The organism is Brevibacterium sp. UCMA 11754 (assembly GCF_021532275.1).
Taxonomy (GTDB): Bacteria; Actinomycetota; Actinomycetes; order Actinomycetales; family Brevibacteriaceae; genus Brevibacterium.
The window spans coordinates 1-57,078 of sequence record NZ_JACBOT010000007.1; the positions used below are offsets into that span (position 1 = coordinate 1).

General features: G+C 62.2%; 52 protein-coding genes and 1 pseudogene (1 of these 53 only partly in view). 23 read left to right on the forward strand and 30 right to left on the reverse strand.

Going from position 1 to position 57,078, the window contains the following annotated elements; genetic code table 11:
- Positions 1–187 precede the first annotated feature (187 nt).
- Complete coding sequence (locus tag HX613_RS03590) at positions 188–658, reverse strand: thiamine pyrophosphate-dependent enzyme (RefSeq protein WP_235344112.1); 471 nt, start codon at positions 656–658, stop codon at positions 188–190.
- A pseudogene (locus tag HX613_RS03595) lies at positions 600–1,823 on the reverse strand (acetolactate synthase large subunit); the annotation flags it as partial. The pseudogene HX613_RS03595 and the gene HX613_RS03590, both read right to left, overlap by 59 nt.
- A 168-nt stretch (positions 1,824–1,991) precedes the next feature.
- On the opposite strand from HX613_RS03595, the gene HX613_RS03600 reads away from it, so the two are divergent.
- A complete protein-coding gene (locus tag HX613_RS03600; RefSeq protein WP_235344113.1) occupies positions 1,992–2,945 on the forward strand; it encodes a VOC family protein in 954 nt (317 codons plus the stop codon).
- 37 nt (positions 2,946–2,982) lie between these two features.
- Here the strand turns inward: HX613_RS03600 and HX613_RS03605 are convergent, their stop codons facing one another.
- Complete coding sequence (locus HX613_RS03605) at positions 2,983–4,848, reverse strand: heavy metal translocating P-type ATPase (protein ID WP_235344114.1); 1,866 nt, start codon at positions 4,846–4,848, stop codon at positions 2,983–2,985.
- A 143-nt stretch (positions 4,849–4,991) separates the two neighbouring features.
- Here HX613_RS03605 and HX613_RS03610 point away from each other — a divergent pair, with 143 nt between their 5' ends.
- Positions 4,992–6,857: a heavy metal translocating P-type ATPase gene (locus tag HX613_RS03610; protein ID WP_235344114.1), complete on the forward strand. Its 1,866-nt coding sequence runs from the start codon at positions 4,992–4,994 to the stop codon at positions 6,855–6,857.
- Between the two features lie 37 nt (positions 6,858–6,894).
- Here HX613_RS03610 and HX613_RS03615 read toward each other — a convergent pair whose 3' ends face one another.
- Positions 6,895–7,848 carry a VOC family protein gene (locus tag HX613_RS03615; protein WP_235344113.1) on the reverse strand — a complete coding sequence of 318 codons (954 nt, stop codon included), beginning with the start codon at positions 7,846–7,848 and terminating at the stop codon, positions 6,895–6,897.
- A 168-nt stretch (positions 7,849–8,016) separates the two neighbouring features.
- Between HX613_RS03615 and HX613_RS03620 the strand changes: the two genes are divergently transcribed.
- Both HX613_RS03620 and HX613_RS03625 read left to right on the forward strand, forming a co-directional pair.
- Positions 8,017–9,648, forward strand: coding sequence for an acetolactate synthase large subunit (locus tag HX613_RS03620; RefSeq protein WP_235344115.1), 1,632 nt, complete (start codon positions 8,017–8,019; stop codon positions 9,646–9,648).
- 83 nt (positions 9,649–9,731) lie between these two features.
- A complete protein-coding gene (locus tag HX613_RS03625) occupies positions 9,732–10,229 on the forward strand; it encodes a hypothetical protein (RefSeq protein WP_235344116.1) in 498 nt (165 codons plus the stop codon).
- A gap of 169 nt (positions 10,230–10,398) precedes the next feature.
- Here HX613_RS03625 and HX613_RS03630 read toward each other — a convergent pair whose 3' ends face one another.
- From HX613_RS03630 to HX613_RS03650, 5 genes are all read right to left on the reverse strand, one after another.
- Positions 10,399–11,460 (reverse strand): 2,3-butanediol dehydrogenase, encoded by a 1,062-nt coding sequence (locus HX613_RS03630; RefSeq protein ID WP_235344117.1) that lies wholly within the window; start codon positions 11,458–11,460, stop codon positions 10,399–10,401.
- A 187-nt stretch (positions 11,461–11,647) separates the two neighbouring features.
- Positions 11,648–12,115, reverse strand: a complete 468-nt coding sequence (rraA, locus tag HX613_RS03635; RefSeq protein ID WP_235344118.1) for a ribonuclease E activity regulator RraA — start codon at positions 12,113–12,115, stop codon at positions 11,648–11,650.
- Positions 12,116–12,185: 70 nt separating this feature from the next.
- Positions 12,186–13,211 carry a D-cysteine desulfhydrase gene (locus HX613_RS03640; protein WP_235344119.1) on the reverse strand — a complete coding sequence of 342 codons (1,026 nt, stop codon included), beginning with the start codon at positions 13,209–13,211 and terminating at the stop codon, positions 12,186–12,188.
- Between the two features lie 37 nt (positions 13,212–13,248).
- Positions 13,249–13,725, reverse strand: coding sequence for a hypothetical protein (locus tag HX613_RS03645; RefSeq protein ID WP_235344120.1), 477 nt, complete (start codon positions 13,723–13,725; stop codon positions 13,249–13,251).
- Between the two features lie 257 nt (positions 13,726–13,982).
- The gene (locus HX613_RS03650) at positions 13,983–15,314 is read right to left on the reverse strand and encodes a dicarboxylate/amino acid:cation symporter (RefSeq protein ID WP_235344121.1); all 1,332 of its coding nucleotides are present in this window, start codon (positions 15,312–15,314) and stop codon (positions 13,983–13,985) included.
- A 276-nt stretch (positions 15,315–15,590) separates the two neighbouring features.
- Between HX613_RS03650 and thpD the strand changes: the two genes are divergently transcribed.
- Entirely contained in the window at positions 15,591–16,496 is a 906-nt protein-coding gene (gene thpD, locus HX613_RS03655; RefSeq protein ID WP_235344122.1) for an ectoine hydroxylase, read from the forward strand.
- Between the two features lie 85 nt (positions 16,497–16,581).
- Here thpD and HX613_RS03660 read toward each other — a convergent pair whose 3' ends face one another.
- Positions 16,582–16,830, reverse strand: coding sequence for a hypothetical protein (locus HX613_RS03660; protein ID WP_235344123.1), 249 nt, complete (start codon positions 16,828–16,830; stop codon positions 16,582–16,584).
- 152 nt (positions 16,831–16,982) lie between these two features.
- Between HX613_RS03660 and HX613_RS22505 the strand changes: the two genes are divergently transcribed.
- The 4 genes from HX613_RS22505 (at position 16,983) to HX613_RS03680 (ending at position 19,642) form a co-directional block, all read left to right on the forward strand.
- Positions 16,983–18,059 (forward strand): DUF418 domain-containing protein, encoded by a 1,077-nt coding sequence (locus tag HX613_RS22505; RefSeq protein ID WP_235344124.1) that lies wholly within the window; start codon positions 16,983–16,985, stop codon positions 18,057–18,059.
- A gap of 90 nt (positions 18,060–18,149) precedes the next feature.
- Positions 18,150–18,332, forward strand: coding sequence for a hypothetical protein (locus HX613_RS03670; RefSeq protein WP_235344125.1), 183 nt, complete (start codon positions 18,150–18,152; stop codon positions 18,330–18,332).
- A 231-nt stretch (positions 18,333–18,563) separates the two neighbouring features.
- Positions 18,564–19,067, forward strand: a complete 504-nt coding sequence (locus HX613_RS03675; protein WP_235344126.1) for a DUF805 domain-containing protein — start codon at positions 18,564–18,566, stop codon at positions 19,065–19,067.
- Between the two features lie 68 nt (positions 19,068–19,135).
- The gene (locus tag HX613_RS03680; RefSeq protein ID WP_235344127.1) at positions 19,136–19,642 is read left to right on the forward strand and encodes a DUF3237 domain-containing protein; all 507 of its coding nucleotides are present in this window, start codon (positions 19,136–19,138) and stop codon (positions 19,640–19,642) included.
- A gap of 60 nt (positions 19,643–19,702) precedes the next feature.
- Here HX613_RS03680 and HX613_RS03685 read toward each other — a convergent pair whose 3' ends face one another.
- A complete protein-coding gene (locus HX613_RS03685) occupies positions 19,703–21,049 on the reverse strand; it encodes an MFS transporter (RefSeq protein WP_235344128.1) in 1,347 nt (448 codons plus the stop codon).
- 248 nt (positions 21,050–21,297) lie between these two features.
- Between HX613_RS03685 and HX613_RS03690 the strand changes: the two genes are divergently transcribed.
- The 3 genes from HX613_RS03690 to HX613_RS03700 all read left to right on the forward strand — a co-directional run bounded on the left by HX613_RS03690 (position 21,298) and on the right by HX613_RS03700 (position 24,270).
- A complete protein-coding gene (locus tag HX613_RS03690; RefSeq protein ID WP_235344129.1) occupies positions 21,298–22,149 on the forward strand; it encodes a methylenetetrahydrofolate reductase in 852 nt (283 codons plus the stop codon).
- A gap of 44 nt (positions 22,150–22,193) precedes the next feature.
- Complete coding sequence (ligM, locus tag HX613_RS03695) at positions 22,194–23,597, forward strand: vanillate/3-O-methylgallate O-demethylase (RefSeq protein ID WP_235344130.1); 1,404 nt, start codon at positions 22,194–22,196, stop codon at positions 23,595–23,597.
- 70 nt (positions 23,598–23,667) lie between these two features.
- Positions 23,668–24,270, forward strand: coding sequence for a PadR family transcriptional regulator (locus tag HX613_RS03700; protein WP_235344131.1), 603 nt, complete (start codon positions 23,668–23,670; stop codon positions 24,268–24,270).
- A gap of 44 nt (positions 24,271–24,314) precedes the next feature.
- Here the strand turns inward: HX613_RS03700 and HX613_RS03705 are convergent, their stop codons facing one another.
- On the reverse strand, positions 24,315–25,079 hold the full coding sequence (locus HX613_RS03705; protein ID WP_235344132.1) for a phosphatase PAP2 family protein: 765 nt from the start codon (positions 25,077–25,079) through the stop codon (positions 24,315–24,317).
- 125 nt (positions 25,080–25,204) lie between these two features.
- Between HX613_RS03705 and HX613_RS03710 the strand changes: the two genes are divergently transcribed.
- The gene (locus tag HX613_RS03710; RefSeq protein WP_235344133.1) at positions 25,205–26,206 is read left to right on the forward strand and encodes an acetamidase/formamidase family protein; all 1,002 of its coding nucleotides are present in this window, start codon (positions 25,205–25,207) and stop codon (positions 26,204–26,206) included.
- 33 nt (positions 26,207–26,239) lie between these two features.
- Positions 26,240–26,476 carry an SDR family oxidoreductase gene (locus tag HX613_RS03715; protein WP_235344134.1) on the forward strand — a complete coding sequence of 79 codons (237 nt, stop codon included), beginning with the start codon at positions 26,240–26,242 and terminating at the stop codon, positions 26,474–26,476.
- 15 nt (positions 26,477–26,491) lie between these two features.
- Here HX613_RS03715 and HX613_RS03720 read toward each other — a convergent pair whose 3' ends face one another.
- The 8 genes from HX613_RS03720 to HX613_RS03755 form a co-directional block, all read right to left on the reverse strand.
- A complete protein-coding gene (locus HX613_RS03720; protein ID WP_235344135.1) occupies positions 26,492–26,677 on the reverse strand; it encodes a hypothetical protein in 186 nt (61 codons plus the stop codon).
- 154 nt (positions 26,678–26,831) lie between these two features.
- The gene (locus HX613_RS03725; protein WP_235344136.1) at positions 26,832–28,616 is read right to left on the reverse strand and encodes a hypothetical protein; all 1,785 of its coding nucleotides are present in this window, start codon (positions 28,614–28,616) and stop codon (positions 26,832–26,834) included.
- A 102-nt stretch (positions 28,617–28,718) separates the two neighbouring features.
- Complete coding sequence (locus tag HX613_RS03730; RefSeq protein WP_235344137.1) at positions 28,719–29,603, reverse strand: amidohydrolase family protein; 885 nt, start codon at positions 29,601–29,603, stop codon at positions 28,719–28,721.
- Positions 29,604–29,640: 37 nt separating this feature from the next.
- Positions 29,641–30,579, reverse strand: coding sequence for a 3-hydroxyacyl-CoA dehydrogenase NAD-binding domain-containing protein (locus HX613_RS03735; protein ID WP_235344138.1), 939 nt, complete (start codon positions 30,577–30,579; stop codon positions 29,641–29,643).
- A complete protein-coding gene (locus HX613_RS03740; RefSeq protein WP_235344139.1) occupies positions 30,576–32,618 on the reverse strand; it encodes an acetoacetate--CoA ligase in 2,043 nt (680 codons plus the stop codon). Before HX613_RS03740 ends, HX613_RS03735 begins: the two co-directional genes overlap by 4 nt.
- 11 nt (positions 32,619–32,629) lie before the next feature.
- Positions 32,630–33,454, reverse strand: a complete 825-nt coding sequence (locus tag HX613_RS03745; RefSeq protein ID WP_235344140.1) for a crotonase/enoyl-CoA hydratase family protein — start codon at positions 33,452–33,454, stop codon at positions 32,630–32,632.
- Complete coding sequence (locus tag HX613_RS03750; RefSeq protein WP_235344141.1) at positions 33,451–35,061, reverse strand: acyl-CoA synthetase; 1,611 nt, start codon at positions 35,059–35,061, stop codon at positions 33,451–33,453. The genes HX613_RS03745 and HX613_RS03750 overlap by 4 nt, the downstream gene beginning before the upstream one ends.
- The gene (locus HX613_RS03755; protein WP_235344142.1) at positions 35,058–36,443 is read right to left on the reverse strand and encodes an MFS transporter; all 1,386 of its coding nucleotides are present in this window, start codon (positions 36,441–36,443) and stop codon (positions 35,058–35,060) included. Before HX613_RS03755 ends, HX613_RS03750 begins: the two co-directional genes overlap by 4 nt.
- 169 nt (positions 36,444–36,612) lie before the next feature.
- Between HX613_RS03755 and HX613_RS03760 the strand changes: the two genes are divergently transcribed.
- Positions 36,613–37,428 carry a PaaX family transcriptional regulator gene (locus HX613_RS03760; protein WP_235344143.1) on the forward strand — a complete coding sequence of 272 codons (816 nt, stop codon included), beginning with the start codon at positions 36,613–36,615 and terminating at the stop codon, positions 37,426–37,428.
- Positions 37,429–37,606: 178 nt separating this feature from the next.
- The gene (locus HX613_RS03765; protein WP_235344144.1) at positions 37,607–38,551 is read left to right on the forward strand and encodes a DUF4190 domain-containing protein; all 945 of its coding nucleotides are present in this window, start codon (positions 37,607–37,609) and stop codon (positions 38,549–38,551) included.
- Between the two features lie 326 nt (positions 38,552–38,877).
- On the opposite strand, the gene HX613_RS03770 is transcribed toward HX613_RS03765, so the two are convergent.
- From HX613_RS03770 to HX613_RS03790, 5 genes are all read right to left on the reverse strand, one after another.
- Positions 38,878–39,666 carry a fructosamine kinase family protein gene (locus tag HX613_RS03770; protein ID WP_235344145.1) on the reverse strand — a complete coding sequence of 263 codons (789 nt, stop codon included), beginning with the start codon at positions 39,664–39,666 and terminating at the stop codon, positions 38,878–38,880.
- 30 nt (positions 39,667–39,696) lie between these two features.
- Positions 39,697–41,151 carry a dihydrolipoyl dehydrogenase family protein gene (locus HX613_RS03775; protein ID WP_235344146.1) on the reverse strand — a complete coding sequence of 485 codons (1,455 nt, stop codon included), beginning with the start codon at positions 41,149–41,151 and terminating at the stop codon, positions 39,697–39,699.
- Positions 41,152–41,169: 18 nt separating this feature from the next.
- Positions 41,170–42,069 (reverse strand): macrolide 2'-phosphotransferase, encoded by a 900-nt coding sequence (locus HX613_RS03780; protein ID WP_235344147.1) that lies wholly within the window; start codon positions 42,067–42,069, stop codon positions 41,170–41,172.
- A 44-nt stretch (positions 42,070–42,113) separates the two neighbouring features.
- Positions 42,114–42,845: a DUF998 domain-containing protein gene (locus tag HX613_RS03785; protein WP_235344148.1), complete on the reverse strand. Its 732-nt coding sequence runs from the start codon at positions 42,843–42,845 to the stop codon at positions 42,114–42,116.
- A gap of 151 nt (positions 42,846–42,996) precedes the next feature.
- Positions 42,997–44,196: a hypothetical protein gene (locus HX613_RS03790; RefSeq protein WP_235344149.1), complete on the reverse strand. Its 1,200-nt coding sequence runs from the start codon at positions 44,194–44,196 to the stop codon at positions 42,997–42,999.
- 83 nt (positions 44,197–44,279) lie between these two features.
- On the opposite strand from HX613_RS03790, the gene HX613_RS03795 reads away from it, so the two are divergent.
- Together HX613_RS03795 and HX613_RS03800 are read left to right on the forward strand one after the other, a co-directional pair.
- A complete protein-coding gene (locus tag HX613_RS03795) occupies positions 44,280–44,423 on the forward strand; it encodes a GPGG-motif small membrane protein (protein ID WP_198395240.1) in 144 nt (47 codons plus the stop codon).
- 166 nt (positions 44,424–44,589) lie between these two features.
- Positions 44,590–45,051, forward strand: coding sequence for a nuclear transport factor 2 family protein (locus HX613_RS03800; RefSeq protein WP_235344150.1), 462 nt, complete (start codon positions 44,590–44,592; stop codon positions 45,049–45,051).
- Between the two features lie 149 nt (positions 45,052–45,200).
- Here the strand turns inward: HX613_RS03800 and HX613_RS03805 are convergent, their stop codons facing one another.
- The gene (locus tag HX613_RS03805) at positions 45,201–45,728 is read right to left on the reverse strand and encodes a Dps family protein (RefSeq protein ID WP_143921168.1); all 528 of its coding nucleotides are present in this window, start codon (positions 45,726–45,728) and stop codon (positions 45,201–45,203) included.
- A 125-nt stretch (positions 45,729–45,853) separates the two neighbouring features.
- Between HX613_RS03805 and HX613_RS03810 the strand changes: the two genes are divergently transcribed.
- The gene (locus HX613_RS03810; protein ID WP_235344151.1) at positions 45,854–47,107 is read left to right on the forward strand and encodes a phospholipase D-like domain-containing protein; all 1,254 of its coding nucleotides are present in this window, start codon (positions 45,854–45,856) and stop codon (positions 47,105–47,107) included.
- A gap of 24 nt (positions 47,108–47,131) precedes the next feature.
- Here HX613_RS03810 and HX613_RS03815 read toward each other — a convergent pair whose 3' ends face one another.
- Positions 47,132–48,061, reverse strand: a complete 930-nt coding sequence (locus tag HX613_RS03815; protein ID WP_235344152.1) for a LysR family transcriptional regulator — start codon at positions 48,059–48,061, stop codon at positions 47,132–47,134.
- A gap of 222 nt (positions 48,062–48,283) precedes the next feature.
- Here HX613_RS03815 and HX613_RS03820 point away from each other — a divergent pair, with 222 nt between their 5' ends.
- From HX613_RS03820 to HX613_RS03830, 3 genes are read left to right on the forward strand one after another with little or no spacing between them, the layout of a single operon-like run.
- Positions 48,284–49,696: an MFS transporter gene (locus HX613_RS03820; RefSeq protein ID WP_235344153.1), complete on the forward strand. Its 1,413-nt coding sequence runs from the start codon at positions 48,284–48,286 to the stop codon at positions 49,694–49,696.
- Positions 49,693–50,994: an amidohydrolase gene (locus HX613_RS03825; protein WP_235344154.1), complete on the forward strand. Its 1,302-nt coding sequence runs from the start codon at positions 49,693–49,695 to the stop codon at positions 50,992–50,994. The genes HX613_RS03820 and HX613_RS03825 overlap by 4 nt, the downstream gene beginning before the upstream one ends.
- 29 nt (positions 50,995–51,023) lie before the next feature.
- Positions 51,024–52,529, forward strand: a complete 1,506-nt coding sequence (locus HX613_RS03830; protein ID WP_235344155.1) for an acetyl-CoA hydrolase/transferase family protein — start codon at positions 51,024–51,026, stop codon at positions 52,527–52,529.
- A gap of 103 nt (positions 52,530–52,632) precedes the next feature.
- On the opposite strand, the gene HX613_RS03835 is transcribed toward HX613_RS03830, so the two are convergent.
- The 3 genes from HX613_RS03835 to HX613_RS03845 all read right to left on the reverse strand — a co-directional run bounded on the left by HX613_RS03835 (position 52,633) and on the right by HX613_RS03845 (position 56,566).
- A complete protein-coding gene (locus HX613_RS03835; RefSeq protein ID WP_235344156.1) occupies positions 52,633–53,928 on the reverse strand; it encodes an ArgE/DapE family deacylase in 1,296 nt (431 codons plus the stop codon).
- A gap of 141 nt (positions 53,929–54,069) precedes the next feature.
- On the reverse strand, positions 54,070–55,197 hold the full coding sequence (locus HX613_RS03840) for a helix-turn-helix domain-containing protein (RefSeq protein WP_235344157.1): 1,128 nt from the start codon (positions 55,195–55,197) through the stop codon (positions 54,070–54,072).
- 112 nt (positions 55,198–55,309) lie between these two features.
- On the reverse strand, positions 55,310–56,566 hold the full coding sequence (locus HX613_RS03845; RefSeq protein WP_235344158.1) for an SLC13 family permease: 1,257 nt from the start codon (positions 56,564–56,566) through the stop codon (positions 55,310–55,312).
- 357 nt (positions 56,567–56,923) lie between these two features.
- Here HX613_RS03845 and HX613_RS03850 point away from each other — a divergent pair, with 357 nt between their 5' ends.
- On the forward strand, positions 56,924–57,078 hold the beginning of the coding sequence (locus tag HX613_RS03850) for a YybH family protein (RefSeq protein ID WP_235344159.1). Its footprint extends 313 nt past the window's final position; the window shows 155 of its 468 coding nt (coding positions 1–155); it begins with the start codon at positions 56,924–56,926; the stop codon falls past the right edge of the window.

Consider the following 57,078-nt stretch of genomic DNA (forward strand, 5'->3'; position numbering starts at 1 on the left):
CCCGGTTCGATATCATTCGAGTCGGACTCTTTGGCGCTGCAGCCGCCGAGCGCAAGGGCACAAGCCACGGTCAATGCCGAAACGAGATGAGGAACAGACTTCATGGTTCCACCCTATCGACATCCGACCAGCTCGCTGCACTCCGGTCGCTCCTCAAACACCAATCCGATCAGCCGCTCGGGTGGGATCAGACGAGGACCTCGATGAGTCGCGGACCCGAATCGGCCAGGCCCGCGCGGAAGTCGCGATCAAGGTCTTCGATGGTCTCGACTCGCGTCGCCGGTACACCCATGCCGTGGGACAGCGAGACCCAATCGATGGCGGGGTTGCCGATGTCGAGCAGAGATTCGGCCTTGGGCCCGAAATCGGGGACACCGACATTGGACATCTCATTGCGCAGAATCTGATATTTCCGATTGGCGAAGATGAGCACGACGATGTCGAGCTGCTCCCGCGCGTAGGTCCACAGTGACTGCGGGTTGTACATTCCCGAACCGTCGGATTCGAGAACGACGACCTTCCGGTCGGGACTCGAGATCGCAGCCCCAGCCGACGGGAAGCGCCCAGCCGATGGATCCGCCGGTGCCGCCGAGGTAGTCGTGGGGTTGTGACCCAGCCGTCTGTGCGTAGAAGTCCCGGCCCGTGGTGATGGATTCATCGAGAACGATCGCGTTCTCGGGGATGGCTCCCGAGAGCCACGCGGCGAGCTTCGCCGCAGTGATGGTCCCGCTGGGAACAGGCGCCGGAGCCAACTCCGCGCGCAGAGAAGACCGTTCACGTGAACTGCGGGCCGCCTCGGCGAGGCGCCTGTCCGTCGGTCCAGCCCCGACTGCCTGGTGAAGGTCTTCAAGTGCCTGCAGCGAGTCGGCACCGATGGGACTGAGCGTGAAGAAGGTGGTGTCCGGTGCGGTGAGCACGCTCGGCTTGTCGGGGTAGGCGAAGAAGGCGAAGGCGACGGGCGGTTTCGCGTCGACGAAGATGAGCGAGTCGAAGTTCTGCAAGAGCTCGACAGACGGCTCGACCGGGTACGGAATCTTCGTCACCATCGGCCGACCGGCACCTCGTTCTGTCCGTGCGGCAAAGGTCTCTGCCAGCAATGTCGCACCGGTCGCCTCGGCGATCTGGACAGCCACTTCCAGCTGCGACGAGCGCAGGGCACGCCCGCCGAGGAGGATGGCTGTGCGTGGGCCTGAAGCTCGCAGTCGGACAGCCGCGGCTTCGATCTCGGCCGGATTGGCTGAGACCGGGGTGGGCGCGATCGCGTTCGGTGGCTGGGTGTACTCATCGGCACTGTTCCACGCGGTGTCGGCGGGGAGGATGAGCGAGCTGATCTGTCCTGAGAGGCTGTAGCCGATGGCATCCGCGGCGTCCTTGGCGATGGAGTTCGCCGATGGTGAGGTGCGCACCCAGTTGCTGAAGGGCCGCAGTGCGCCTTCGATGTCAGAGGTCAGCGGTGCGTCGAGGCTCCGATGGTAGCCGGCATGATCGCCGATGATGTTGACCATCGAGACCCGGGCCCGCAGAGCGTTGTGGAGACTGGAGAGACCGTTGGCTGCACCTGGACCCAAATGCAGCAGGGTGGCCGCGGGCTTGTCGAGCATCCGCGAGTAACCGTCGGCGGCCCCGGTGACGACGCCCTCGAAGAGACCGAGCACACCGCGGACATGAGGCTGCCGATCCAAAGCTGCCACGAAGTGCATCTCCGAGGTGCCGGGGTTGGCGAAGCAGACCTCGATTCCGTTGTGACCCAACGTCTCCAGCAGGCTCTCGGCGCCATTCATGCCATCATCTCCCTTGAAGTCGGCCACGGAGGACTTCAGCATCCGTGATCAGCAGTTCATTCAGTCTTATCACGGCGTACTGATGTGTCGCTCGAGCGTCTGAATCGACGACCGGGAATATTCGCCTTGCACTCTCGGTTACACCACTATAGAGAGATAGTTGAATCTTCAATTTTTGATCGCAACCATTCGCTTAGCCAGGAGGGGGACATGAACGTCACCGAGAACACCACAGCAACCGATACCGTATCGCCTGTCGTCAACGACACCCTGCTCAGCGCTGCCACCGGAATGGACGCCGTCACCCTGCGCGTCGGCGATCTCGAGAAGATGTCGACCTACTACTCGAATGCCCTCGCGATGGAGCCCCTCGAAGAGGTGTCGCGCGGCAGTGAGATCCACCGTGTGCTCGGTCGCGGGGTCACTCCCCTGGTCAAGCTCGTCGCCATACCCAACCTGCCCGGGGTCGACCACACCCAGGCCGGTCTCTTCCACACCGCTTTCCTGTTCGAGAACCAGGCTTCCCTGGCTGCGACCGTCGCCCACGCCGCACAGAACACGAACAGCCAGTTCGTGGGTTCGAGCGACCACCTCGTCAGCGAGGCCTTCTACTTCACCGACCCGGAGAGCAACGGCATCGAGCTCTACGTCGACCGCGACCGCTCGGAGTGGAAGCATTCTGCCGATGGTGAAGTCCGCATGGACACGATCTACCTCGACCCGAACGCCTTCCTGGCCGAACACCTCGACGAGCAGACGCTGGCTCAGGCCAACACCCTGCCGGGCATCATCGGCCACGTCCACCTGCAGGTCGGCGACGTGCCGACGGCTCACCAGTTCTATGTCGACGCCCTCGGCTTCGAGCCGACGCTCGCCTCAATGCCCGGCGTCCTCTTCGCCTCGGCCGGTGGATACCACCACCACGTCGCGATGAACACCTGGAACAGCCGCGGTGTCGGTCCACGCGCAGCCAGCCTCGGCCTCGGCGATGTCGCCATCACCGTACCGGGCCGCGAGGACCTCGACGCACTGGTCGCTCGCCTCAGCGCACACAAGATGGACTTTGCCGACGACGGCCGCTCGGTCCGCGTCTCCGACCCATGGGGCACGCAGGTGACTCTGGGCATCGGCGGCAGCTCGATCGATCAGACCCTGACACGGTGATCTCAGCTTTCAGCCACGGGCCAGCCTGACAGCTCGCTCACTGTGCGGCTGAGGCTGAAACATCCGGCCGCGGATCCAGCCGGCGCAATAGCTGAGCGTTGACTGCGACGACGATCGTGGAGATCGACATGAGAATCGCGCCCACGCTCATCGGCAGCACGAAGCCGATGGGCGCCAGGACACCGCCAGCGAGTGGGACCGAGATGAGGTTGTAGCCAGCGGCCCACCACAGGTTCTGCTTCATCTTCCGAAACGTCGCCCGCGAGAGTTCGATGACCGACAGCACGGACCGGGGATCATCGGAGGCCAGGATGACTCCGGCCGAGCCGATGGCCACATCGGTACCGGCTCCGATGGCGATGCCGACATCGGCCGCCGCCAAGGCCGGCGCATCGTTGACTCCGTCGCCGACCATCGCGACCTTGCGACCCTCTCCCTGCAGCTCAGCAACCTTGGCCGCTTTGTCCGCAGGGTGGACCCCGGCGAAGACGCGGTCGATGCCGAGTTCGGCGGCCACGGCCTGGGCAACCGCCTCGGCGTCGCCGGTGATCATGACCACCTGCGCACCACGCCCGTGCAGCGCGTCGACGGCTTCGCGAGATTCAGGTCGGATCTCATCGGCAAGTTTGAGTGCGCCGATGACGCTTCCATCAACGATGACGTGAAGGATGATGGCACCCTCCCTGCTCCACTGCGCAGCGAGCGGAGCTTCGCCCGCACCGTGCTCACCGAGCAGATTCGGCCCACCCACGGCCACCTCGGCGCCATCGACCTGAGCCTTGACGCCGACCGCTGGGGAGGACGAGAAATTGGTCGCCACCGGTACATCGAGACCACGGTTCCGGGCAGCGCGAACGATCGCACGCGCCAAGGGGTGCTCACTGTCTGCCTCTGCAGCTGCGGCGAGCGCCAGGATCTCCCCCTCGGTGCGGTTCTCGGTCGTGACCTCAACCGCGGTGACTGTCGGTTCGCCCTTGGTCAGGGTGCCGGTCTTGTCGAAGAGCACCGAATCGACTGTGCGCATCATCTCCAGCGCCAGCCGGTCCTTGATGAGGACGCCGCCGCGGGCTGCCCGCTCGGTGGCGATGGACACGACGAGCGGGATGGCCAGGCCCAAAGCGTGGGGACAGGCGATGACGAGGACGGTGATCGTGCGCACGACTGCCGAGTCCGGCATACCTACCAGGGACCACACGATTGCGGTGACAACGGCGGCGCCGAGGGCGAACCAGAACAGCCAAGCCGAGGCCTTGTCGGCGATGCGCTGGGCCCGTGATGTCGAGTTCTGTGCCTCGGAGACCAGCTTCTGGATCCCGGCGAGCGCAGTGTCATCACCGGTCGCCGTGATCTCCAGGCGCAGTCCGGAGTCGGTGGCGACTGTGCCCGCCACGACGGTATCGCCTTCCGCGCGGCGAACGGTCGTCGATTCTCCCGTGACCATGGACTCGTCCATGCTGGCCGAGCCGTCGATGACCCGGCCGTCGGCAGGGACCGCTGCACCAGGGCGGACGACGACAGTGTCGCCGAGTCTGAGGTCGGCTGGATCGACCATCACTGTTTCGCCGTCGACGATCGTCTCTGCTTCGTCGGGCAGCAGCGCCGCCAGACTGTCCAGCGCCGAGGTGGTCTGTGCCAGGGAGCGCATCTCCAGCCAGTGCCCTGCCAGCATGATGACGACAAGCAGCGCCAGCTCCCACCAGAAGTCGAGCTCGGCATCGAGGAGTCCAAGTGAAGAACCCCAGGAGGAGAGGAATGCGACGGTGATGGCCAGTGCGATGAGGAGCATCATCCCCGGATTGCGATCCCTCAGCTCGCTGAGCCCGCCGGTCTCCGAAACCGCATAGCCCACGAGGTGGCCGAACATGGGGCTGAAGGCGATGACCGGGATCGCGATGACGAGCATGATCCAGAACAGCCGCCGGAATTGCGCGACATGGTCGCCGTGACCAGCATGGCCACCGTGGCCCTCATGGCGACCACGAGGGCCACGGTGGCCATGCTGGTCACGGCGACCATGTCGCGCAATTCCGGCGGCTGTTCTGGATCATGCTCGTCATCGCGATCCCGGTCATCGCCTTCAGCCCCATGTTCGGCCACCTCGTGGGCTATGCGGTTTCGGAGACCGGCGGGCTCAGCGAGCTGAGGGATCGCAATCCGGGGATGATGCTCCTCATCGCACTGGCCATCACCGTCGCATTCCTCTCCTCCTGGGGTTCTTCACTTGGACTCCTCGATGCCGAGCTCGACTTCTGGTGGGAGCTGGCGCTGCTTGTCGTCATCATGCTGGCAGGGCACTGGCTGGAGATGCGCTCCCTGGCACAGACCACCTCGGCGCTGGACAGTCTGGCGGCGCTGCTGCCCGACGAAGCAGAGACGATCGTCGACGGCGAAACAGTGATGGTCGATCCAGCCGACCTCAGACTCGGCGACACTGTCGTCGTCCGCCCTGGTGCAGCGGTCCCTGCCGACGGCCGGGTCATCGACGGCTCGGCCAGCATGGACGAGTCCATGGTCACGGGAGAATCGACGACCGTTCGCCGCGCGGAAGGCGATACCGTCGTGGCGGGCACAGTCGCCACCGACTCCGGACTGCGCCTGGAGATCACGGCGACCGGTGATGACACTGCGCTCGCCGGGATCCAGAAGCTGGTCTCCGAGGCACAGAACTCGACATCACGGGCCCAGCGCATCGCCGACAAGGCCTCGGCTTGGCTGTTCTGGTTCGCCCTCGGCGCCGCCGTTGTCACCGCAATCGTGTGGTCCCTGGTAGGTATGCCGGACTCGGCAGTCGTGCGCACGATCACCGTCCTCGTCATCGCCTGTCCCCACGCTTTGGGCCTGGCCATCCCGCTCGTCGTGTCCATCGCCACCGAGCGGGCAGCCCGCGGCGGCGTCCTCATCAAGGACCGGCTGGCGCTGGAGATGATGCGCACAGTCGATTCGGTGCTCTTCGACAAGACCGGCACCCTGACCAAGGGCGAACCGACAGTCACCGCGGTTGAGGTCACGACCGAGAACCGCACCGAGGGGGAGATCCTGGCGCTCGCCGCAGCTGCAGAGGCAGACAGTGAGCACCCCTTGGCGCGTGCGATCGTTCGCGCTGCCCGGAACCGTGGTCTCGATGTACCGGTGGCGACCAATTTCTCGTCCTCCCCAGCGGTCGGCGTCAAGGCTCAGGTCGATGGCGCCGAGGTGGCCGTGGGTGGGCCGAATCTGCTCGGTGAGCACGGTGCGGGCGAAGCTCCGCTCGCTGCGCAGTGGAGCAGGGAGGGTGCCATCATCCTTCACGTCATCGTTGATGGAAGCGTCATCGGCGCACTCAAACTTGCCGATGAGATCCGACCTGAATCTCGCGAAGCCGTCGACGCGCTGCACGGGCGTGGTGCGCAGGTGGTCATGATCACCGGCGACGCCGAGGCGGTTGCCCAGGCCGTGGCCGCCGAACTCGGCATCGACCGCGTCTTCGCCGGGGTCCACCCTGCGGACAAAGCGGCCAAGGTTGCTGAGCTGCAGGGAGAGGGTCGCAAGGTCGCGATGGTCGGCGACGGAGTCAACGATGCGCCGGCCTTGGCGGCGGCCGATGTCGGCATCGCCATCGGAGCCGGTACCGATGTGGCCATCGGCTCGGCCGGAGTCATCCTGGCCTCCGATGATCCCCGGTCCGTGCTGTCGGTCATCGAACTCTCGCGGGCGACGTTTCGGAAGATGAAGCAGAACCTGTGGTGGGCCGCTGGCTACAACCTCATCTCGGTCCCACTCGCTGGCGGTGTCCTGGCGCCCATCGGCTTCGTGCTGCCGATGAGCGTGGGCGCGATTCTCATGTCGATCTCCACGATCGTCGTCGCAGTCAACGCTCAGCTATTGCGCCGGCTGGATCCGCGGCCGGATGTTTCAGCCTCAGCCGCACAGTGAGCGAGCTGTCAGGCTGGCCCGTGGCTGAAAGCTGAGATCACCGTGTCAGGGTCTGATCGATCGAGCTGCCGCCGATGCCCAGAGTCACCTGCGTGCCCCATGGGTCGGAGACGCGGACCGAGCGGCCGTCGTCGGCAAAGTCCATCTTGTGTGCGCTGAGGCGAGCGACCAGTGCGTCGAGGTCCTCGCGGCCCGGTACGGTGATGGCGACATCGCCGAGGCCGAGGCTGGCTGCGCGTGGACCGACACCGCGGCTGTTCCAGGTGTTCATCGCGACGTGGTGGTGGTATCCACCGGCCGAGGCGAAGAGGACGCCGGGCATTGAGGCGAGCGTCGGCTCGAAGCCGAGGGCGTCGACATAGAACTGGTGAGCCGTCGGCACGTCGCCGACCTGCAGGTGGACGTGGCCGATGATGCCCGGCAGGGTGTTGGCCTGAGCCAGCGTCTGCTCGTCGAGGTGTTCGGCCAGGAAGGCGTTCGGGTCGAGGTAGATCGTGTCCATGCGGACTTCACCATCGGCAGAATGCTTCCACTCCGAGCGGTCGCGGTCGACGTAGAGCTCGATGCCGTTGCTCTCCGGGTCGGTGAAGTAGAAGGCCTCGCTGACGAGGTGGTCGCTCGAACCCACGAACTGGCTGTTCGTGTTCTGTGCGGCGTGGGCGACGGTCGCAGCCAGGGAAGCCTGGTTCTCGAACAGGAAAGCGGTGTGGAAGAGACCGGCCTGGGTGTGGTCGACCCCGGGCAGGTTGGGTATGGCGACGAGCTTGACCAGGGGAGTGACCCCGCGACCGAGCACACGGTGGATCTCACTGCCGCGCGACACCTCTTCGAGGGGCTCCATCGCGAGGGCATTCGAGTAGTAGGTCGACATCTTCTCGAGATCGCCGACGCGCAGGGTGACGGCGTCCATTCCGGTGGCAGCGCTGAGCAGGGTGTCGTTGACGACAGGCGATACGGTATCGGTTGCTGTGGTGTTCTCGGTGACGTTCATGTCCCCCTCCTGGCTAAGCGAATGGTTGCGATCAAAAATTGAAGATTCAACTATCTCTCTATAGTGGTGTAACCGAGAGTGCAAGGCGAATATTCCCGGTCGTCGATTCAGACGCTCGAGCGACACATCAGTACGCCGTGATAAGACTGAATGAACTGCTGATCACGGATGCTGAAGTCCTCCGTGGCCGACTTCAAGGGAGATGATGGCATGAATGGCGCCGAGAGCCTGCTGGAGACGTTGGGTCACAACGGAATCGAGGTCTGCTTCGCCAACCCCGGCACCTCGGAGATGCACTTCGTGGCAGCTTTGGATCGGCAGCCTCATGTCCGCGGTGTGCTCGGTCTCTTCGAGGGCGTCGTCACCGGGGCCGCCGACGGTTACTCGCGGATGCTCGACAAGCCCGCGGCCACCCTGCTGCATTTGGGTCCAGGTGCAGCCAACGGTCTCTCCAGTCTCCACAACGCTCTGCGGGCCCGGGTCTCGATGGTCAACATCATCGGCGATCATGCCGGCTACCATCGGAGCCTCGACGCACCGCTGACCTCTGACATCGAAGGCGCACTGCGGCCCTTCAGCAACTGGGTGCGCACCTCACCATCGGCGAACTCCATCGCCAAGGACGCCGCGGATGCCATCGGCTACAGCCTCTCAGGACAGATCAGCTCGCTCATCCTCCCCGCCGACACCGCGTGGAACAGTGCCGATGAGTACACCCAGCCACCGAACGCGATCGCGCCCACCCCGGTCTCAGCCAATCCGGCCGAGATCGAAGCCGCGGCTGTCCGACTGCGAGCTTCAGGCCCACGCACAGCCATCCTCCTCGGCGGGCGTGCCCTGCGCTCGTCGCAGCTGGAAGTGGCTGTCCAGATCGCCGAGGCGACCGGTGCGACATTGCTGGCAGAGACCTTTGCCGCACGGACAGAACGAGGTGCCGGTCGGCCGATGGTGACGAAGATTCCGTACCCGGTCGAGCCGTCTGTCGAGCTCTTGCAGAACTTCGACTCGCTCATCTTCGTCGACGCGAAACCGCCCGTCGCCTTCTTCGCCTACCCCGACAAGCCGAGCGTGCTCACCGCACCGGACACCACCTTCTTCACGCTCAGTCCCATCGGTGCCGACTCGCTGCAGGCACTTGAAGACCTTCACCAGGCAGTCGGGGCTGGACCGACGGACAGGCGCCTCGCCGAGGCGGCCCGCAGTTCACGTGAACGGTCTTCTCTGCGCGCGGAGTTGGCTCCGGCGCCTGTTCCCAGCGGGACCATCACTGCGGCGAAGCTCGCCGCGTGGCTCTCGGGAGCCATCCCCGAGAACGCGATCGTTCTCGATGAATCCATCACCACGGGCCGGGACTTCTACGCACAGACGGCTGGGTCACAACCCCACGACTACCTCGGCGGCACCGGCGGATCCATCGGCTGGGCGCTTCCCGTCGGTGCTGGGGCTGCGATCTCGAGTCCCGACCGGAAGGTCGTCGTTCTCGAATCCGACGGTTCGGGAATGTACAACCCGCAGTCACTGTGGACCTACGCGCGGGAGCAGCTCGACATCGTCGTGCTCATCTTCGCCAATCGGAAATATCAGATTCTGCGCAATGAGATGTCCAATGTCGGTGTCCCCGATTTCGGGCCCAAGGCCGAATCTCTGCTCGACATCGGCAACCCCGCCATCGATTGGGTCTCGCTGTCCCACGGCATGGGTGTACCGGCGACGCGAGTCGAGACCATCGAAGACCTTGATCGCGACTTCCGCGCGGGCCTGGCCGATTCGGGTCCGCGACTCATCGAGGTCCTCGTCTGATCCCACCCGAGCGGCTGATCGGATTGGTGTTTGAGGAGCGACCGGAGTGCAGCGAGCTGGTCGGATGTCGATAGGGTGGAACCATGAAGTCTGTTCCTCATCTCGTTTCGGCATTGACCGTGGCTTGTGCCCTTGCGCTCGGCGGCTGCAGCGCCAAAGAGTCCGACTCGAATGATATCGAACCGGGACAGAGCGCCGAGGTGCCCACCAGCGACTTCGACAGCACCGATGTGCTCGGTGACTTCCTTCGCAGCAGCATCGATGAGGTTCATGTGCACCGTGAGTCCGAGAGCAACCCGGACTTCGACCATGCAAGAGACGTCGACCGCCTGCACGTCGAGTTCCCCTCAGACGGACAGCCGAACGCCGATAAGAAGGCCACCGCCGACGCGGTTCAAGGCGCGGGAAACGCCGCGTTCGACTATGACATGCTCATGGTCACCGGCACTGCTGATGAAGGCACCTGGTCATACATGTTCAGCACCGACACCGTTAAGGACCTGACCGAAAGTGGCGAGGCCGTCGAAGCAGACACGGTGTGGGACTCGGCTGACCAGGACTTCGACTCAGTGCATCGCTGAAGCGCAAGCACGCGGGGATTCACAAGCTCGCGACCGATCTCATCTGACTCCGGGCCGAATCACCCGATGACGGCCTGAGCGATGAGTCCTTTGTTCGTGAGGATCGCCGAGTCGCGGATGGGCTCCACCCCAGTTGAGGCGGAGCCCAACCAGGACATCGTCTGGCAGATCAGGCTCGAGGATCGACGATGATCTTCACATGCTGCTCGTTGTTATTGATGAGCTCGTCGAAGCCGCCCGTAACCAACTCATCGAGCCCAATGCGCCCGGTGATGAAGGGTGAGAGGTCGATCTTCCCGCTGCGGACGAGTTCGATCGTGGAGGGATGGTCTCCCGAGTAGCCGATGGTTCCTCTCAGATCGATCTCCTTGAGCACAAGCTTCGGCATATCGACTTCAGGCTTGTGGCCCCAGATGGAGACGTTGACGATCACTGCTCCCGGACGAACCGCGTCGAGCAGCATGTCGAGTACCACCGGCACTGATGAACACTCGAACCCGACGTCTGCGCCCTGGCCGTTTGTGCGTTCACGGACCGTTTCGGCAACGTCACCCTCTCGTGGGTCCAGGACTTCGTCGGCTACTCCTGTTGAGAGCGCCATCTTCTTCCTCGCCTCGGACAGCTCGGAGATGAAGACGGTGAGGCCCTCCGCCTTGAGTACGGCAGCGGTGAGCAGCCCGATGGGGCCGGCTCCGCCGACGATGGCGACCTGACCAGGCTTCGCGCCGGAGCGGACGACTGCATGGTGGGCGACGGAGAGCGGTTCGATGAGCGCCGCCTGATCGAGTGGGATCTCACCGATCGGATGGACCCACCGCCGCTGAACGACGATCTTCTCGGATAGGCCACCGCCACCACCACCGAGCCCGATGAAGTTCATGTCCTGCGAGAGCTGATAACTCTGCCCGATGCTCGTATCGACATCATCGCCGATGATGTAGGGCTCGACGACGACGTTCTGTCCCACTTCAAGATCAGAGACACCCTCGCCGAGGCTGGTGATGGTTCCCGAGAATTCGTGGCCCATGGTCACCGGTGCGGATTCACCCGAGATCGGATGCGGGTGTCCCTCTGGTGGGACGAAGATCGGGCCTTCGAGGTACTCGTGCAGGTCGGTTCCGCAGATTCCGCACCACGCCACGTCGATTGCGACGGTTCCGGGCTTCAGCTCGGGCTCGGGAATGTCTTCGATTCGGATGTCATTGCGATCATAGAATCGTGCTGCCTTCATGAGAGTCGGCCCTTTCGTCATTGACAACGGAGCCGGTCTGACCAACAGCGGAGATCATCGATGACTCGCGAAGGCCATGGCTCCTGGCCCAGACTCTAGTTCGCGACAACCCTCACCGCATCGCAGCCTTATCGTCTCGTGAGAATCCTTGCGCTTGGCAGGATGCTTGGCCAGGATGCCCGCCTCGCTATTTCTCGACGACGACTCCGTCAGCATCGGCGAACACCATTGCGCCGGGGCGAATGGTGGCTCCACCGATTTCGAGAGTCACATCGAGCTCACCGTCACCGGTCTTGGAACTCTTGCGCGGGTTGCTGGCCAGGGCTTTGATTCCCAAGCCCATGGACGACAGCGCGACTCGGTCGCGGACGGCTCCGTTGATGACGACGCCTGCCCAGCCGTTGCTCACGGCGAGTTCGGCGATCATGTCACCCATGAGTGCGGTCGCGATCGAACCGCCGCCGTCGATGATGAGCACGGCTCCATCGCCGGGCTGGGACAGAGTCGTCTTCGCCAGCGCATTGTCCTGGTAGCAGCGCACGGTTCGAGCCGGACCGGAGAACGAGTCCTTGGCGCCGAAGTCACCGAAGTTCAAAGCGATCGAATCCAGTTCTGGTCCTCGTTCGTCCCAGAGATCAGCGGTCGAGACTGTCATGGTGTTTTCCTCCAGGTAGGTGAGTCACGCAAATAGGTCAGTTGAGAAGACGTACGTCGTTCGTTCCAGACTATGCGAATGCTCCGGCGCGAGCATAGAGTCCGGGCACTCCACCCGAATGGATGAAGACCACATGCTCGTCGAGGCCGAACCGTCCCTGTCTGATGAGATCGATGAGGCCGGCCGCGGCCTTCCCGGTGTACACCGGGTCGAGGAGAATTCCCTCGGTCTGAGCGAAGAGTCGTACGGCTTCGATCATTCCCGGTGTCGGCAGCGCATACCCGGTGCCGAAGTACTTGCCCAGGCCGAGGCTGCGATCGCGGGGGACCGGTGGGAGTTCGAGGAATGAGGCGACCTCGTCGACGAGCCCTACGATCTTCGGCTCTTGGTCCTCCTGCGTGCGACTGACATTGATGCCGACCACGGGAATCAGACTGCCGGCGGCGTGCAGGCCGGCGACGAGTCCGGCCTGCATTCCAGCAGACCCACTCGGGGCCACGATCGACGATACGTCCAGGCCCACCTCGGCGAACTGGGCAAGCAGCTCCTGTGCGCAGTCGACATAGCCCAGGGCGCCGGTGACGTTCGAGCCGCCGACCGGGATGACATAGGGATTGCGCCCCTGAGCCTCGAGCTGGCCGGCCAACTCGGTGGCACGAGCTATGAGGTCACTGCCATTGGGATGAACCTCAGCCGAATCCGCGCCGAGGAGGTCGAAGAGCAGAAAATTGCCCGTGTGCTTTGGTGGATTGCCACCGGCATCTGCTGGGATCGGCGCGCCGTCGGAACCGAGATCCTCCTCGAGGACCAGGTGACATTCGAGTCCCTCGCGCCTGGCTGCCGAGAGCGTGAGTCGACAGTGATTGGACTGCACCCCGCCGGCGGTGACGAGGGTGTCAGCCCCTTGTGCCAGAGCATCGGCGATGAGGAACTCGAGCTTACGAGTCTTGTTCCCACCCTGAGTCAGACCCAGCTGGTCATCACGTTTGATCCAGACCTGCGGCCCGCCCAACTGCGTGCTCAGGCGCTCGAGATGTTCAAGCGCGGTGGGTCCGCTGGTGTACCGGCGGCGGGGCAATGTGTTCAGGTCAACCATGGTTCCCGAGTCTACTTGCCACCCGCTTTCGGCTGGTTCACTGAGACGGCTGGGTGCGGTCCTTGAACTGGACGTGGTGAACCGCCGGGTGCAGGCCATGTGTCGCGGCTTTGTTGTCGACGCCGAAGGTCAGCAGCTCTCCGGTGACCTTGTTCTTGTAGACCACGGACGACGATTCGGCGGCTCCGTCAGCGGCAATGCGATCCCACGAAGCCGCATGCTCGTCACCATGCTCGGACAAGGCTTCGACGACGCCGGGTGTGGCGTATTCATTGACTTCCTCGTCGGAGCCGACACCCCACGCCTTCACAAGCGCATCCGCGTAGCCGGACGCATTCCTCGGATGGCCATCGCTGTGCGCATCGCTGGCAACATTGACTTCGGCGCCGGACCCGGAATCTGCTGCGGAGTTCGTTGCAGCCAGCGCGGATCCGCCGGTGAGCGCAACTCCCGCAAAGCCGGCAATCGCGGCGACTGACAGTGCTGCTGCTCGATTGCGAAAGGTGGTGTTCATAGCGTCATTGCCTCCTGCTGTGACGGTCGGTGCAAGCGACCGCCAGTGATATGTCATCGATCCCGCTGATTATCGTCACTGCAGGTGAGCGACGAACAACGGACCCTGAGAAAACTCTCAGTGACTGTTGCAGTTCTGCGAACTTCACATTGCGATGAGGTCGCAGCTTTGAGATATACGCATGCAACCTTGTGGAAAAGTCGCATGAGGGCACTGACAAGGACCCTTTTAGGGAAGGTGTCGAAATAGGATCGTAATCAAGAATTCTCGGGGGAGGCCGCCTCGGCGGGGAAGATCTCCGAATCATCGGCCTTGTCCATCCAGTCCTTCCCGTCGAGCACGCGGGCGACCATCATGGAACTGGCCTGGTCGCCGACCGCGTTGACGGTGGTGGCCGGGGGATCGATGACGGTGCCGATGATCTGGATGATGGGCAGGGCCGCGGCGGGGAAGCCGTAGAGGGTGATGATCATCAGCTCGCCGATGAATCCGCCCGAGGGGATTCCTGCCATGACCATACCGGCCAGCAGCGCCACGGCGATCCCGATGAGGATGTTGCCGGGGGTGAAGAAGTCGCGGCCGAAGACGGCGAAGAGGAAGGCGATCTTGAGGATCGCGGACAGGCTCGAGCCCTCCATGTGGATCGTCGCCCCGATCGGAACGATCGTCTCCCGAATATCGCGAGGAACGCCGATGCGCTTGCCGGTTCGCAGATTGGCCGGGATCGCCGCCACCGAGGACGACGTACCCAAAGAGATCGCCGTCGGTTCGATGATGTTCGACCAGAACGCGGTGATCCCGCGTCGGCCACCGGCGAGGAATGCATAGAGCGTGAACGCGACGATGAAGTAGCCGATCGCCACCGGGTAGTAGACGAGGAAGGCGCGGACGTAATCGCCGACCAGCTGTGCTCCGAGCTCACCGATGAGGGCCGCGAAGTAGGCACCCAGGCCGATCGGGGCGTAGTACATGATGATCGAGGTGAACTTGAGGAAGACCTCGGAGCCGGAATGGAGGAACGCAGCGAACGGTTTGCCTGCCGGACCGATCTTGGACGTGGCGATGCCGACGATGACGGCGAAGACGATGAGGGCGAGCATGTGCTCGGCGGAGAGGATCTTCGAGAAGTCATCGACGACGAAGGTCGACACGAGCTGATCGCCGATCGACCCGACCTCTTCCACGTCCTTGGGCTGGTTCATCTCGACTTGGACTCCCTCGGTGGCCTTGGTGATCCACAGGGCTGCGATCATCACGATGGAGGCGATGACGCCGGTGACGGCGAAGATGCCGAGCATGCTGCCCAGGATCTTGCCCAGCCTCGTAGCAGAGGACATGCCCGCCACCGCCGAGGAGATGGAGAAGAAGACCAGCGGCACGACGAGGGTGAACATCATGTTGATGAACAAGGTACCGAAGGGTTTGATGACCGTGGCTTTCTCGCCGAAGATCAGACCGATGATCGCGCCGATGACGACGCCGGTGAGGATGAACAGCGGGAACCGGTAGTTGCGCAGGACCTGCGCGAGTCTCGACGACGACCGGGGAGGGGCGGGGGACTGAAGCTCGGAGTCAGCGGGAGACGACATCTGTCCTGCCTTTCAGCACGAGGGACACGGCAAGGGCCACGACGCGGCCGTGGCTACGCAGATACTAATTCAACTATGGGAAGGAGGTGCGCTTGTCTCAATGGCGCAGCTTGACTCAACGGCGACACGACCACCAGGACAAACGAATCTGCTGAGGGGTTTCACCGATCGGATCCCCCTGTTACGGTGGCGGCACAAGCGGAATGTCCTCGTCGTTCCCCACAGATTCGGTTTTGGAGCGACCAGGCTTTCGCGCCATCCGAGGAAGGGAGAACGATGACAGTTATTTCACCGTCGACAACCACGGATCTCTACCCCACTCGCACTGGCGAGAGAACTGAAGTCCTCGACCGCAGGGGCCCGATCGCATTCGGTTCGGCCGAGCAGGGGCCCCTCGATGCGGCGACGCTGCAGCACTTCGACGACAAGGGCTATCTTACGATCGACGAGCTCATCACCCCGGAAGAACTCGAAACGTTCCGGGCCGAGCTGCACCGCCTAGCCAATGACCCGAAGGTCAAGGACGATGACGCCACCATCGTCGAGGCGAAGTCCAACGAAGTCAGATCGATCTTCGACATCCACCGCAGCAATGACATCTTTCGCAAGATCGCCAATGATCCCCGGGTCATCGCCCGCGCGGAGCAGCTGCTGGGTTCCGAGGTCTACATCCACCAGAGCCGGATCAACTACAAGCCCGGGTTCGTGGGCAAGGAGTTCTCCTGGCACTCCGATTTCGAAACCTGGCACGCCGAGGACGGCATGCCCGAGCCACGTGCAGTGAGCCTGTCGTTGTCGCTGACTGACAACTACTCGTTCAACGGGCCGCTGATGATCATGCCAGGTTCGCATCAGCGCTACATCAGCTGTGTCGGCGGCACCCCGGAGGACAATTACAAGAAGTCGCTGGTCATGCAGGGTGCGGGCACTCCCGATCCGCAGACTCTGACTGACTTCGCCGATGACTACGGCATCGATGTTCTCGAGGGACCTGCCGGTGGTGCGGTCATGTTCGATTCCAACTGCTTGCACGCCTCGAACGGCAATGTCACGCCGTATTCGAGGTCGAACATCTTCATCGTCTACAACTCGGTGGAAAACACGTGTGTCGAACCCTTCGCCGCACCGAAGCCGCGGCCGGAGTTCGCCGGCAGCACGGACTACACTCCCGCCGGTTCCTGAGTTCCCTGGACCGCCTGATGGAGCAGGCAAGCTCAGAAGCCCGGCACCTGGTCGTTCAGGTGCCGGGCTTCATCTGCGTGGCGGGTCAGTCGTCTGAGTCGATCTCCGGAGCCATCTTCGATTCGTCGACCGCCTCGTGCGAGCCGTCCGGGTGACGGTAGAGCGTCACACCTTCGTTCTCGGCAGCGGCCTGAGCATCCTCTTCGACATTGTCCTGGACGTATCCGGGAGTCGATCCGTACGAAACGTCGGGTCCACTGGCCTTCGAGGCCACCTCGTCGAGTTTGTCGTTGATCTTCTCGGATTTCTTCCGCAGATCCTGATCGTCAGTCATGTCTCAACACCCCACTTCGTCCAGATCAGTCTGAGTCTCCACTCTACTCCGGGACAGGTCGCGGGGGAGCAGGAGCGGGCCGCTTGGCACTGACAGACTGATCACAAGACAGTTTGCCGATTAAACCTGCGTTCCTGGTACGGTCGCTGACCGTGAAAGATGCATCAGCCTCCACCACTCGTCCCACTGCCTCCCGTCCGAACGATCGCATCGTCTCGATCGATGTCATCCGCGGCATCGCGATGGCCGGGATCCTGCTCGTCAACATCACCTATTTCCTCAACAGTGCCGGTCAAACCGGGAAACCGCGAGGCGTCGATGCCGTGATGTGGCAGGTCGTTGACATCCTTGCATTGGGGAAGTTCCACTTCGTCTTCGCCTTCCTCTTCGGCACTGGAGTCTTCATCTTCCTCTCCCGACTGCAGGCGAAGAGCCGATCCACCTGGGTTTACATCCGACGTATGCTCATACTCATACTCGCCGGTGTGGTGAACTCCGCACTGGGAGGCATCGACGTGCTGGCCTCGTACGGATGCCTCGCGCTGGTGCTTCTGCTGCTGACCTTCCTGCCGAGGTCGATTCTGTTCATGGTCGCCATCGCTGCGGCGATCATCCCGGATTCTCTGCACCTGGTCTCCACTCTCTCTGCCGCGGGTCCTGAGGTTCCGGGAGCACTGCTGCTGATTTTGGAGTTCGGTCGCACACTGGGTCATATGGCCCTCGGGTTCTGGCTGGCCGAACGCGGTCTGTTCGCCGCAGGAACTCGGGTTCCGGTTACCCGGATCTTTGTGATCGCTCTGGTGGTGTCGGTACCTGTCTGGGTCTGGACCATCGTTGCCGGGACAGGGACGGAGGCGGCTCATGAGATCGCGTTCCGCACGGCGATGGTCCCCGGCCTCATGTACATCGTCGGGCTGATCCTGCTCCTTCGTCTGCCGACCGCGCGGAGTTGGCTGTCGTTCCTGGGCTTCTACGGCCGGATGGCGTTCAGCAACTATATTGGCCAGACTGTCATCTGTGTGACTGTGCTTCCGCTGTTCGTTGGCGCTGGTCAGCTGTCTGCCCTCTCCGCATTGAGTTTCTGTCTCGGGGTCATTGTGGTCCAATGCGTGTTCTCGATGCTGTGGCTGCGTTGGTTCCGTTTCGGGCCCCTGGAGTGGGTCTGGCGCTGCGGCACCTATTTGGAGATCACGCCGTTGCTGGTGAGAGGATCGAACCGGAGCCCGTGAGGTCCTCCGAAACAGTATCGCTAGAGGCGCTCGGAGGTGCATGATGGAGTTATCAGGTTTGCGCACCGACAGCCGAGGGGAGGTGTAGCCATGTCTGAGAATCCTCAGCCGGAGAAGGGCAGGGACGAATCTTCAACCACCCCCGCCGAGGCGACCGACAGTTCAGAAGGACGGTCAGAGTCAGAGCAGATCCGTCATGACCACGAGGACGAGATGGTCGACGAATGGGAAGACGAATCATTCCCCGCCAGTGACCCACCAGGGCACTACTGACCGGGTCGCGAGTATGGTCCGGTGCACGAGGCCGACCGGGACCCGCGCGAAATGATCAGCGCACTGCCCCGACAGATCGAGACATCGGTTCGTCGGGGCAGTGAGCCGTGTTGTGCAGTTGGGACTCGCTGTTTGACTTGGCTGAGCATGTCCAGCGTGGTGGTCACCTTCTTCGACATCCGCGCCTCGGTCATCGTCACTGCCACAATCGTGTTTGAGTATTCTGAATGCATGACCCACGACCCCATGCTCACGAATAACCCGGGCACGCATGATGAGAGCACTGGCAAGACGACCACACGCAACACCGACGCGCCGATTCTGGGGGCAACGCCGGGTGCCGCAATAGGTCGCTACTTCCGCAAGTACGCTGTGTTCTCAGGGCGAGCCAGTCGCAGTGAGTACTGGTGGGTCGGCCTGCTCAGCCTTGTCATCTACGGTGTCGGCGGTGCCCTCGCCGGTGTGATCCAAGTGGCAACCGCTGGAACGAACGCCTACGGCGACGTCAGCGACGAAACCACGTTCGGTGCGGGACTGATCAGCTCACTGCTGTTCCTGTATTTCCTTGCGACTATCCTTCCCAACATCGCTCTCGGCGTGCGCAGACTCCACGACGTGAGCCTGAGCGGGTGGGTCATACTCATCGGCCTCGTGCCCTTCTTCGGTCCGCTCATTCTCTTCGTCCTCTCCTTACTGTCGAGCAACCCTTCCGGACAGCGATTCGACCGACGTTGAGCGCGGACGACACGACGCCGATCACCGAGGGGCAACCTCGGCGGTGATCACAGAAAGGAAGCAGGACATTGCCACAAGCACCAGGGCCTCAAGGTGCCGGAATCGCAAGCGGGGTCACCCCACCGGAATTGTCCTACTTGGCCACCATCGACGTTGATGTGGACGCACCGATCGCCATCGGCACTACGGTCGACGGGTTGCGCAAGGTCGTCCCGATCCGCGGCGGAAAAGTCTCAGGCCCGGGACTGCGCGGAGAGGTGCTTGACGCCGGTGCCGACTTCCAGCAATACCCCAGTGAGACCGTGGCCTACCTTGCCGCAGACTATGTACTCAAGACCGATGACGGGCACCACATCCTCGTCGAGAATCGGGCACTGCGCACCGGCAGCAGCAGCGATCTGAACAAGTTGATGAATGGCGAACAGGTCGACCCCGAGCGAATCTATTTCCGCTGCCTACCGCGACTGAGCGTCGACCAGTCGGGCCCGTATGCCTGGCTCAGCGACGTCCTGTTCATCGGCTCCGGAGTGCGCAGCCCCAACGGCGTGCGCATCGACATCTTCCAGGTCCGCTGACACCTGCCAACTCCGCTCGCACCATCCAGTGCCACAGACATCGGGCCTATGACCTGGCCGTCATACTCCTGCAGCTTCTCTGACGTCCGGGCGACGGTTGGCCTCGACATCGACTCCGCGCATGCCCAGAAGCACGACTGCCGCCAGCAGAAGCACCACGCCGACGAAGACGTAGATCGCCTGCGGAGTCCATCCGCCGTCGAGCATCGCACCGGTGGCTGTCGGGGCGATGATCGCGCCGAAGCGACCGATTCCGATTCCCCAACCCACACCGGTCGAACGCAGTGAAGACGAGTAGGACTGCGGGGTGAGAACGTAGAGGCCGGCAATGCAGCCGTTGCTGAACATGCCGACCAGGACGCCGACGATGACGACCAGAACGATCCACTGCGCGGTGAAGATGAACACCGCCATCAGGATCGCGGCCAGCACTGAGAAGCATGTCAGCACCGACCGGGTCGACCAGCGGGAGGTGAACAGCCCGAAGGCGACAGAGCCGATGGCCCCGCCCAAGGTCAATCCCACAGTGACGATCATTGACAAGGTGTCGGTGAGCCCGGTTTCGTGCATGAGTCGCGGGGTCCACGAGTTGACGAAGTAGAAGCCGAACATCACGATGAAGAACGTTGCCCAGACGACGAATGTGACCCGGCGGTTGCGACGGTTGAACAGAGCCAGGACACCTGAGTCGCTCGTCGCGTTCTCCTCGGCGATGCTCGTGGCAGAGAGATCAACCGTGTCGGTGAAGCCCAGCTTCCGGGCAATGACGTCGAGCTTCTTCTGCGCGGTCGCCGGTTTCCGGTTGTAGAGATAGGACGGCGATTCGGGGACCAGCAGCAGGACGAGAAGGAGGGACGCCGTGGCGAGGCATCCGCCGAGGACGAAGACCGAGCGCCAGCCTGAGGTGGCGATGAGCGAGACCATCACCGATCCGCCGAGTGCTGCACCGATGCCGTAGCCGGCGGTGTAGATGCTGATGACCAGGCCGCGGCGCTTGCGGGAGGCGTACTCCGCGCAGATGACATTGGTGCCCACCAGAATGCCGCCCACACCCAGTCCTGTGACGACGCGCCAGATGCCCAGCTGAGCCGCCGAGGTGGCTGTGGCGGAGAGGAAGAGGCCGCAGATATTGACGATGAGAGCCACAATGGTCATGTTCCGTCGCCCGATCCGGTCCGCAACCGGGCCCAGGACCAGGGCGCCGATCGCCATGCCGAGCAGCGCCGCGCTCATCACCAGTCCGAGCGCCGTCCCCGAGAGGGAGAACTCCTCGCTGACCTGGTTCGAGGAGAAGGAGATGGCAAGGACGTCATAGCCGTCAAGGGCGTTGAGGAAGGTGCAGATGCCGACGATCAGCCATTGATAGGCCGACATTCGAGAGGTGTTGAGTCGTTCGCGCAGGTCCACCGCATACTCCGATTCTGAGGTGAGATAAGCACCCGCATCATTGCGAGATACCTATGATGATAGGGAAAGCGTGACGCTCAGCACATTATCAGTGGCTTCAGGCTCGGGCAATGCTTGTGCATTGCCGATTGTGCTCATTGCACCCAGGTGCCACCTGCGGGAGATCATTTACCTATGGACATAGGTAAATACCTATGCGTATAGTGATTTCAAGAACCCACCGCAGTGTTCACGAAAGGAATCGCCACGTGGAGGCAACGATCGCTACCAAGGTGCTGGACGACTTCTCCTTGGAGATGACCGGCAAAGACGTTCCCAGCCTGCAGCGGGCCGCCTATGCGATTCCGCCGGGAACGCGCGTCAACGTCACGTTCCTCGGCAACGAGAATCTTCAGATGCGTGTCGAGGCCGCCAAAGAAGTCCTCGAACTCGGGTTCGTTCCCGTTCCTCATATCTCGGCCCGCAGGCTGAAGTCAGAGACTGAGCTGCGTGAGTTCCTCGAGGCTCTGCAGCAGGCCGGAGCCAGCGAGCATGTATTCGTCGTCGGGGGAGACCCGGCAGCCCCCGAGGGCCCCTATTCCGATTCGCTCTCGGTCATTCGCACCGGCATCCTGCAGGAATACGGAGTGACTGAGGTGGGAATCGCGGGTTACCCCGAGGGCCACCCAGATATCAGCACGGCGACCCTTTGGGAACATATGGAGGCCAAGAGCGCGTCCCTGGCAGAACAGGGGCTGGGCCAAGTCGTCCTCACCCAGTTCGCCTTCGACGCCGAAGCAGTCGTGGCGTGGGTCCATGAAGTGCGCGACCGCGGCATCGAGGCTGACCTTCGCATCGGCACGCCTGGTCCCGCAGGCATCAAGCGACTCCTGGGCTATGCCCGCCGCTTCGGTGTGGGCACCAGTGCGGGAATCGCGAAGAAGTACGGGTTCTCGCTGACGAATCTGATCGGCACTGCCGGACCGGAGCGATTCCTCAAGGATCTGACCTCTTACGAATCCATCACCTCGGCGTCCTCAGGGGTCAAGGCCCACTTCTACACCTTCGGCGGACTCGCGGCCACAGCCGAATGGGTCCAAGATTTCACCGCACAGGCCTGAACACCAGTCACACATAGAGATAAGAACAGAGAGGTTCATCGACCATGACCGACAATCTCCAGCAGATCCTCGATTCGACCAATGCCGTCGACCATCTGCGCAATTCGCAGATCGGCTCGTACATCTATCCGGTCGTCCCCGCTGACTTCACCAACTGGATCAAGGAACAGAGGGCATGGCGTGAGACCGCTGTCCTCTACGATCAGTCGCACCACATGGACAACGTGTTCCTCAAAGGCCCCGATGCCATCAAGCTGATCTCCGACACCGCGATCAACTCGGTCGCCAAGTTCGCCGTGAACAAGGCCAAGCAGTACGTGCCCACCACCGAATCCGGCCACGTCATCGGCGACGGCATCCTCTTCCACGAGGCCGAAGACGAGTACGTGTACGTGGGACGCTCACCCGCGTCGAACTGGCTGCTCTATCACGGTGAGACCGGCGGCTACTCGAACCTCGACATCGAGGTCGACCGCAGGTCCCCATCACGGCCATACGGTCACGCCGTCAGCCGCCGCTACTACCGCTTCCAGATCCAGGGCCCCAACGCCTGGGCGATCATCGAAAAGCTCAACGGCGGTGAGCTGGAGAAGCTGAAATTCTTCAACATGTCGACCATGACCATCGCCGGCAAACAGGTTCGCACCCTGCGCCACGGCATGGCCGGTGCCCCCGGCCTCGAGATCTGGGGGCCCTACGAGGATCACGACGTGATCCGAGATGCCATCGTCGAGGCGGGTGCCGAGTTCGGTCTGCTGCCCGTCGGCGCGCGGGCCTACCCGTCGAACACCCTGGAGTCGGGTTGGATCCCCTCGCCGCTGCCGGCCATCTACTCCGGAGAGGCCGAGCGCGGCTACCGCGAATGGCTCGGCGCCGACAGCTACGAAGCCACCGGCACCCTGGCCGGATCGTTCGTCTCCGACAACATCGAGGACTATTACCTGACCCCATGGGAGCTCGGCTATGGGTCGTTCGTGAAGTTCGACCACGACTTCATCGGCCGCAGTGCCTTGGAAGCCATGGATCCGGCAGCTCAGCGTAAGAAGGTGACTCTGGCCTGGGATGCCGATGATCTGGGTGAAGTGCTGGCCTCTCCGCTCAATGTCGATGGACCGAATTACAAGTACTTCGACCTGCCCTTGGCCAACTACGGTTCGGCGAACTATGACTCGGTCGTCGATGCCGATGGCAATGTCGTCGGCTTCTCGATGTTCACGGGGTACTCGGCCAATGAGCGCCGAGGTCTGTCCTTGGCCACGGTCAATCCCGACGTTCCCGAGGGAGCTGAGCTCAAGGTCGTCTGGGGCGAGCCCGATGGCGGTACATCGAAGGCATCGGTGGAGAAGCACGAGCAGACAGAGGTCGGTGTCGTAGTGAGCCCCGTTCCGTATTCGACGGTTGCACGTCAGACCTACCGTGGCGGGTGGCGCACCGGCCAAGACGCCTGAGAGTTGTAGTCTGAGGGGGTTCGGGCAGTAGGCCTGGACCCCCTCGTTGATTCACAGAATAGGAACCACGATGAGTCTCCGAAGCGCTCTCCTGGCGTTGCTGCGCATCGGCCCGATGTCCGGCTACGAGCTGCAGAAGCAGTTCTCCCAATCCGTTGGTCACGTGTGGCATGCCCCGGATTCGCAGATCTATCCCGAGCTGCGGAAGATGGCGAAAGAAGAACTCATCATCGCTGAGGAGCAGACTCGCGGATCTGCTGGAATGCGCCGTGTCTATCATGTCACCGAGGCGGGGGAGCAGGCCTTCATCGACTGGATGCACGGTCCGTTGAAGTACCAGCGCACACGCGACGCCGCTCATTTGAGGGCCGCATACCTCGAGTCGGCTGACCAGGACGCCGTCTTTACGTTCCTCCACGAGCACATAGCTCACTGGACGAGCGAGCTCAAGGTCTGGGAGGACGAGATCGCCACCATTGAAGCTCTCGAATCTCCGATGCTCAATCGTCGTCTGGCAGTCACGGCAGATGAAGACCGTGAAGTCACCATCGCGTATAAGAAGTTCGCCTACGAAGGTCTGGCCGCCCGAGCCCGCAGCGAGATCGAATGGGCCCAGCGGGGCCTGAAACTCAGCAAGAGGCTTGAACGAAAAAATGCGCAGACCGCACAATAATTTGAGTTCGCCACCGTGGCGGAATCAAGCCGAGCTGCGAAGATTCACGAAGATGTTGCGGTGAAATTGTCCATACGAGCCCACCGGTAGCGCGTCTGTCTGTCGCACTGCACCAGGATGCGCAGGAACAGGCCGCCCGCAATGAGGCCACCGAGGAGATCTGTGGCCCAGTGCCAACCGAGGAGGAATGAGACCGCCACGGAGTTCACGCTGATCGCGACCACGACCCAGCACAGAATATGGACGAGCCGTCGGGATGCGCCACTGTAGTGGGCGATGAGGTAGACGGCGGCACCGTAGATGAGCACCGCCTCGGCGGAGTGACCGGAGGGAAAACTGATCCCACGATCACCGAACTCGAGCAGACCTCCTTGGAAGAATCTCGGATCATGCAAAGTTGTCGCTGGCCGGGCCAGCAGAACCTTCAGCCCCCCGATGCCGATGAAGAAGGCCGCCTCGGTCGCCAGAGCGAATCCGATAGGGCGCCAGGACTGCCTTCTGCGCGCGAGCACAATCGCAACAATCGCCAGCACGGGCATACAGACTGCCTGCCCGGCGATGCTGTCGAGAATATTCTGCGTGAACCACACCAGATCAGGGTTGAAGAGGTAGAGCCAGCGACGATTGAGTTGGTAGTCCCAGACTCGTAAGGGCCCCATGGCGAAGATGGTCAACACGACGAATCCGAGTGCCAGCACCCAAATTGAGGTTGCCCGAGTAAGCCATCCCTTACTCTTCGCCTGTACTCGGTCATGATCGGTGGGAAGGCCGGTCTGACCATCAGGCGCCATGCGTGAATCGACAACCATCAAGGGCGAGTTTAGTCGGTTCTCGGTGTCCAAGTGGAAACGGTTGGATAATGGGAGTTGAACCACCGGCGCATCTTGGCGCTGAATACTATTGGTGTTATGACATAGCTCACGGAGCATCAAGTATGGACGTCGTTGACTTTGTTCCAGAGCGCAATCAATTCGTCTACACCTTTGGCAGATCCCAACCGGCAGCCACGATCACACCCGGCACAGCCTTGCGCCTGTGGTCCGAGGACGCCTTCAACAATGCGATCACCTCTGTCGCTGACATTCCGAGCGAAAAGCTTGATCCACGGTATCTCAACCCGCAGACGGGACCCTTCTACGTCGAAGGAGCCGAACCGGGGGACACCCTGGTCATCCACATTGTCGAACTCACTCCTGCACGCAGTTGGGGAGCCTCGGCGATGATCCCGTTCTTCGGCGGACTGACGGCGACGGACAGAACCAGCCTCCTGCACGATCCTTTGCCGGAAGGAGTCTGGATATACGAGATCGATTCCGCCGCACAGACGGTGGGATTTCAGACGCGCAAGGGCGACTTCGAACTGGCGCTGCCTCTCGAACCCATGCTCGGCACCGTCGGCGTGGCGCCTGCCGGAGGCGAGGTGCATTCCTCACTGACACCCGAACGCTACGGAGGAAACATGGACACACCGGAGATGAAGGTCGGTACGACAGCCTATTTCGGAGTCAACGTCGACGGCACCATGTTCTCCATCGGCGACGGTCACTACCGCCAGGGTGAGGGGGAAGCGTGCGGCACGGCGGTCGAGGGTGCGATGAACTCGACGATCGTCGTCGACCTCATCAAAGGCGGCGGTCCGGCGTGGCCGCGGCTGGAGAACGACGGCCATTGGATGGTGGTCGGGTCCTCCAAGCCGATGGAGGACTCGTGGAGGATCTCCCAAGTCGAAATGATCCGCTGGCTCGGCGAGCTCTACGGACTGGAGACCATGGACGCCTATCAGCTGCTCACCCAGATCTCCCTAGTCCCCGGCGCCAATGTGGTCGACACCAACTACAGCGTCGTGACGAAGATTGCGAAGTCCCTCCTGCCCACGCGCAGTGCCTTCGACGGGATCCACGCGGACCTGCGTGATCGTGCACGTTCCTTGTCCTAGTTCCAGAGAGCATCGAGGATAAAGAGTTCCGTCATGGACCTGAAGATCAGCGGGAAGACAGTAATGGTCACCGGGGGTACACGTGGTATCGGGCGTTCATCCGACCCCGAGCTGTTCGCACAGGCGATGAGCCTGAACCCCACAGGACGCATGGGAACACCGCAGGAGACGGCTGCGAGTGTCGTGTTCTTGTCGAGTCCGCTGTCGAGTCGGACGTCTGGGGCGAACCTGCTGATCGACGATGCGTTGACTAGAGGGATCCAGCTCTGAGGTCACTGCAGTCGTTCAGTCGTCGGACTCGTCTTTTTGGGCGGCTGTGTCGCGAGTGCGTTCCTCGTCGGGAGTGCTGGCCTCGGTGTTGTCGTTCGTCTCGTCATCGTCGGTGGCATGAACGACCTGGGAAGTCGGTGCGGCTTCGGCGGCTTCGTCGAGGTTCTTGGTGGCTTTGCGGATTCCGTCTTCGATCGGCACGATCATCACCCTTCGCGATTGGCTGGAAAGCTGGAAAGTAGGGCCGAGTCTACGCGCCGGTTGAGGCGGCGGCATAGAGATGGGAGCGGTGTGCGCACCGGAACACAGAGTATTCAGAGGGTCCGAGCGGTTCGGCTTGTTGTGGGAACCCGTCTCACTCAGCGATAGCATCACGCATCGCAATGATCTCTGCTCGCTCGAGTGAATTCAGCAGGGCAGGGTCGGCGAGGTCGAGTTCCTGCCCATGGAATGCATAGGCGACGTTCTTGAGCATCGATTTCGCTCGCGCAGTCGGTTCTGTGGTCGCCCCAGCGGCAATCGTCATGGTCTGGATCGTGCGCTGACGAAATTGGGCGATGAACCATCGGTTGTTCTTTCCTGCGATCCAACACAGTGCGGCGATCGCTGGCGGGTGAGTGAAGCCTCGGCGAAAGGCGCCAGGGTTCGTCCGGGCCGTGAGGTTCAGCGTTCGCAGCACGGCGGTCGTCATCTCCGGGTCGTGGAAGTGGGCATCGGCGAAGGTGGATAGGTCGGCAGCCAACGCCTGGACCTGGGGGAGAATCTTCGGGCTGATGCCATCGGTGTTGAAGTCTTCGGTGGGCAGCGGCTCTTCATCGAGTGAGGCGAGATTATCCTCACCGCCGACCCGTTGGCGAAGCTCCTCCCGCCAGGCTTCGGCGCCCTCTGGACTGATTGTCAGCGGATCGAATGCTTCGGTGGGGTCTGGACCCAGGCCCATGGCCTCGAACTGTTCGATCAGCTCTTGTGGAATTTCGATATCCGGTGGCAAGCCCAAAACCTCTGCTATTCCAGCGGCCGATGATCCAGAGGGGCTTGGACCTTGGGTTACACGGCGTTGGTACTCGGAGAGTGCGTCATTGATCGCTTCGAGTGCTGAACTCGTGAATTCCGGCGAGGTGCCAGAGCGTTCGTTGGCGAACTGAACGACTTCAGCGAGAACCGCGGGCATGCTGAGCATGTGCTTGTCATCAAAGAGGACCTTGCGCGGGTAGAGATCCTCCATCATCAGTGCGGCAGTCGCGCCCCATTTCAGAGGTTCACCGGCTACGTGTGTGACCTGAAAGTTGAAGAGTCGCTCTGCGTGCATCGCGGTATCGGATCGGCTGTCTTGAGCCCAGGGCGAGGCCAGGAAATCAGTGACAAGTGCGCGGATCTCTTCCGCGGTCCACTCGTGTGGCTGTTCGATGTCACCCCCATCGGGTAGGAGTCGCAGCATCCAGGACAGGAGCAGCCGGACGGAGGGCCAGGTGTCGGTTTCCGTGGGCGGCATCATGTGGTCGCCATGCTCGACGAATTCTTCGATCCGGGCGCGCGCATCTGCCGGTGACAGTGTGATCTGATGGGTCGGCATCTGCGGATCGTCGGCTGTGAACCGCCGGATATCGTCGACAGTATCTTCCGTCGGATAGCAGTCCTCGAGATAGGGAATACCCAGACGAGTCACAGCGACAGCCATCGTCACCGGCATTCCCGAGAGCGAGAATTCGACGAACAAGGTCTCTTCATGCCCAAGTTCGTGGCGCAGTGAGAACGCTGCGACGGGCGATGTCGAGTCAAGGTTGCGCACCCAATTGGGCAACGATCCGGACCGAGGGTCGACGGCATGGTGGATACGTCGTCGCAGCAGGGAGTCGTCGAACATGGCGGCCCAGATGAGCAGGAGCGCATCGGTCTCTGGAGCGGCTGAGTCCATCATCGCCGAGGTGAGAGCAAGGAACGCCTCCGAGACCGGGTCCGACTCGACCTTGGGCGGCATCGAGACCGGTGATGACACTTCGTCCTCGTCGACATTGGCGGTGTACCCCATGGCACTTGCGGCCATCAGCAGAGGGACGGGACTCGGGTCAGCAAGGAGTTCGGAGAGCTCGGCAAGAAAACCGGCCGTATCGATCGGTGGCTCAGGTGGCTGTGAGGGCATAATCTCACGCTATTGCATGGACGGTCGGCGCGCACTCGAATCACAGGATTCACTTGTAGATGCTTTTGCATCAGCTGCCGACAAGGCACGCATCCTTGCTCCTCACAACCCCAGCACCCGCACTGCGTTGTCTTTCATGATCAGCGGCACGGTTTCTTCTTTGATGCCCAGACCTTCGAAGTCGTTGATCCAGCGCTCTGGGGTGATGAGAGGGAAGTCGGAGCCGAAGAGCGTCTTAGTCTTGAGCATGGATCCGATGGCGCGGGTCAGCTGTGGTGGGAAGTACTTCGGTGACCAGCCGGAGAGGTCGATGTAGACGTTGGCTTTGTGGGTGGCGATCGAGATCGAGGCATCGGCCCAGGGAACCGAGGGGTGGGCGAAGATCATCGTCAGTTCCGGCAGATCAGCGGCCACATCGTCGAGTAGCATCGGGTCCGAGTATCGGAGTTTGATGCCGCGGCCACCGGGCAGTCCGGCGCCTATGCCCGTCTGGCCGGTGTGGAACAGTGCGACGAGTCCGTGCTCGGCGCAGGCTTCGTAGATCGGGTAGTACTTGCGTTCGCTGGGGTCGAAGCCCTGCAGACTCGGGTGAAATTTCATGCCCCTGACCCCGTAGTTCACGGCCAGGTCCTGGACCCGGGCGACCGCCTCGGCGACGTTATGAGGATCGACGGATCCGAAGGGGATGAGGACGTCGTTGTGCTGAGCGGCCTTCTGGGCGATCGTCTCGGACGACACAGGGGGATGCCCGCCCAGGGCTGTCCTGGCATCGACGGTGAAGATCACCGCGGCCATGTTGCGTTCCCGGTAGTAGGCGGCGAGGTCATCGACGGTGGGCGTGCGGGGGACCGGTGCTTTGAAGTAACCCGCCGAGGCGTCGAGGAGTTCTTGATCGAGTGACGTGTGCTGGTGGTCGTCGGCCTCGACATGGGTGTGCACGTCGATTGCGGTGATCTTTGAGAGGTCGATGTTGGGCTGGTAGATCATGAGTGTCCTTCGATGCTGATGATTGTGATGCGGCAGGTCACGGCAGCTCACCGTACTTGCGTTTGAGGGCGATGAGTTCGAGGAGCATGTCGTCGCGTTGCTTCGCCAGCACTGCCGGGTCACGACCCTGAAGTTCCTCCTCCACGCCGGAGATGAGCTTCTCCTTGAGATCCTCGCCGAGGTGGACCTGACCCAGATCACGCATCCACACCTCCTGGGGTGGCCCCAGATGGTCGAGCACGTGCCGCATTCCGCCGGAACCACCGGACAGGGACTGCTGCGCGAGCGGCCCGAGGATGGCCCAGCGCAGACCGGGCCCGTAGGAGATCGCGATGTCGATGTCGGCCACAGAGACGACTCCACGATCGACGAGTGAGTACGCTTCCTGCCACATGGCGGCCTGGAGACGGTTGGCCACATGGCCGGGGAGCTCTGCACGCACGAGGATCGGCTTCTTCCCGATCGCCTCATAGACGGTCAGCGCACGATCGACGACCTCGGCCAAAGTATCGGGGGACGGGACGACCTCGACGAGGGGGACCAAGTGGGCCGGGTTGAACGGATGGCCGACGACGATGCGTCCCGGTGCCTTCGTCGCCTGTGCGTTCAATTGGCTGGGGGAGAACCCGGAAGTGGAAGAGGCGATGATCGCAGACTCGTGCGCTGCGGCATCGATCTCGGCGAGCATCGACTGCTTGACCTCGAGACGCTCGGGCCCGTTCTCCTGCACGAAGTCAGCACCGGCTACCGCCTCGGCGAGGCTGGGCGCGAAGGTGAGGTACTCCAGCAGTGAGGCGGCACTGCCCGAACCGGCATCCTCAACACAGTTGGTCACCTGCTCACGCAGCCGTTCCTCCGCTCCTTCGGCCGGGTCGAACGCCGTGACCCTGTGTCCCGCACTCAGAAACCCGGTCGCCCATGCGGCCCCGATGACACCGGTGCCGATGATCGCCACGTTAATCGGCTGTGTGCTCATGCGTTCACCTTCGCCTTCCGCGATTGCGCATACTCCACATACTCATCGAGTGAGCGTGGGTCCTGCAGAGCCCCAGCGCTTGCCACCGAATCGGCGGTCGCGCCTTGAACGATGCGCTTGACTGGGACTTCGAGCTTCTTACCAGTCCGACCCAGCGGGATCCGGGCCACCGGGACCACCTCGTCGGGGGCGTGACGAGGCGAGAGCCGCGTCTTCAGCTCACGCGAAATCCGCCCCGAGAGTTCAGACGTGAACGACACCCCGGGCTCACATTGGACGAAGAGGACGAGTTCGCCCATCCCACCATCGGGGTCTTCGCGGTGGATGACGAGGGCATCGGCCACCTCGGCGAGGGTGTCGAGCACGGAATAGAAGTCCGCGGTGCCCAGCCGCACCCCGCCCCGGTTGAGGGTGGCGTCGGAGCGTCCGGTGACGACGACCCCGCCGCCGGTGGTGAACTTCGCCCAGTCGCCGTGGCGCCAGATGCCGGGGTATTTGTCGAAGTACGCAGCATCGTAGCGGGCATCACCGTCGGGACCCCAGAAGGTCACGGGCATGGACGGTGTCGGCGCGGTGATAACGAGTTCGCCCAGATCATCGATGACCTCATTGCCGGATGCGTCGAAGGCCGTGGCGGCGAATCCCAGCGAGATTCCCGACATCTCACCGGAGTACACGGGGGTCAGCGGAGAGGCTTGGAGGATGCCGGTGCACACATCGGTGCCGCCGCAGCCGACGTTGAGCAGCACCGACTGGCCGAATTGGTCCATGACCCATTCGTAGCCCTCAGCTGGCAGAGGTGCGCCGGCAGCTCCGAACTGCGAGATGGTGGACAGGTCGAACTCCTCAGTGGGGTTAAACCCCGCCTTGCGTGCGGACATGATCGCCCCGGGCGCCACACCCATGAGAGTGGCCTTCGTGTTCGCGGCGATGCGCCAGAGTTCCTTGGGATCGGGGTAGTTCGGATTGCCGTCGATCATGACGATTGCGGATCCCACGACCAACCCACCGACGAGGGCATTCCACATCATCCACGCGGTCGTGGAGAACCAGCAGAACTGGCTGCCCGGGCCCAGATCGAAGTGCAGCCCGTGATTCTTCACGGTCTCGAGCAGGATGCCGCCATGGCTATGCACGATGGCCTTCGGCTTGCCCGTCGTGCCCGAAGAGAAGAGGATGAACAGCGGATGGTCGAAGGGGACCGGTTCGAATTCCAACTCCGCCGAGGCGGCTCCACCGTCCCTGCCCGCCGAGGCGGCCCCGAGTCCCGCATAGTCAACGACGTCGATCGCGTGGTTGAGCCCCGATCCGGTGGTGAACTGTTCGAGGGTGTCGTCATCGAGGGTAAAGTCCCCGTAGTCGAGGGACACGAGGTGGGTCAGCGAGGGGAGTGCTGCGAGGACCTCGGCGAGTTCGGCGCTGCGATCGACGGCTTTGTTGCCGTACATGTATCCGGGGATGGCGAAGAGCACGGTGGGTTCGACCTGGCTGAAGCGGTCGATGACTGACTGCGTGCCGAACTCGGGAGCGCAGCTGGCCCAGATCGCGCCGAGACTGGCCGAGGCGAGGAACGCGACGAGGGCCTCGGGCTGGTTGGGCAGGTACCCGATCACCCGGTCACCCTTCCTCACGCCCAATGACACGAGTCCCGCACGGACGCGGGCTACCTCGGTGCTCAGCTCGGCAAATGTCAGTGTGACGTCATCACGGGTCTGGGACACCGCGGTCACGGCCACGTCGTCGGCCTGATCGGGAGCGCCGAAGGAGTGCTCGGCGTAGTTGAGCGTTGCTCCAGTGAACCAGCGAGCGTGCGGCATGACCCGTTCCTCGAGCACCGAGGTGTAGGGAGTGTGCGACTGGATGCCGAAGTACTCCCAGACGGATTCCCAGAAGTCCTCGACGTCGGTGATCGACCAGGTGTAGAGCCCGTCCCAGCCGGTGAACGAGTAGCCGAACCTTTGGGTGACCCAGCTGAGGAAGTCACCGATGCGGCTGGTTTCGAGGGCATCAGTGGGAACCTCGCGGATGATTGTCGACATATAGGGTCCTCTCACTTCGTGACTTTGGGGCCGGAGCCGTCGAGGAAGGCTCGCATGAGGTCCTTGGCCTCGGTGCTCGACTGGGCCACGGTGGCCATGAGGGACTCCATCATGTAGCCCTCGTCGCGGCCGGATTCGACGATGCGGGGCAGCGCCTGGGTGATCGCATAGTTCGTCACCGGAGAGTTCGAGGCGATCGAAGCGGCGAGTTCGCGTGCCTTGGCTAGTCCTTTACCGGCGTCGACACGGTAGTTGACGAGGCCGATGGCCTCAGCCTCGGCAGCGGTGAAGCGGCGGCCGGTGAGCATCATGTCCTGGACGCGACTGAGACCAATCAGCCTGGGCACACGCACCGAAGCGCCCCCACCGACGAAGAGTCCGCGCTTGCCTTCGGGCAGAGCGAAGTACGCGGTCTCTTCGGCCACCCGCAGGTGCGCGGCGGAGGCGAGTTCGAGGCCGCCGCCGATGACTCCGCCCTGGAGGACGGCGACGACGGGGATCTGCGATTCGGTGATCCGGTTCATCGTCGTGTGCCAGCCGCGCGAGTGGTGGAGGCCGGCCACGGCGTCGCGTTCGGCCATTTCTGAAAGGTCGAGGCCGGCGCAGAAGTGATCACCGGTGGAGTGGAGGACGATCGCGGAGACCTCGGGTGGGGTGCGGAAGAACTCGCCGAGGCTGGCCACCGTCGCGTCATCGAGTGCGTTGCGTTTGGCAGGGCGGTCGAGGGTGAGGATTCCGATGTTGCCTTCGGCTGTGAAGTGCAGCGTGTCGGAGATGTCGACCGTGGTCGGCTGTGCCGAGACGTCGGTGAGGTGTGAGGTGGGGAGGTCGGTCATGCGTTGTCCTTCGGTGCTGGTGCTGAGTTGTCAGTGCTGGGGTCTGAGGGGCCGGTGGTGGCGTACGCGCCGAGTCCGCCGGTGGTGCGCAGAGAGACCTTGTGGACTTTCCCAGAGCCGGTGCGTGGCAGTTCGTCGACGAGGTCGAAGTACTTCGGCACCTTGTATTTGGCCAGGCGGGCCAGGAGGAAGTCGCGCAGTTCTTCGCTAGTGGGGGCTGACGCCGCAGACTCGGCTCCGGCATCAGAGCCAGACTCGGTCTCAGGAACAGACACGATGACGAAGGCGTGGCCGACTTCGCCCCACCGTTCATCTGGTGCTGCGACGACCGCGGCCTCAGCCACGGCCGGGTGGTCGAAGAGGGCGGATTCCACCTCGGCCGGGTAGACGTTCTCGCCTCCGGAGATGAACATATCCTTGAGCCGGTCGACGATGAAGAGGAACCCATCGGCATCGAGATAGCCGATGTCGCCGGTGTGGAACCAGCCGCCGGGAGAGAACGCCGCATCGGTTGCGGCCAGGTTGTTCCAGTAGCCGCCGGTGACATTGGGTCCGCGAACGACGATCTCACCTTTGACTCCGGACGAACATACGTTCCCTGAGGCATCGCGGACCTCCACCTCGGTGAAGGGCACCGCCCGTCCCGCCGATCCTGGCTTGTCCAAGGCGCTCGCGGCGGGCAGGAACGTGCAACCTGGGGAGGTTTCTGTGAGTCCGTAGCCCTGACAGAACATGATGTCTTTGGCCTGGAAGGCCTCGATGAGCGAGACCGGGATCGGGGCACCACCGGAATTGACGAAGCGCAGCGATGTGAGGTCAGCGGTGTTCCACTTCGGTGATTGGAGCATGTCGGAGAACATGGTCGTCACACCGGCCATCCAGGTCAGTCCCTCGTGTTCGATGGCGTCGAAGGCACGGTCAACGTCCCACTTGGATTCGATGAGCATGCGCGCACCGCGCAGATAGCTGGTCATCACCTGTTGGTCGAGGCCGATGACGTGGAAGAGCGGAGCGGCGACGAGGGTGACGTCATCGGCGGTGAGGTCCGTGTTGAGGAGGAGGTTGAAGGAGTTCCACAGCAGGTTCGCATGCGTCAGCACTGCACCCTTGGGCCGCCCGGTCGTCCCGGAGGTGAAGAGCAGGAACGCCGGTTCGTCACCGGTGACTTCGGCGGCAGGCACAACCGGAAAGTTCGCCGAGGTGGCAGGGTCCTCCCAGCGCACCGTTTCCTGGGCGACGTCCGCGTTGAGTTTCCCTGCTGTCTCGGACATGTCGGGTGCGACGTACAGGTGGGCCACCTCGGTGAGGGTGATCTGGTAGTCGAGCTCGGCCGGGGCCAGGCGCCAGTTGAGTGGGATGAAGATTGCACCCAGGCGCAGGCAGGCCAGCAGAACGACGATCGTCGCTGGGTGGTTGGGACCCAGGTAGGCGACCCGGTCACCTCTCCGAACGCCCTGGCTGTGCAGGTCAGCGGCGCAGTCCAAGGTGCGTTCGTGCATCTGGGTATAGGAGTAGTCGATGCCGGCGAAGGTGATCGCGGTCTTCTCGCCGTAGTCGGTGGCCTGGCGTTCGGAGAGCTTGGCCAGGCTGGGGTGGGTGAAGGTCACAGAGTTGGTCCTTCCACGGCTGCCGGTGGGGTCGTGTTCGTCGATGTTGTGTGCGTGTTTGCTGGTGTCTCGGCGAAGTGCTGTTCGGACAGTGTCCGTGACTTCGTTTCTCCCAGGCGCCAGATGCAGAAGATGCTGAGGGCGGCGACGATCGTGATGATGATCGAGAGCGGGATGGTCGAGGTTGAACCGGTGGAACTCATGATCGCGGCGAAGAGGACGGGGGAGATGCCCGCTCCGATGCCGGCGATCTGGTAGCCCAGAGAAGCTCCGGTGTAGCGGTGCTCGGTGTCGAAGAGCTCCGAATACAGGCCGGCGAGGGGGCCGTAGATCATCGGGTGGATGATGCCCTGTCCCACAATCATGCCGATGGTGATGACGAGTCCGTTCTTCGTCTCCAACATAGGGAAGAGTGCGAAGCCCCAGATGGCGATGAACACGGCTCCGGCGATGACGAGTGGGCGGCGGCCGACGGTGTCGGAGAGGCGGGACCAGCCGATGATGCCGAAGATGGCGAAGAAGGAGGAGAAGGACAGAGCATTGAGGATCGTCTGTCGTTCGATGCCGATCTGGACGCCGTAGGCGATGGAGTAGGTGGTGAGCAGCCCCTGGAACATGAAGGCGGAGAGTCCGACGCCCACAGCGAGCACGAGGGTGAGGGGTTGCTTGCGCAGGGTGGCGATGATCGGGATGCCGCGCTTGGGTGTGCGCTTCTTCGTTGCGAGGAACTCGGGGGATTCGTCGACGGCGGAGCGGACGATGACGCCGATGATGAGCAGGAGGACCGAGGCGAGGAACGGCAGGCGCCAGCCCCAGGCGATGAAGGTATCCGGGCCCATGGCTGCCAGGGTGCCGGCGATGACGAGCGCGGAGACGAGCTGACCGGTGGGCGCGCCGGCGCTGGTGAAGCTGGCCCAGAAGCCGCGGTTCTTGGTGGCGTGCTCTGCGGACATGAGCATGGCGCCGCCCCATTCGCCGCCGATCGCAACTCCCTGGATGACGCGGATGAGGATGAGGAGGACCGGGGCGATGAGCCCGGCCTGGTCGTAGGTGGGCAGCAGGCCGATCGCTGTGGAGGCGATGCCGATGGCGAACATGCTGACGACGAGCATGCGTTTGCGGCCGAGTTTGTCGCCGAAGTGGCCGAAGATGATGCCGCCCAGAGGACGAGCCAGATAGCCGGTGGCGAATGTGGCCAAGCTGGCCAATGTGCCGACGGCCGGGGTGAGGTTGGAGAAGAAGACGTCCTTGAAGACAAGGGCGGCGCAGACGGAGTAGACGAAGAAGTCGTAGTACTCGATGACGCTGCCCAGGTACGCCGAGGCGGCTGCTCGCTTGAGCATCGGTGTCGATTTCGTTGGCGTGGAGTTCGCGGAAGCCATGTGATCCTCGCTGATTAAGTGGCTTGAATGGTTGTCGGGTGCTGTGGGGGAGGAAGCCCGATCCTCACTGACCGGGCTCGCATCGATATTATGCAAAATAATGCGTTTACGTCAACGAATTGCGATATATCAACGTGGTTGAGTGCGGAGGAGACCGTAAAGTAGTTCCATGACGGTTCACCCTCAGTCACTCTTCTTCGCGCTCGCCGGCCTGCACATGCTCGATGACCCCAGGCCGCTGAGTGGCACGTCGATCGTCTTCGTTATGGGCAGGCTGGGTGTGGGGGAGTCGGCCGCCCGGTCGGTGCTGCAGCGGATGGCGGCGAAGAAGTTCATCGTCCGTCACAAGGAAGGCCGCAAGACCTTCTACACTCTGTCCGATCGCGGCCGGGCAATTCTTCGTGAGGGCCAGGAGAAGATGTTCGCCGGCTGGCAACCCCAGGATTGGGATGGCCGCTGGACCTTTGTCCGAATCCAGGTGCCTGAGTCGAAGAGAACTCTGAGGCATCAGATGGCGTCGCGGCTGTCGTGGGCTGGTTTCGCTCAAGTTGACGGTGGGCCGTGGGTTGCTCCTGGGCAACATGATGTGGTCGCGATTCTGGGGCCGGAGCATTCCGAGATCTCACCGATCGTCGTCTATGGCATGCCGCAGCCGCCGACGACTGATGAGATGCTTGTCAGCGCGTTCGACTTGGAGGCATTGGCTGCCGACTATGAGGCGTTCGGTGAGAAGTGGCGGGCCGTTGTCCCCGCTTCACTGTCGTCGGTTGAGGCGCTGGTCAGGCGTGTCGAGCTGCACTTCGACTGGTTGACGCTGACGCGGACGGATCCACAGCTACCGGGGGAGTTGTTGCCGGAAGTGTGGCCGGGGACCGTACAGAATACTTCTTTTCGCGTGCTTGATTCTGAGTTGAGCGACCGTGAGGCATCGGCAGTTTCGGGCTTTTTCGGGGGAGGCTTGTCTGAACATTGCCCATTATTGTGACTGGCGCCACTTGCTCCGGAAATTATCTATGACTACAAGCGTGACGGTATATGCCCGGTGGCTCTCGACTATTAGTAACAGTTGCGTAACCATTGGAGTAGTTTGGTCTCATTGAGAATGGCCATGTTTTTCGACGGGTATTCTAAAGGAAAGTTGAATCTTCTAGTACCGAGGTAGCATGAGCCAGAGCTTTGATCCCAACAGTCGTCCGCCACAGAGCCCGATCCAGGGGCAGCCTCAGGTTCCTCAGAACCAGGATCCCGCCATGCAGCAAGCCAGTGGTGTGCCGCCATACGACGGTGCCAATACATACGGTGCCAACGGACAGTACCCGGGTGGAAGTTTCGTCCCTCCAGCACGGAAACGTAAGAAGAATGTGATGGGCATCGTCGCGTTCATAATCGCCATCGTAGGGTTCATATTCGCGTGTATTCCAGGCGCACTGATTATGGGATGGGTTCTTCTTCCAATCGCATTCCTGTTGGCAATCATTTCGTTTTTCCTCAAAGGTGGAAAGGGCCTCTCCATTGCGGCGTTGATCTTATCGGTCGTTGGAACCATAGTGGCGATTCTTGTGTTCCTCTTTGTGGTCGCTTCTTCGTTCGACGATGCGTTCAGTGATGATGTCTCAGCGGAAGCGCCAGCCGAAGAAGTTGTAGCGGAAGCTGGGGAAGCAGAGGAAGCCGGAGCCGAAGAAGGTACCCGAGAGAACCCGTACTCTATCGGAACTAAGATCAGCAGTGACGCGTGGGATATGACGATCACCAACGTCACGTTGGACGCTACTGACGAAGTCCTTGCAGAAAATGAGTTCAACGAGAAGCCGGACTCTGGCAACCAGTACATGATGGTTGATGTCGAGATGACGTATACAGGTGACGCGCCCGATGGTGAGATGCCGATGGCTACCTTTGAATACGTGTCCGTGGGCGGAAATACTTTCGACGGTCTCGACGACATGGTGGTAGCGCCGAATGCGCTCGACGACATGGAGAACATGTACAACGGTGCGACGACATCCGGGTCGATTGCCATTCAGATTCCCTCAGAAGATGCCGAGGCCGGGGTACTGGCAGTCAACCCCGACATGTTCGCTGACAAGGTTTATGTCGCAGTGAAGTGAGCGCACTGAAAACCATCTTCTATTGGCTGTTCCGGATCACTGAGTAATGTTTGGACTAACGCACGTCTGAGCTCAGTTGTTTGTTCTCTTGTGCCGGTATCTCACCTGCAAGGGGAGGGGCTGTGCTCATTCCTCTAGAGATGCCTCCTGCCAAAGATGTCTTAAATTGTTGCGTTTGAATGGTGCTATTGAGGTGCTGAGGATGGCAATTGCAGGCACGTAGGTGATTCGGCATCAACGGTAGAAATCATGCTGTCGCCACCATCACCTGCCGTCAGTGAACGGCCAACACTCACGGCGCATGCCTGCCAAACAGCCGTGTGAAGTCAGGGTCCCAACGTCTCCGCACGGTCGATAGTCGCTCGTGCGGCGGAAAGGGTCTGCCCCAAGAACCCAGTGCCGAACAGCTTTACATGCGCGAGCAACGCGAAGAAGTTGTGTACTGGTAGGTCATCTCGCCAGCCGTCTGGCAGTGGATGAACTGCCTCATAGCCGGCGAAGATGTCATCGAGGAATGGTGTGCCGAACAGCGCCAACATCGCGAGGTCCTCAAGGCGGTGCCCACCGTGGGCGGCAGGGTCGATGAGGGTACAGCCAGATGGCGTCCACATGAGGTTTCCTGCCCAGAGGTCGCCGTGGACTCTCGCTGGTCTCTCCGTTCCGATACCGGCGATTCCGTCGAATATTCCGGTAGAGATGGCTTCGATCGCCGAGGTGATGGTTGCTTGTTCGTCTTTCGACAGCTGATTGGCGATGTCGGTCGCCACCGGTTCCAACCTGGTCTCCACCCAGAACTCGGTGAACGAGGCACACGAGGCGACTTCAACTTCGAATGGAGAGTCGAGCGGACCGAACCACGCAGGCTCTGCTGGTGCCCAGCCGAACGCCGGAGCACCGGAGTCGTGCAGCAAGGCGAGCCGTCGACCGAATCCGAAGGCCGAATGCGCATCCGGGCTGGATTCTTCGACGCGGTCGAGTCGCAGACTGTTCCTATCGTGATCGATGACTGCAACCACGGGAACAACGTCAGGTTCGGCCAGCCAATTCAGACCGGCAGCCTCGGCGGCAAAGAATCCTCGTGGAGACCCGGCGTGTTCTTTGACGAAATCGTCCATGACCCCAAGGGTAGTGGCATCCGGTCTCGATCATGGTGAGAGAGTCAACCGCATTCTCCGAGGCAGTCCCTCCAGCAACGGCAGCCACAGTTCAGAAGCTGCTGGGAAACTCGGAACCGCATGGCGCAGAACATGAACAGGTACCTGCCCGACGATCGCCACCGTCGCTGGGTGAATCAGTTCGGCGGCCTCCGGGCCGACGAATGTGGCTCCGAGGAGCATGCCGGTACGAGCGTCGACGACAATCTGTGCCGTTCCCTCGGCATCATCGCGCAGAAGTGAGGTGCCTGCGCTGCCGGTGAACGGCAGCTGGGATACTTCAATCTCGTGCCCACGCTTCCGGGCATCCGCCTCTGTCATTCCCACCGAGGCAACCTGCGGATCACTGTAGACGACTTGAGGGACCGGAACATTTTCGGGGACGGACTCGGATTCTTCGCCTGTAGCACGGTCACGGATCTGTGCGCCGATGACGCGTGCACGATATTTGCCCCAATGAGTCAGCGGTGCTTCACTGCTGGCATCGCCGGCGGCATACAGCCAATCGGGCAGGTGTCCCGCTGCGATGTCCTCGTCAGCGAGTCCCAGGCTCTCAAGTCCGAGCTCGTTGAGCCGAGGCTCTCGGCCCGTTGCCACGAGGATCTCATCCGCTGTGACTGTGGACTCTCCGGCGGGGCCGAGTGTCTGGACTGTGACCTGCCCACCGTGGACCTGGCCCAGCCCGGTGTCTTCGGCACCAGGACGGTAGCAGGCCTCAACCTTGGTTTCCCGGTCGATGATGACTCCTGCACTCTCGAGTGCCTTGGCGACGTGCTCTCCTGCGAACGGTTCCTGACCGGACAGAAGGCCCTGACCACGCACGAGCATGCGTACGCGAGTGCCAAGTGCTGCCATCCACGTTGCGGCTTCCACTGCAACGACACCGCCACCGACGATGATCAGCGAATCCGGCACCTCCCTGACGCCGGTCGCGTCACGGGAGAGCCAGGGTGCGACATCGACAAAAGTCTGAGGCACGGTCGGCTGAGAACCGGTGGCAATGACAACCGCATGTCGCGCTTGAACGACCACCGGATTCGGTTCGTTGATCAGGACTGTCCGTTCGCCGATCAGCTGTGCGTGGCCGCGTTCTACCCGCAGGCCAGCACCCTGCGCCCAGTCGATCTGGCCCTTGTCATCGTAATGAGAGACCCACTCATCGCGTCGCTGCAGAATTGCATCAGCATCGATATGAGCACCGGTGAGACCATCCAGGTGCTGGGTCACGTGGGCAAGTTCAATGGGACGAAGCATCGTCTTCGAAGGGATGCATGCATAGTAGGAGCACTCTCCGCCCAGCAGCTCCTCTTCAATGATGATCGCTTCAAGATCGGAGTCTTCGGTTGCGTACTGGGCCGCGTTCTCACCGACAGGACCACCGCCGATGACGATGATATCTGTGGTCAGTGTTTCAGTCTTGGCGGTGTTGGAGTTTTCGGTACTCATATCGAACCTGCGCTTCCTTCATTCGGTGGGATTCAACTGTGCCTTCGCTGCCTCTATATGGCCAGCGTCGCCCGTCTGCAGTGCGTAGAGCCCGAGTTCGACCGGCGAGGTGGAGAACAGTTCGCCGCAGTGTTCGGCGAACTTCGGCCACACCTGGCCGCCCTTCTCCACGTAGTGATGGATCGTCGCATCGAATGCCTGCGCCGAGACGCTGGCATGGTGGAACATGAAGTCCCTGGCCGGGTCGCCGATAGCAGCAGTGGTCCAGTCAAGGATGCTGAGGTTTCTCGCCCCATCCATGAGCTGGTGTGCCGGATACACCTCTCCGTGGGTGACCGTGGTGAAGGTGGGCCAAAAGGCATCATCGTCGAGCCACGCAGCCCACCGCTCACGCAGACTCTGAGCCACATCGAACTCGGCCACAACGCGAGCGATGTCATCGCGTTTACGCTGTCTCACCTCGGCGGGGGAGAACTCATCAATGCCCGAGGAACGCACGAGCGCGGGGTCGACGGAGTGGAGCTCGGCGAGGAAATCTGTGAGGGACTGGATGTATTCGCCCGACTCGACGTCGAAATGCCACTGCGGCTGGCCCTGGTCATCGATCGTGAGTCCGGGAGCACCGGGCAGCAGCGGATAGGCGATGAGGTCTTCTGTATGGATCTGCCAATTGGGGACTGCGACACTCAGGTGGGGCGCGATGGCACGGAGGAAACGGCCCTCGACGGCGGCTCGGTCGGTGACGTCCGGGCGACGGGGGATCCTCAGCACCCAGGACTGGCCGTCGACCGCCTCGGCGATGGCGACTTGGAAGTCGAGGCCCAGCTCATTGACGTTGATGGTCTCAGGATCGATGTCGAGACCATGCGTACTTGCGAGCTCTCGGATGGTCGTGGTCTGCGAACTGTCGGTTGGCATCTGGTCACCTTTCGAGAACGGACTCGTTCCGTTGGGATCTGCGGTCAGTCTAGGGCGGGGACCTTCGGCTGCGCACGGTGAACTTTCTGGTCACGAATGAGGACGATGCCGATGATCATCTCCCACACGACGATCGAGTACATACCGATACGCTCCCATGTGCCGTCGGCCAGGATGATTCCGGGAATGACCCGGACGTCGACCTGGAGCATGACGATGCCGAGGACACCGACGAGGCCGATCACAAGGCTGAAGACACCGATCAGGCTGCTGCCGCGCACGAGGTGATTGCGGCGCTTCAGCAGGGAAAGTCCGATACAGATCGCGGTCAGGTGCCCACCGACGAAGGCGAGGAACGCGCCGAGGAGGTGGATCCCTCCCAGCCCGAGGCTGTTGTTGTGCGCTCCGCCGTTGACCACGGCAATGAGGACCATGCCGAGGGCATGGGCAATGCCGAGGGCGATAATCGGCAAACGCAGGGGAAGTCGCGATCCGCGCGCCGTATATATGGACGCCGTCACGAAAAGGAAACCGTGGACGAGGAAGGCGATATTCATGAACACATGCAGCGGCGAATTAATGGCCCGATCACCCAACATCTCGACATCGGGCACGCCGAGATCGCTGATGTAATTCATCGCATATGAATAGTCAGGGAATGCAGATGCGGCAAGGGCCTCGGCGAGGAGATAGACGACGCCGGCGAGAATCCAGCAGATCGCTGCCGTGGCGCTCGAGCCGGGTAACGCAGCCGCATCAGATCGGTTCTCTCGCATTCTGCTAACACTAGATGGCCTAAAGGTGCAATAAAAGGGCCTATTTGGGCTCTGGGGCACTCGACACGCCGAAGTCGTTACTGTTCAAGCGCTTGTCAGGGGTGAATTGCCGTGCAAATATGAAATCATCCTGTTGATCGGATCCACATGATCAATGAGAACCGAATAGGCAGCAAGGAGAGAGCGCATGAGTACAACTACCATTATCTGGATAGTCGTTGCGATCGTCGTTATTTTGATTGTCGTCGGCATCATCATCGCGGTCAGCCGTAAGGCCGCAGCTAAGAAGCGCGAACACCAGCGCAAGGAGGCCGCCCGGATCCGTCAGGAGACTGCTGAGTCCGAGCATGAAGTACATGCTCGGGAAGCGGACGCCGAACACCGCAAGGCCGAGGCCAAGAAGGCCGATGCCGACGCTGAGGTTCAGGCCGCAGAGGCTAAGCGCAAGCAGGCTGAAGCTGAGAAGCTCGACGCTGACGCCGCTGAACGCGATCGTCTTGCCCAGGAGAAGCGTCTCGAACAGGAACGCCAGCTTAAGCACGCCGATGAGCTCGATCCCGACGTCGACAAGCACGGCAACAAGAACGCCGGTGCCGGTGCAGCCGCTGGCGCCGGTGCCGCCGGTGCCGGTGCAGCCGCTGGTGCGGGTGCCGGTGCAGTGGCCGGTCATGACGGTGACGGACACGACCGTGACCATGACGACCGTCCGGTTGCCGATGAACGTCATGATGACGGTCGACCTGTTGCGGATGATCGCCACCACGATGGTCGCCCGGTTGCCGATGGCCGTCCGGTTGCGGACGATCGTCATGCCGGCCACGATCCTCGTGCTGCTGATCAGCGTCCCGTCGATGACGGTCGCCCCGTTGCCGATGAGCAAAACGCGGGTCACGACCCACGGGTCGCTGATCAGGGTCAGGCACCACCGGCTCAGCAGCCTCCGGTCGCCAACGATCCTCGCTTCGCTGATCAGGGTCAGGCACCACAGGAGCAGCAGCCACAGCCACAGGGCCAGCAGCCACAGGCCCAGCAGCCTCCGGTTGCCCACGACCCTCGGGTCGCTGACCAGCGTCAGGCGCCCGCCGGACAGGATCCGCGCTTTGCCGACAACGGTGCAGGCCGCGAGCCCGGTGATCGCCTCGGCGATCGACCTGTCGACGATGGTCGCCCAGTGGCGGATGACAACCAGCCGGTCGAGGACGATTACCGTATGGGCGGCAACCGTCCAGCTGCGGATGGTAGTGCTCCTCGGCCCGAGGGCGATCCGCGTGCCGCTGAGGACGATCCTCGTATCTACGATCCTCGGCCCACTGAGCAGAGGACCTTCGAGGACCCGGACACCCCGCGGCACTGAGAGAGCCTCAGACTCCCATTAGGTTCATAAGCCTGTGGGTGCAACACCAAGTGTTCAACAGTTAGGGAAGGGACAAGACTATGGCTACCATTCTCTGGATCATCGCAGCACTGCTCGTCATTTCGGGCATCTTCGCGATATTCCGCAAACAGATCCTCTGGGGAGTCATCCTCATCGTGGTCGGTTGCCTCGTCGGTCCGGGTGGAGTGAGCATCTTCACCTGACCTGCTGAGACACCACTGCGGCGCCCAACCCACTCCAGGGTAGGGGCGCCGCAGTGCGTTGTCGGCAAACGTGTCACAGAGTCATCCGCAACGTCCAGCGCCGGGCCAGGTGCGGGGCTACAGTAGCTGGTGACTCCAGACGTCATTGACTCAGAGAGGAACCGTCATGTCCCAGGCTCGCCCGCCTGTCCCGCCTTTCACCGCCGACACCGCCGCACAGAAGGTGCAGAGTGCCGAGGATGCGTGGAATACGCGCGACCCGCAGAAGGTCTCGCTGGCGTACACACCGGATTCGGTGTGGCGCAATCGCGATCAGTTCCTCTCCGGTCGCGCGGAGATCGTCGACTTCCTCACCAAAAAGTGGGAACGCGAACTCGACTACGCCCTGCGCAAGAGTCTGTGGTCGTTCAGCGATGATCGGATTGCCGTGCGCTTTCAGTACGAATGGCATGACGCGACCGGCCAGTGGTGGCGCAGCTACGGCAACGAACTGTGGGAATTCACCGGTGATGGTCTCATGTCCCGTCGCGAGGCAAGCATCAACGATGTCACCATCGCCGAGGCGGATCGGCGGATATTCGGTGCCCGTCCAATCGGGGACCGCGGCCAGGACATCGACCTCCGCTGACGGAGAGCCACCTCGGCGGCGGTGCTGGATTTGTACGGACCGTGCGCAGTGCTGAGGACAGAGAAAAACCACCGGTGATCATGTCTGCCTGCGACGTGATCACCGGTGGTTGTCAGTTTGCGGACCGTCACGGGTGACGGTCCGTCATGTCAGTTCGACGGGGAGCGGGTCTCCGCGCTGAGGAACCATGCCTGCTGCTCCAGCTGTGAGATGAACTCATGGAAGATGTCTGCCGTGGTCGGGTCGGCCTCATCGACTTCGTCGTGGACCTTGCGCATGGTCGCGACCGTGGCTTCGACGGCGCGCACGCTGAGGTCGATGGCGTCATGAGTCGTGATCTCTCCGGCCGGGAATTCCGGCAGCGATGACTGCTCGGCAACAACGCTGGGGCGACCGTCGGCGGTGGCATGCAGGGCTCTCATCCGCTCGGCAATGCTGTCAGAACCCGTGCGGGCAATGTCCACAACCTCATCGAGGTTGAGGTGCAGGTCGCGGAAGTTTGGGCCCACGATGTTCCAATGAGCCTGCTTGGCGACCAGCTGCAGGGCGATGAAGTCGACGAGGACGGACTGCATATTCTTGGCCAGAGCGGGGGAGGCTGTGAAGCCATGTTCCGCGTTCTCGGCCTTTGTGGTCTTCGTTCCGGCTGGCTGGGGTACCTTGACTGATTGAGCCATGATTCGTTCCTCCTAGAACAGTGCAACGACGTGCCGTATCCGGGCACCTGGTGCCGACGATAGCCCTCATTCTTGGGTATGAGGTTAACGTTGCCCAGAATCGGGAGCAGTTAGACTCAACCGTTATGGGATCTACTCCACGCAACCTACGTCAGGGAATACAACGTCTCCGCACCATCGCACCCTGGGCTGCTGCCGGGCTCGCCTGCGCCGTTCCCCTCACCATTGGTGCATCGATGGCCATCGACCTGGTGCAGAAGCGTGGTCGCAAACAGCGCAAGGCGCCACGGCCGGGGACGTTCCACACCCGCGTCGAGGACTCCGATCTGAGCATCTACACAGACGGATCGACGCTCTACGATGACATGCTGGATGAGATCGGGTCCGCGACGGAGTCGATTCAGATGGAGACCTTCATCTGGAAGAACGACGAGGTGGGCCAGAAGTTCATCGACGCCTTCAACGCAGCAGCCGAGCGCGGCGTCGACATCCACCTGATCTACGACGGCTTCGCCAACTTGACCATTCCCCGGTCCTTCTACGACCAGCTCGACGAATCGATCAAGGTTCTGCGGCTGCCGGTGGCCAGGAAGCTCTGGAAGGGGCCGGTGCGTCAAACCGGGTTCAACCACTCCAAGATCCTCGTCATCGACGACGACGTCGCCTTCGTCGGCGGCTTCAATATCGGTTCGCTCTACGCTCGTCACTGGAGGGACACCCACCTCAAAGCGGCCGGACCCGGCACCTGGGGGCTGCGCCAGTCCATCGCGCAGGTGTGGAACGAATTCCATGACTCCGATGAGCAGATCGAATGGGTCGCACCGACCGCATGGGAGTCGAAGCTTCGGGTCTCAGCCAACCTGCCGATCCAGCTCGTCTACCCGATCCGCGCGATGTACATCAACGCCTTCGAACGCGCGCAGGACCGGATCTGGCTGACGACACCGTACTTCATCCCCGATCAGCAGCTCCTCAAGGCACTGATCGACGCGGCCGGCCGCGGAGTCGATGTGCGGGTCATGGTGCCCCGGGAATCCAACCACATCCTCGGCGACTATCTCTCACGAGGATTCTTCGAAGAGATGCTGCGCACCGAGGTCACAGTTCTGCTCTACGACGCGGCCATGATCCACTCGAAGATCGCCACAGTTGACGGGAAATGGTCGACGATCGGCACCGCGAACATCGACCGTCTCTCACTGTCATTCAACTATGAGACCAATGTCGAAGTCATCGATCCCGACTTTGCCGCCGAGGTGGAGAAGACCTTCCTCAGCGACGCCGAGCACAGCAGCGTCCTTGGCCGTGACTGGTTGGACCGTCACCCGGTGGCCCACGTCGTCGAAGCTGCGCTGCGGCCAATGCGCCCGTTCCTGTGAGTGTCTGACCACCGCGCAGAGTTCCTAGCCGAGGTCTCTGCCGAGCTGGGTCATGACTTTCTGTGTCTCCGAAGACAGGAGTTCGAGGGCGAAGCGAATCGTCGGTCGGCTCTCGGCTCCTGCACGAGTGACCGCGGCGATATGGCGCGTGGGTGCGTGTTCACCGGAAAGAGGGATGCGCCTAACGGGATGGAGATCCTGAGACCGGGAGAGGCGAGAGGCGACGCAGACGCCGAATCCGTCGTGAACGAGGGCAGTGCCGGTGTTCCAGTCGTTGGCGTAATGGCCGATTCGGGGAGTGAATCCGGCACTGGCGCAGTTGGCTACCACCAGCTGATGGTAGGTCGTGCCCGGTCGGCCGAGTATCCACGTCTCTTCCTTGGCGTCGGCGATCGTGACCGATGCATGATTTGCCAGGTGATGGTCGAGAGGGACCATGAGATCGAGAGGATCATCGGCGAGGAACTTCTGTGTGAAGCGATCATCGGCTCCCGTCGGCGTCTCGGTCGTCACGGCTACGATACCCAGATCGACTTCTCCTGAGAGCAGTAGGTCGTAGCACTCGCTTGGTTCGGCTTCGATGGTCTGCGTGGCGAGGTGTGGGAACTCTGCAGTGAGAGCACGCATGGTTTGTGGCAGCAGGATGCTCGCCGCGGTGGAGAACGCGCAGAGAGTGATTGATCCGGTGACGGTCGTAACATAGGCGTCGATGTCCGCCAGAGCCCGCTCCCATTCGGCAGCCATGACGTCGAAGTGCCCGAGCAATGAGTGTGCCGCAGGCGTCAGCCGAATGTTGCGACCGCGCTGCTCGAGGAGAGTGACGCCCAATTCCGTTGCCAGCTGTTTGATCTGGTGGGAGACAGTCGAAGGCGAGTAACGCAATGCTTCAGCGGCGGCGGTGACCGTGCCGTGCCTGGCGATCATGCTCAACATCATGAGGCGATTGTCAATCATTCGATTCCCTCGAACGGTATCCTGTTCTTTCTTACGATAGACAACACTACTTCATGCACCGCACCCTGGTCTTAGGGCGCCACCAGAGCCTGAACGAATGTGCTGAACCCATTGATGCACACGCGCTCAGGGTCCGTTTCGATCTTGGCGTTCCAATGACACCTGAGGGCAGCTCTGCTCTTTGCTGCTCGATAGGCACCACGTTCAGAAGGAGGTTTCTGCTTGCCCGAATACGCTCGCATCAGAGGGTCGAGGCGACAATTGTGGATCGGTGCCGCCGTGCTTTTCGCATTGTCTGCCGCCGCTAACCTCGCCAGCCCGCTGTATCCTCACTTCAAATTCGCCTACGCCATGACGGATTGGACGATGACCGCGCTGTATGCGACCTACGTCATCAGCTGTCTGCCCGCCCTGCTCCTGTTCGGTTCAGCCGCCGATGCCTTTGGTCGCAAACCGGTGCTGCTCGCAGCAATCGGAAGTGTCAGCGTCGGCACCGCCCTGTTCACTGTCGACACGATCGGGGTGAGCGGACTCTTCGCCGGACGTGTGCTCACCGGTGTCGGTTTGGGACTGGGAACGGGCGCCGGCATCGCACTCATGGTCGAAGCTTCACCCGCCCGCCGCGCATGGCTCGGGTCGACCGCAGCCACCATGTCCTTCGTGCTCGGTACAGGAGCGGGACCTATCATCGCCGGCGTCGTATCTGAGATGACCGCCGGGCCCACGTCGGGAACCACGTCACTGGTGGCACCTTTCTGGGTGATGCTCGCTCTCCTCATCGTCACCGGTCTGCTCGTGATCACCCTGCGTTTCCACAGCCCCATGACCCGGCAGCGCTGGCGGCCGACCTGGCCGTCGGTGCCGGGACCGATGCGCTCTAGCTTCTACATAGCTGCTGTCACCGGGCTGCTCGGCTGGGCATTGCTCGGGCTCTTCCTCGCTCTGCTGCCCTCGATGACCGAGACGACCCTGCCCGAATCGAGCACGCTGACCTCGGGACTCATCGTCGGCACCGTGCTCGTCATCTCCGCTGCTAGTCAGCTCCTGGCTCCGAAACTCCAGCCACGGGCCGCGCAGACCATCGGCCTGACACTCTTGGGGCTCGGAGCTGCCTTGCTGCTCAGTTCCAACCTGCCGAGTCTGGGTGCCGCCACGGCACTTGTCCTCATGACAACCGCTGCCGTCGCCACAGGTACCGGGCACGGATTGAGCTATTGGGGAGCAAACCGGGAGATCGACATGCTCACCCCGTCGCGTCACCGCGCTGGAATCACTGCTGCCCTCTATCTCGCGTTCTACACGGGAGCGGGCCTGCCTGCGATCGTCGTGGGTGCGATCGCCATCGGCACCTCACTCATCGACGCGATTATGATCTTCACCCTGGTGCTGCTCCTGGCTGTCATTGTCTTCATCCCGGTGCCCAGCCTGGCACTGACGACAGTGCGCAGGTCCCGCGCCGAGGCGGCTGCGGCGCGGGAGGCCGATCGACATTCTGGTCATACCCCTGGGGTGACGGCCCCGCAGGATGAACCGGCAGCTCATCTCACCGAGGAGCCGTCAGCACCGTTCTCATTTGAGGAGGACTACCATTCGAACGGAGGAGTTTCAGCCACCGATCCAAGGACCCCACTATGACGTTGACACCGGAACTGACGACCCAACTGAGAGCTTGGCGACGAGACTTCCACAAGTATGCGGAACCGGGTTGGACGGAGTTCCGGACCACCTCGGCGATCATCGCTGTGTTGCGTGACTTGGGATGGGACACGGTGTACGGTCCCGAACTCCACGACGCTGATTCTCGGCTGGGGGTGCCCGACGCCGAGGTGCTCGCAGGTGAACGCGATCGGGCGGTGTCGCAGGGCGCGGACCCGGAGCTCGTCGAGGCGATGGGTGACGGATTCACCGGTGTCCTCGGCTTGTTGGAGACCGGACGGCCCGGGCCCGTCGTGTGCTTCCGCTTCGACATCGACTCCAACGATCTGGTGGAACTGGCAGATGAGACCCATCGGCCCTTCGCCGAAGGATTCGCCTCGGTCAACGAGGGTGCCATGCACGGGTGCGGTCACGACGGCCATGCCGCCATCGGATTGGGTTTGGCCACTTTGCTGACCCAGCGTCGTGACGAACTGACCGGGACAGTGAAGATCATCTTCCAACCCGCCGAGGAGGGGGTGCGTGGTGCTCATTCGATCGTGGCCGCCGGCTGGTTCGACGATGTGGACCTGTTCGTCGCCACCCACCTGAAATCCGATGATGAGAAGGGCGACGTGCTCACCGGGTCCGATGGGTACCTGGCGAGCACGAAGCTCGACGTGACCTTCACCGGCGTCGGATCACACGCCGGGGGAGACCCCGAGAAAGGCAAGAACGCGCTTCTCGCGGCCGCCTCGGCGACGTTGAGCCTGCATGCGATACCCCGGCACTCCGAGGGCGCCAGTCGCATCAACGTCGGCACCTTCCATGCTGGTGAGGGCCGCAATGTCGTGCCCAGGGCAGCGACGCTCAGGGTCGAAACGCGCGGCGAGTCGAGCGAGATCAACGAATTCATGTTCGAGCGGGCGCAGGACGTCATTGCTGGTGCTGCGAGGATGTACGACGTCGACTTCGAGTCGAGTGTAGTCGGCAAGGCGGACCAGGAATCACCGAGTCCGGAGCTCTTGCCCTATATCCGGACCTGTTTCGAGGGTGTCGACGGAGTCGCCGAGATCAGCGACACCGGTGGACTGGGCGGATCCGAGGACGCGACGGCGATGATGAAGCGAGTCAAGGAACGCGGCGGCCTGGCGACCTACGTCCAGATCGGCATGGACACCTCCTGGGGCCACCACACCGAACGCTTCGACGTCGACGAGGACATGCTCGCCGTCGGCGTGGAGGCCGAGGCGAAGATTGCGATTGGGGCGGGGGAGTTCCTGGCCGGGCTGAAGTGATACAAAAAGCGTCCGATAAACTCATGTGAATGTCGAGAATTACGTGCCCCGACCTGAGTTCGAAGGTCGTCACCGCAGAGGCAGCGGCTGTTCACATAGGTCACGGCGACTGCGTCGCCATGAGTGGATTCACCGGTTCGGGATACCCGAAGTCGGTGCCCGGTGCCATTGCAGCGCAGGCTCGCACTGAGCACGATGCCGGTCGTGACTTCGGCATCGAGCTGTGGACCGGCGCCTCGACCGCACCCGAACTTGACGGAGTCCTCGCCGAGGCGGGCGCCGTGAGCAAACGACTGCCCTTCCAGTCCGACCCGGCAATGCGGAAGTCGATCAACGCCGGCGACACCGAATACGTCGACACACACCTCAGCCACTCGGCGCAGCAGGCGTGGTTCGGCTTCTACGGAAACCTCGACGTCGCCGTCGTCGAAGTCGCAGCGATCCTGCCCAACGGTCTGCTGGTCCCCGGCAGCTCGGTGGGCAACTCGAAGACATGGCTCGACCTGGCCGACAAGGTCATTCTCGAGGTCAACTCCTGGCACCCGCGCGCCTACGAAGGATTCCACGACGTCTACTACGGCACCCGCCGCCCGCCCGAGCGCCTACCCATTCAGCTCCTCGAGCCCATGCAGCGCATCGGCGACCCATACCTGCGCGTGGACCCATCCAAGGTCGTTGCCGTCGTTGAGACGAACGCACCCGATCGGAACCTGCCGTTCAAACCCGCCGACGAAGATTCGAAGGCCATCGCCTCCCACCTCGTGGACTTCCTGCGCCACGAGATCAAGGCCGACAGGCTGCCTGCAGAGCTGCTGCCGCTGCAATCGGGCGTCGGCAACGTCGCAAACGCCGTCATGGGCAACCTTGCTGACAGCGAATTCGAAGGACTGAGCGCCTACACCGAGGTCATCCAAGACGGGATGCTCGATCTCATCGACAACGGCAAGCTCGCCTCCGTCTCGGCCACAGCCTTCTCGCTTTCGGCCGAGCGCGCCGCCGACTTCAACGAGAACATCGAGTCCTACAAGGGACGCATCCTCCTGCGCACCCAGGAGATGTCGAACCATCCGGAAGCCATCCGCCGCCTCGGCGTCATTGCGATCAACGGGATGGTCGAAGCCGACATCTACGGCAATGTGAACTCCACCCACGTGATGGGTTCGTCCATCATCAACGGCATCGGCGGGTCCGGCGACTTCGCTCGCAATGCCTACCTCAACTTCTTCGTGTCGAACTCCTTGGCAAAAGACGGAGCGATCTCCTCGATCGTGCCCTTCGCCAGCCACATCGACCACACGGAACACGACACCCAGATCCTCGTCACCGAGCAGGGACTGGCCGATCTGCGCGGACTCTCCCCGGTGGCACGAGCACGCACAATCATCGCCAACTGCGCGCACCCGAGCTACCGGGACCGCCTCGGCGACTATCTGGACCGGGCCATCGCAGAGAGCCCGAACGGACGCCACACTCCGCACCTGCTGGGTGAGGCCCTATCGTGGCACGGGAACTTCCAGACAAACGGGAGCATGTGAAGCTCGTCGGTGCGGTCTCCTGAATCGACCAGTGCGGTCTCCTGAATCAAGGTGCCGGACTATTCGCCGATGCCGCGTCACCTATTCGTCGATCCCACGACACCTATTCGTCGATGCCGCACCACTCGGCGATGAAGAGCGCCATGGATTTCGTGCACCTGCGCACCGATTCGATGCTCACACGCTCGTCGAATCCGTGGATGTTCTCCGAGACGGGACCATAGACCAGGGTCGGCATCTGTCCGTAGTTGACGAAGACTCGACCGTCGAGATAACCGGGAGTGGTGAAGCTGGTGAGCTCGGCGTCGAAGGCCTCCCGGTGGGTGCGTTCGAGCAGCTCTTCGGCATCACTGCCGGGCTCGAGGACGTAGCCGTCGGCGTAGAAGCCGTTCGGAGTCAGGACCGTTTCAAACGTCGGGCGAGCTGAGGAGCCGCCGTCCGCTGACCGTCCGGCTCCGGCATCGGTCACGCATTTCTCGACTTCGGCCCAGGCCTCATCGGCGTTGGTTCCGGGGTAGGTGGCGACGCGGACCTGGAGTTCGCACCAGGCAGGCACGCTCGAGGGCCAGTCGCCGCCGCGGATCTCACCGAAGTTGAAATTGATCGGGTGATCGAGGTCCTCGAAATACGGGTGCTCACCCTTCCTGTCATTCCATGCCTGTTCGAGAACGCGCAGAGCCTGCATCACGTCGAACGCGGCATCGATGGCGTTGAAGCCATTGGCCATCTCGCGTGGATGAGTGGGGTTGCCGCTGACTCGGACCGTGAACCACAGAACCCCCACATTGGCTCTGACCAGGGCATCTTCCTCGGGCTCTGAGATGATGACCGCGTCTGCGGTGTATCCGCGCAGCAGGGCGGCCAAGGACCCGTTTCCGGTGCATTCCTCCTCGACGACGGACTGGAGGTGCACACGGCCGGTGAGGTCGAAACCGGCCTGACGGATAGCGTCGAATGCGAACAGATTGGCGATCAGACCTGCCTTCATGTCACCGGCACCGCGGCCGTACATCCACCCGTCGACCACCTCGGCGTCCCAGGGTGAGCGCGACCATCTGTCCTCCGGACCCTGCGGCACGACATCGATGTGGCCGTTGAGGATCAGGGATTTCCCGCTGTCCTGGGCGGGCTGGTAGGTACCGACGATATTGGTCATCCCCGTGTAGTCGACGGTGGAGGGACCGAAGCCGGGGTGGGCCTCCAGCTCGGGGGAATCGATGATCCATCGGTCGACGTCGAGGCCGAGGTTCTGCAGACGGGACTCGATGAGATCCTGTGCGGGCTCCTCATGCTCACGTCTGGACGGCGAATTCACCAGCTCGGCGGTCGCGGCCAACTGTTGGTCGAATTGGGCGTCGACTGCCGCGAGGATCCGTTGTTGTGCGTCGTTGGTGATCATTGGCTCTCCTTCGAGTGCAACTCGTTGAGGTGTGGGGTGCTGATTCGAGACTAGGGGAGCGCGGATAGATGGTCATTGGATGAATGTCTCGGCTTTGAGCACCGTGGTGTGCATGTGAACCTCTGGCCCGGACAGCGTCGGTCAGTACCGTTGCGTGTCCTGCGTCAGGATCAGTGCGATCGCCGCATCACGGGGAATGGTCACGTCCAAACCGGTGATGTCGTGGAAGGACTGCAGACGTTTGAACACGGTGTTCCTGTGGACATAGAGCGAGTCCGCCGCCTCCTGAACCGAGCCGTTCTCCAGGTAGGCGGCGACGGTTGTGGCCAGACGCTTCAACTTCTCAGTGGGCTTTTCGCCCACCGAGCTGGCAAAGTCACCGAGCAGTTCATGCTCGAAGCCTCTGATGATGGTCTCCATCGCGGTGCGGGCGATGGCGGCGAATCCTTCCTTCAAAGTGACTGCAGAGCGACCAGGATGAAGCTCGCCGAGGTGTTTGGCCAGTGCCGCTGCCCGTGACACCTGCCCCAAACCGTCGACCTTCGAGATGTATCCGCCTGCGAGTTCGGGCAGTTCGTCGACCAGGCTGATCAGCTTGCGCCGATGACGGAACACATAGGTCATCCGTTCGTCTTCGTACGAATGTGCCTCAAGGGTCGAGAAGCTCTGCTCCAGATCATCGGTGATGAATTTGGTGGGAATTGCAATGAGTTCGAATTCACCGTCGTCTCTCATGCCGAGAACCGTGGCGATGGCACTGACGTCGTCATCGTCGGCGTGACCGGAGAACAATTTTGTCAGGGCGCGTTCGCGGGCGGTTCTGCGCGAACGCGCCATTTCCCCCGTCTCGTTGAGAAAGGACCGCTGCACTTCCGTCGCATAACGTTCCACAACGTCGAGGACGCGTTCCCCGTAGTCCATGAGCACGCCGGTGAGATCTGGCTGCGCGGCCCGATGAAGTGCTCGCCACAGCACCCGAAAGTTGATGCGCACAGCCTCAGTGAACTGATCGACTCGCAGGCCCTGTCTGGCACGTCGTCGTCCCAAAGCATCTGGAAGGGACGATTCGTCGGCCATATGTTCAGCGGTGGAGAGCCGCCGGAGGAAGAGGTCGAAGACCTGTTCAGCGGTTCCGGTGAGATCGGAGACAGGAACGCGATCGTGGGCGTAGCCCTCAAGCTGCGCAAGTTCGGCGATGAAGTCGTTGAGAAGCTGCGGGGTGTCCTGTCGCACTCGCTCGAGGAGTTCGTGCCAAAACGGATCGTTCATACTGCATTGTTGCACCGAGGGACTCAAGCCTGGTGAGTTGAGAGACCTGGGCGAGACGAACGGACGCCGGGCCAGGGCTTTCACATGGTCAGCAGCCTCGACAGGTCAGCACTCACCTCGTGAGAATCGTCGGCACCGCTGCGACTACCCAGGCCAATCCAGGACCGATGAGGCACATGAGGCCGGCATAGCCGATCATCTGCTTGTAGTAGCGATCGCGGATCGTAGAGTGCACATTGGCCAACAGCATCGCACCATTGGTCGAGAACGGACTGATGTCGACGATGGTTGCCGCGATCGCCAGCGCGGCGACGAAGCCGCCCACATGCACGTCACCTGATTCGAGGAACGGCACGGCCAGGGCGATGACGACGCCGATGATCGCCAAAGATGACGCCAGTGCAGAGATGAGGCCCGACATGTAGAAGAGCAGCAGGGCAGCCAGCAGCGGGATGCCGATGGCCGAGATCCCGGCCGAGACCCATTCGACGGTGCCCGCGGCCTGGAGCACGGCGATGTAGGTGAGGACTCCGGTGATGAGAATGACGACCGACCATGACACCTTGGTCATCGCAGCCTTACCCGCTGCCGGATTGATGAAGGTGAGGACGACGGCGATTGTGATCGTCACGATCCCGACGTCCCAGCTGAAGATCAGCACGGACAGAGCCATCGCGATGAGTCCGATCAGGGTCGGCACCTGACTCCGAGTCAATCTGATGGTGCCGGGACTCTCGGTTTCGGCGGACAGGGCGTCGTCCGCCTCGGCGCGCAATCCAGGTCGCCGATGAAGGACGAAGTAGACGACGAGAGCGAAGACCAGGTTGAAGATCAGCGGCGCCAAGAATAGGGACAACGGTGTCGGAGTCAGACCGTTCTTGGCCAGGTAGTCGTTGATGAAGATGCCGTAGACGCTGATGGGGGAGAAAGCCCCGGCCAGTGCACCGTGGACGACGAGGAGGCCGACCATGAACTGGTTGATCCGATGTTTACGTGCGAACGACAACGCCAGCGGCGCGATGATGGCCACGGCGAAGAGCGCACCCAAAGAGATGAGGATCGCGGTGAGGGCGAAGAAGATCCACGGCATGAGCGCTGTCCGACCGCCGACGAGCTTGACGCACCAATTGACGATGACTTCGATGACGCCGTTGTTCTGGGCGAAGCCGAACAGATAGGTCAGTCCCACAAGGGTGAGGAACAGGTCGACGGGGAAGCCGGCGAGGAACTCCTCTGGGGCCTGGTGGAGGACGAGTCCGCCGACTCCTGCCGCTGCGACGAAGCCCAGCAGGCCCATGTTGATGTCACGCCAAGTGCCGATGACGAACATCAGGCCGAGGACGATCACGCAGATCAGTTCCGCACTCATGGAAGCAGTGTCTCCTTCATCTTCACTCTGACGATCATCGACGCACGGTTGCGGCGGGAGCTGCGGATGCAGCCTCACGTCACATGCTCCTCAACCTAAGCGAAATCTCAATTGCTGACAGCGCTATCTCGCAATGCAGGCAGCGGCTTGGGCGTGGAGTGTGCCGCTGCGGGTGGTCGGTGGTGCAGTCCGCAGTGGATGGTCAACTCGAAAATCACTCCACTGCGTACAGTGTGCTGGGTCACCAAATCACTAGAGTTTTACTCGGCCCATCAGCTCTGCCTGCGGCTGGCTGCGAGAACCTGCGAGAACCCGCGAGAACCCGCGACCGGCCGCGAGAACCTGCAAGAGAGAAAGTTGACGATCGTCATGCCCAGCGATGTGAATGAACCCAGCCACGCCGAGGTGCTTCGCGCCGCCGACGCCATCGTCGCCGCCTTTGCGACGACCGATGCGAAGGCCTACTTCGCAGCCTTTGCCCCCGACGCCACATTCATCTTCCACCCCGAGAA

Bases quoted from the DNA above. Each gene is read 5' to 3' on its own strand.
- HX613_RS03590 (WP_235344112.1), bottom strand. From the start codon at position 658: ATGAATCCATCACCACGGGCCGGGACTTCTACGCACAGACGGCTGGGT.
- HX613_RS03600 (WP_235344113.1), top strand. From the start codon at position 1,992: ATGAACGTCACCGAGAACACCACAGCAACCGATACCGTATCGCCTGTC.
- HX613_RS03605 (WP_235344114.1), bottom strand. From the start codon at position 4,848: ATGCTCGTCATCGCGATCCCGGTCATCGCCTTCAGCCCCATGTTCGGC.
- HX613_RS03610 (WP_235344114.1), top strand. From the start codon at position 4,992: ATGCTCGTCATCGCGATCCCGGTCATCGCCTTCAGCCCCATGTTCGGC.
- HX613_RS03615 (WP_235344113.1), bottom strand. From the start codon at position 7,848: ATGAACGTCACCGAGAACACCACAGCAACCGATACCGTATCGCCTGTC.
- HX613_RS03620 (WP_235344115.1), top strand. From the start codon at position 8,017: ATGCTGAAGTCCTCCGTGGCCGACTTCAAGGGAGATGATGGCATGAAT.
- HX613_RS03625 (WP_235344116.1), top strand. From the start codon at position 9,732: ATGAAGTCTGTTCCTCATCTCGTTTCGGCATTGACCGTGGCTTGTGCC.
- HX613_RS03630 (WP_235344117.1), bottom strand. From the start codon at position 11,460: ATGAAGGCAGCACGATTCTATGATCGCAATGACATCCGAATCGAAGAC.
- rraA (WP_235344118.1), bottom strand. From the start codon at position 12,115: ATGACAGTCTCGACCGCTGATCTCTGGGACGAACGAGGACCAGAACTG.
- HX613_RS03640 (WP_235344119.1), bottom strand. From the start codon at position 13,211: ATGGTTGACCTGAACACATTGCCCCGCCGCCGGTACACCAGCGGACCC.
- HX613_RS03645 (WP_235344120.1), bottom strand. From the start codon at position 13,725: ATGAACACCACCTTTCGCAATCGAGCAGCAGCACTGTCAGTCGCCGCG.
- HX613_RS03650 (WP_235344121.1), bottom strand. From the start codon at position 15,314: ATGTCGTCTCCCGCTGACTCCGAGCTTCAGTCCCCCGCCCCTCCCCGG.
- thpD (WP_235344122.1), top strand. From the start codon at position 15,591: ATGACAGTTATTTCACCGTCGACAACCACGGATCTCTACCCCACTCGC.
- HX613_RS03660 (WP_235344123.1), bottom strand. From the start codon at position 16,830: ATGACTGACGATCAGGATCTGCGGAAGAAATCCGAGAAGATCAACGAC.
- HX613_RS03670 (WP_235344125.1), top strand. From the start codon at position 18,150: ATGTCTGAGAATCCTCAGCCGGAGAAGGGCAGGGACGAATCTTCAACC.
- HX613_RS03675 (WP_235344126.1), top strand. From the start codon at position 18,564: ATGACCCACGACCCCATGCTCACGAATAACCCGGGCACGCATGATGAG.
- ligM (WP_235344130.1), top strand. From the start codon at position 22,194: ATGACCGACAATCTCCAGCAGATCCTCGATTCGACCAATGCCGTCGAC.
- HX613_RS03700 (WP_235344131.1), top strand. From the start codon at position 23,668: ATGAGTCTCCGAAGCGCTCTCCTGGCGTTGCTGCGCATCGGCCCGATG.
- HX613_RS03705 (WP_235344132.1), bottom strand. From the start codon at position 25,079: ATGGTTGTCGATTCACGCATGGCGCCTGATGGTCAGACCGGCCTTCCC.
- HX613_RS03710 (WP_235344133.1), top strand. From the start codon at position 25,205: ATGGACGTCGTTGACTTTGTTCCAGAGCGCAATCAATTCGTCTACACC.
- HX613_RS03715 (WP_235344134.1), top strand. From the start codon at position 26,240: ATGGACCTGAAGATCAGCGGGAAGACAGTAATGGTCACCGGGGGTACA.
- HX613_RS03725 (WP_235344136.1), bottom strand. From the start codon at position 28,616: ATGCCCTCACAGCCACCTGAGCCACCGATCGATACGGCCGGTTTTCTT.
- HX613_RS03730 (WP_235344137.1), bottom strand. From the start codon at position 29,603: ATGATCTACCAGCCCAACATCGACCTCTCAAAGATCACCGCAATCGAC.
- HX613_RS03735 (WP_235344138.1), bottom strand. From the start codon at position 30,579: ATGAGCACACAGCCGATTAACGTGGCGATCATCGGCACCGGTGTCATC.
- HX613_RS03740 (WP_235344139.1), bottom strand. From the start codon at position 32,618: ATGTCGACAATCATCCGCGAGGTTCCCACTGATGCCCTCGAAACCAGC.
- HX613_RS03745 (WP_235344140.1), bottom strand. From the start codon at position 33,454: ATGACCGACCTCCCCACCTCACACCTCACCGACGTCTCGGCACAGCCG.
- HX613_RS03755 (WP_235344142.1), bottom strand. From the start codon at position 36,443: ATGGCTTCCGCGAACTCCACGCCAACGAAATCGACACCGATGCTCAAG.
- HX613_RS03760 (WP_235344143.1), top strand. From the start codon at position 36,613: ATGACGGTTCACCCTCAGTCACTCTTCTTCGCGCTCGCCGGCCTGCAC.
- HX613_RS03765 (WP_235344144.1), top strand. From the start codon at position 37,607: ATGAGCCAGAGCTTTGATCCCAACAGTCGTCCGCCACAGAGCCCGATC.
- HX613_RS03770 (WP_235344145.1), bottom strand. From the start codon at position 39,666: ATGGACGATTTCGTCAAAGAACACGCCGGGTCTCCACGAGGATTCTTT.
- HX613_RS03775 (WP_235344146.1), bottom strand. From the start codon at position 41,151: ATGAGTACCGAAAACTCCAACACCGCCAAGACTGAAACACTGACCACA.
- HX613_RS03780 (WP_235344147.1), bottom strand. From the start codon at position 42,069: ATGCCAACCGACAGTTCGCAGACCACGACCATCCGAGAGCTCGCAAGT.
- HX613_RS03785 (WP_235344148.1), bottom strand. From the start codon at position 42,845: ATGCGAGAGAACCGATCTGATGCGGCTGCGTTACCCGGCTCGAGCGCC.
- HX613_RS03795 (WP_198395240.1), top strand. From the start codon at position 44,280: ATGGCTACCATTCTCTGGATCATCGCAGCACTGCTCGTCATTTCGGGC.
- HX613_RS03800 (WP_235344150.1), top strand. From the start codon at position 44,590: ATGTCCCAGGCTCGCCCGCCTGTCCCGCCTTTCACCGCCGACACCGCC.
- HX613_RS03805 (WP_143921168.1), bottom strand. From the start codon at position 45,728: ATGGCTCAATCAGTCAAGGTACCCCAGCCAGCCGGAACGAAGACCACA.
- HX613_RS03810 (WP_235344151.1), top strand. From the start codon at position 45,854: ATGGGATCTACTCCACGCAACCTACGTCAGGGAATACAACGTCTCCGC.
- HX613_RS03815 (WP_235344152.1), bottom strand. From the start codon at position 48,061: ATGATTGACAATCGCCTCATGATGTTGAGCATGATCGCCAGGCACGGC.
- HX613_RS03825 (WP_235344154.1), top strand. From the start codon at position 49,693: ATGACGTTGACACCGGAACTGACGACCCAACTGAGAGCTTGGCGACGA.
- HX613_RS03830 (WP_235344155.1), top strand. From the start codon at position 51,024: ATGTCGAGAATTACGTGCCCCGACCTGAGTTCGAAGGTCGTCACCGCA.
- HX613_RS03835 (WP_235344156.1), bottom strand. From the start codon at position 53,928: ATGATCACCAACGACGCACAACAACGGATCCTCGCGGCAGTCGACGCC.
- HX613_RS03840 (WP_235344157.1), bottom strand. From the start codon at position 55,197: ATGAACGATCCGTTTTGGCACGAACTCCTCGAGCGAGTGCGACAGGAC.
- HX613_RS03845 (WP_235344158.1), bottom strand. From the start codon at position 56,566: ATGAGTGCGGAACTGATCTGCGTGATCGTCCTCGGCCTGATGTTCGTC.